The organism is Myxococcus sp. AB056 (assembly GCF_006547365.1).
GTDB classification, from domain to species: Bacteria; Myxococcota; Myxococcia; order Myxococcales; family Myxococcaceae; genus Myxococcus; species Myxococcus virescens.
This window is the reverse complement of sequence record NZ_VHLB01000001.1, coordinates 113313-168624: the sequence shown is the minus strand read 5'-3', so window position 1 is coordinate 168624 and position 55312 is coordinate 113313. Positions and strand designations below refer to the sequence as shown.

At 69.3% G+C, this 55312-nt stretch carries 52 protein-coding genes (2 of these 52 only partly in view); 24 read left to right on the top strand and 28 right to left on the bottom strand.

The window, feature by feature from the left end; genetic code table 11:
* Both FMP39_RS00765 and FMP39_RS00760 read left to right on the top strand, forming a co-directional pair.
* On the top strand, window positions 1–686 hold the 3' end of the coding sequence (locus FMP39_RS00765) for a TonB family protein (RefSeq protein WP_141588122.1). It extends 1945 nt beyond the left edge of the window; the window shows 686 of its 2631 coding nt (coding positions 1946–2631); the start codon falls outside the window, past its left edge; the stop codon is at window positions 684–686.
* Window positions 683–1522 (top strand): hypothetical protein, encoded by an 840-nt coding sequence (locus tag FMP39_RS00760; RefSeq protein WP_141588121.1) that lies wholly within the window; start codon window positions 683–685, stop codon window positions 1520–1522. The genes FMP39_RS00765 and FMP39_RS00760 overlap by 4 nt, the downstream gene beginning before the upstream one ends.
* 7 nt (window positions 1523–1529) lie before the next feature.
* On the opposite strand, the gene FMP39_RS00755 is transcribed toward FMP39_RS00760, so the two are convergent.
* On the bottom strand, window positions 1530–2777 hold the full coding sequence (locus FMP39_RS00755; protein ID WP_141588120.1) for a sterol desaturase family protein: 1248 nt from the start codon (window positions 2775–2777) through the stop codon (window positions 1530–1532).
* Window positions 2778–2842: 65 nt separating this feature from the next.
* On the opposite strand from FMP39_RS00755, the gene FMP39_RS00750 reads away from it, so the two are divergent.
* Both FMP39_RS00750 and FMP39_RS00745 read left to right on the top strand, forming a co-directional pair.
* Window positions 2843–3430, top strand: coding sequence for a Crp/Fnr family transcriptional regulator (locus FMP39_RS00750; RefSeq protein WP_141588119.1), 588 nt, complete (start codon window positions 2843–2845; stop codon window positions 3428–3430).
* Window positions 3431–3472: 42 nt separating this feature from the next.
* Window positions 3473–4792, top strand: coding sequence for an MFS transporter (locus FMP39_RS00745; RefSeq protein WP_141588118.1), 1320 nt, complete (start codon window positions 3473–3475; stop codon window positions 4790–4792).
* Between the two features lies 1 nt (window position 4793).
* On the opposite strand, the gene FMP39_RS00740 is transcribed toward FMP39_RS00745, so the two are convergent.
* The 5 genes from FMP39_RS00740 to FMP39_RS00720 all read right to left on the bottom strand — a co-directional run bounded on the left by FMP39_RS00740 (window position 4794) and on the right by FMP39_RS00720 (window position 8791).
* Window positions 4794–5777 carry an Ig-like domain-containing protein gene (locus FMP39_RS00740; protein ID WP_141588117.1) on the bottom strand — a complete coding sequence of 328 codons (984 nt, stop codon included), beginning with the start codon at window positions 5775–5777 and terminating at the stop codon, window positions 4794–4796.
* Window positions 5778–5890: 113 nt separating this feature from the next.
* Window positions 5891–6592 carry a hypothetical protein gene (locus FMP39_RS00735; protein WP_228557530.1) on the bottom strand — a complete coding sequence of 234 codons (702 nt, stop codon included), beginning with the start codon at window positions 6590–6592 and terminating at the stop codon, window positions 5891–5893.
* A 117-nt stretch (window positions 6593–6709) separates the two neighbouring features.
* The gene (locus tag FMP39_RS00730; protein WP_228557529.1) at window positions 6710–7345 is read right to left on the bottom strand and encodes a hypothetical protein; all 636 of its coding nucleotides are present in this window, start codon (window positions 7343–7345) and stop codon (window positions 6710–6712) included.
* 133 nt (window positions 7346–7478) lie between these two features.
* On the bottom strand, window positions 7479–8084 hold the full coding sequence (locus FMP39_RS00725; RefSeq protein WP_228557528.1) for a hypothetical protein: 606 nt from the start codon (window positions 8082–8084) through the stop codon (window positions 7479–7481).
* A gap of 47 nt (window positions 8085–8131) precedes the next feature.
* Entirely contained in the window at window positions 8132–8791 is a 660-nt protein-coding gene (locus FMP39_RS00720; protein WP_228557527.1) for a hypothetical protein, read from the bottom strand.
* A gap of 314 nt (window positions 8792–9105) precedes the next feature.
* Here FMP39_RS00720 and FMP39_RS00715 point away from each other — a divergent pair, with 314 nt between their 5' ends.
* Together FMP39_RS00715 and FMP39_RS00710 are read left to right on the top strand one after the other, a co-directional pair.
* Window positions 9106–9969 carry a deoxyribonuclease I gene (locus FMP39_RS00715; RefSeq protein WP_141588113.1) on the top strand — a complete coding sequence of 288 codons (864 nt, stop codon included), beginning with the start codon at window positions 9106–9108 and terminating at the stop codon, window positions 9967–9969.
* 4 nt (window positions 9970–9973) lie between these two features.
* Window positions 9974–11686: a carboxypeptidase-like regulatory domain-containing protein gene (locus FMP39_RS00710; RefSeq protein ID WP_141588112.1), complete on the top strand. Its 1713-nt coding sequence runs from the start codon at window positions 9974–9976 to the stop codon at window positions 11684–11686.
* A gap of 51 nt (window positions 11687–11737) precedes the next feature.
* Here FMP39_RS00710 and FMP39_RS00705 read toward each other — a convergent pair whose 3' ends face one another.
* The 5 genes from FMP39_RS00705 to FMP39_RS00685 form a co-directional block, all read right to left on the bottom strand.
* The gene (locus FMP39_RS00705) at window positions 11738–12322 is read right to left on the bottom strand and encodes a MarR family winged helix-turn-helix transcriptional regulator (protein ID WP_141588111.1); all 585 of its coding nucleotides are present in this window, start codon (window positions 12320–12322) and stop codon (window positions 11738–11740) included.
* 161 nt (window positions 12323–12483) lie between these two features.
* Entirely contained in the window at window positions 12484–13116 is a 633-nt protein-coding gene (locus FMP39_RS00700; protein ID WP_141588110.1) for an EcsC family protein, read from the bottom strand.
* Window positions 13117–13119: 3 nt separating this feature from the next.
* The gene (locus FMP39_RS00695; protein ID WP_141588109.1) at window positions 13120–13563 is read right to left on the bottom strand and encodes a hypothetical protein; all 444 of its coding nucleotides are present in this window, start codon (window positions 13561–13563) and stop codon (window positions 13120–13122) included.
* 109 nt (window positions 13564–13672) lie between these two features.
* Complete coding sequence (gene panD / locus FMP39_RS00690) at window positions 13673–14065, bottom strand: aspartate 1-decarboxylase (RefSeq protein ID WP_090487788.1); 393 nt, start codon at window positions 14063–14065, stop codon at window positions 13673–13675.
* A 105-nt stretch (window positions 14066–14170) separates the two neighbouring features.
* Window positions 14171–15013: an LEA type 2 family protein gene (locus tag FMP39_RS00685; RefSeq protein WP_090487790.1), complete on the bottom strand. Its 843-nt coding sequence runs from the start codon at window positions 15011–15013 to the stop codon at window positions 14171–14173.
* An 85-nt stretch (window positions 15014–15098) separates the two neighbouring features.
* Between FMP39_RS00685 and FMP39_RS00680 the strand changes: the two genes are divergently transcribed.
* The 4 genes from FMP39_RS00680 to FMP39_RS00665 all read left to right on the top strand — a co-directional run bounded on the left by FMP39_RS00680 (window position 15099) and on the right by FMP39_RS00665 (window position 19732).
* On the top strand, window positions 15099–16616 hold the full coding sequence (locus FMP39_RS00680; RefSeq protein ID WP_141588108.1) for an alpha/beta hydrolase: 1518 nt from the start codon (window positions 15099–15101) through the stop codon (window positions 16614–16616).
* 13 nt (window positions 16617–16629) lie between these two features.
* The gene (locus FMP39_RS00675) at window positions 16630–17367 is read left to right on the top strand and encodes an ATP-binding cassette domain-containing protein (RefSeq protein WP_141253215.1); all 738 of its coding nucleotides are present in this window, start codon (window positions 16630–16632) and stop codon (window positions 17365–17367) included.
* Complete coding sequence (locus FMP39_RS00670; RefSeq protein WP_141588107.1) at window positions 17364–18536, top strand: ABC transporter permease; 1173 nt, start codon at window positions 17364–17366, stop codon at window positions 18534–18536. The genes FMP39_RS00675 and FMP39_RS00670 overlap by 4 nt, the downstream gene beginning before the upstream one ends.
* Before the next feature lie 128 nt (window positions 18537–18664).
* Window positions 18665–19732, top strand: coding sequence for a DUF2804 domain-containing protein (locus FMP39_RS00665; protein ID WP_141588106.1), 1068 nt, complete (start codon window positions 18665–18667; stop codon window positions 19730–19732).
* A 39-nt stretch (window positions 19733–19771) separates the two neighbouring features.
* Here FMP39_RS00665 and FMP39_RS00660 read toward each other — a convergent pair whose 3' ends face one another.
* The 6 genes from FMP39_RS00660 to FMP39_RS00635 are packed head-to-tail and all read right to left on the bottom strand — an operon-like array spanning window position 19772 to window position 26837.
* A complete protein-coding gene (locus tag FMP39_RS00660) occupies window positions 19772–21052 on the bottom strand; it encodes a hypothetical protein (protein WP_228557526.1) in 1281 nt (426 codons plus the stop codon).
* A 21-nt stretch (window positions 21053–21073) separates the two neighbouring features.
* Complete coding sequence (locus tag FMP39_RS00655) at window positions 21074–22438, bottom strand: phosphoenolpyruvate kinase (protein ID WP_194858176.1); 1365 nt, start codon at window positions 22436–22438, stop codon at window positions 21074–21076.
* Complete coding sequence (locus tag FMP39_RS00650) at window positions 22435–24987, bottom strand: M1 family metallopeptidase (protein ID WP_141588103.1); 2553 nt, start codon at window positions 24985–24987, stop codon at window positions 22435–22437. The genes FMP39_RS00655 and FMP39_RS00650 overlap by 4 nt, the downstream gene beginning before the upstream one ends.
* A 13-nt stretch (window positions 24988–25000) precedes the next feature.
* Window positions 25001–25579 carry a Wss1p-related putative metallopeptidase gene (locus FMP39_RS00645; protein WP_141588102.1) on the bottom strand — a complete coding sequence of 193 codons (579 nt, stop codon included), beginning with the start codon at window positions 25577–25579 and terminating at the stop codon, window positions 25001–25003.
* 47 nt (window positions 25580–25626) lie between these two features.
* On the bottom strand, window positions 25627–26214 hold the full coding sequence (locus FMP39_RS00640) for a hypothetical protein (RefSeq protein ID WP_011556745.1): 588 nt from the start codon (window positions 26212–26214) through the stop codon (window positions 25627–25629).
* Window positions 26211–26837: a hypothetical protein gene (locus FMP39_RS00635; RefSeq protein WP_228557525.1), complete on the bottom strand. Its 627-nt coding sequence runs from the start codon at window positions 26835–26837 to the stop codon at window positions 26211–26213. The genes FMP39_RS00640 and FMP39_RS00635 overlap by 4 nt, the downstream gene beginning before the upstream one ends.
* Before the next feature lie 163 nt (window positions 26838–27000).
* Here FMP39_RS00635 and FMP39_RS00630 point away from each other — a divergent pair, with 163 nt between their 5' ends.
* Window positions 27001–28548: a DUF2156 domain-containing protein gene (locus FMP39_RS00630; RefSeq protein WP_141588100.1), complete on the top strand. Its 1548-nt coding sequence runs from the start codon at window positions 27001–27003 to the stop codon at window positions 28546–28548.
* Between the two features lie 3 nt (window positions 28549–28551).
* Here the strand turns inward: FMP39_RS00630 and FMP39_RS00625 are convergent, their stop codons facing one another.
* The gene (locus FMP39_RS00625; RefSeq protein WP_020477966.1) at window positions 28552–28800 is read right to left on the bottom strand and encodes a hypothetical protein; all 249 of its coding nucleotides are present in this window, start codon (window positions 28798–28800) and stop codon (window positions 28552–28554) included.
* 207 nt (window positions 28801–29007) lie between these two features.
* On the opposite strand from FMP39_RS00625, the gene FMP39_RS00620 reads away from it, so the two are divergent.
* From FMP39_RS00620 to FMP39_RS37280, 3 genes are read left to right on the top strand one after another with little or no spacing between them, the layout of a single operon-like run.
* Window positions 29008–30321: a cytochrome-c peroxidase gene (locus tag FMP39_RS00620; protein WP_141588099.1), complete on the top strand. Its 1314-nt coding sequence runs from the start codon at window positions 29008–29010 to the stop codon at window positions 30319–30321.
* 11 nt (window positions 30322–30332) lie between these two features.
* Entirely contained in the window at window positions 30333–31451 is a 1119-nt protein-coding gene (locus tag FMP39_RS00615) for a metallophosphoesterase (RefSeq protein ID WP_141588098.1), read from the top strand.
* Between the two features lie 26 nt (window positions 31452–31477).
* Entirely contained in the window at window positions 31478–32293 is an 816-nt protein-coding gene (locus FMP39_RS37280; RefSeq protein WP_368667053.1) for a c-type cytochrome, read from the top strand.
* 6 nt (window positions 32294–32299) lie between these two features.
* Here the strand turns inward: FMP39_RS37280 and FMP39_RS00605 are convergent, their stop codons facing one another.
* From FMP39_RS00605 to FMP39_RS00595, 3 genes are all read right to left on the bottom strand, one after another.
* A complete protein-coding gene (locus FMP39_RS00605; RefSeq protein WP_141588097.1) occupies window positions 32300–33334 on the bottom strand; it encodes an acyltransferase family protein in 1035 nt (344 codons plus the stop codon).
* 149 nt (window positions 33335–33483) lie between these two features.
* The gene (locus tag FMP39_RS00600; protein WP_141588096.1) at window positions 33484–34215 is read right to left on the bottom strand and encodes a 2OG-Fe dioxygenase family protein; all 732 of its coding nucleotides are present in this window, start codon (window positions 34213–34215) and stop codon (window positions 33484–33486) included.
* Between the two features lie 11 nt (window positions 34216–34226).
* Window positions 34227–34487: a hypothetical protein gene (locus FMP39_RS00595; protein WP_141588095.1), complete on the bottom strand. Its 261-nt coding sequence runs from the start codon at window positions 34485–34487 to the stop codon at window positions 34227–34229.
* 237 nt (window positions 34488–34724) lie between these two features.
* Between FMP39_RS00595 and FMP39_RS00590 the strand changes: the two genes are divergently transcribed.
* The 5 genes from FMP39_RS00590 (at window position 34725) to FMP39_RS00570 (ending at window position 41648) form a co-directional block, all read left to right on the top strand.
* Window positions 34725–36812, top strand: coding sequence for a prolyl oligopeptidase family protein (locus FMP39_RS00590; protein WP_141588094.1), 2088 nt, complete (start codon window positions 34725–34727; stop codon window positions 36810–36812).
* 129 nt (window positions 36813–36941) lie between these two features.
* Window positions 36942–38342: a 3' terminal RNA ribose 2'-O-methyltransferase Hen1 gene (locus FMP39_RS00585; RefSeq protein WP_141588093.1), complete on the top strand. Its 1401-nt coding sequence runs from the start codon at window positions 36942–36944 to the stop codon at window positions 38340–38342.
* Window positions 38339–40903: a polynucleotide kinase-phosphatase gene (locus FMP39_RS00580; RefSeq protein ID WP_141588092.1), complete on the top strand. Its 2565-nt coding sequence runs from the start codon at window positions 38339–38341 to the stop codon at window positions 40901–40903. Before FMP39_RS00585 ends, FMP39_RS00580 begins: the two co-directional genes overlap by 4 nt.
* A gap of 45 nt (window positions 40904–40948) precedes the next feature.
* Window positions 40949–41404 (top strand): hypothetical protein, encoded by a 456-nt coding sequence (locus FMP39_RS00575; RefSeq protein WP_228557524.1) that lies wholly within the window; start codon window positions 40949–40951, stop codon window positions 41402–41404.
* The gene (locus tag FMP39_RS00570) at window positions 41385–41648 is read left to right on the top strand and encodes a helix-turn-helix domain-containing protein (protein ID WP_141588090.1); all 264 of its coding nucleotides are present in this window, start codon (window positions 41385–41387) and stop codon (window positions 41646–41648) included. Before FMP39_RS00575 ends, FMP39_RS00570 begins: the two co-directional genes overlap by 20 nt.
* A 20-nt stretch (window positions 41649–41668) precedes the next feature.
* On the opposite strand, the gene FMP39_RS00565 is transcribed toward FMP39_RS00570, so the two are convergent.
* Window positions 41669–43339, bottom strand: coding sequence for an alpha/beta hydrolase-fold protein (locus FMP39_RS00565; RefSeq protein ID WP_141588089.1), 1671 nt, complete (start codon window positions 43337–43339; stop codon window positions 41669–41671).
* A 249-nt stretch (window positions 43340–43588) separates the two neighbouring features.
* On the opposite strand from FMP39_RS00565, the gene FMP39_RS00560 reads away from it, so the two are divergent.
* Window positions 43589–44590, top strand: a complete 1002-nt coding sequence (locus FMP39_RS00560; RefSeq protein WP_194858173.1) for an alpha/beta fold hydrolase — start codon at window positions 43589–43591, stop codon at window positions 44588–44590.
* Window positions 44591–44652: 62 nt separating this feature from the next.
* Here the strand turns inward: FMP39_RS00560 and rpsD are convergent, their stop codons facing one another.
* The 3 genes from rpsD to FMP39_RS00540 all read right to left on the bottom strand — a co-directional run bounded on the left by rpsD (window position 44653) and on the right by FMP39_RS00540 (window position 48103).
* Window positions 44653–45285 carry a 30S ribosomal protein S4 gene (gene rpsD / locus FMP39_RS00555; RefSeq protein WP_141588088.1) on the bottom strand — a complete coding sequence of 211 codons (633 nt, stop codon included), beginning with the start codon at window positions 45283–45285 and terminating at the stop codon, window positions 44653–44655.
* Between the two features lie 139 nt (window positions 45286–45424).
* Window positions 45425–46765, bottom strand: coding sequence for an MATE family efflux transporter (locus FMP39_RS00550; protein ID WP_228557523.1), 1341 nt, complete (start codon window positions 46763–46765; stop codon window positions 45425–45427).
* A 282-nt stretch (window positions 46766–47047) separates the two neighbouring features.
* Window positions 47048–48103, bottom strand: a complete 1056-nt coding sequence (locus tag FMP39_RS00540) for an NAD(P)-dependent alcohol dehydrogenase (RefSeq protein WP_141588085.1) — start codon at window positions 48101–48103, stop codon at window positions 47048–47050.
* 301 nt (window positions 48104–48404) lie between these two features.
* On the opposite strand from FMP39_RS00540, the gene ppsA reads away from it, so the two are divergent.
* The gene (gene ppsA, locus FMP39_RS00535) at window positions 48405–50744 is read left to right on the top strand and encodes a phosphoenolpyruvate synthase (protein ID WP_141588084.1); all 2340 of its coding nucleotides are present in this window, start codon (window positions 48405–48407) and stop codon (window positions 50742–50744) included.
* On the opposite strand, the gene FMP39_RS00530 is transcribed toward ppsA, so the two are convergent.
* Window positions 50741–51634, bottom strand: coding sequence for a symporter (locus FMP39_RS00530; protein ID WP_228557522.1), 894 nt, complete (start codon window positions 51632–51634; stop codon window positions 50741–50743). The two genes, ppsA and FMP39_RS00530, sit on opposite strands and share 4 nt — an antisense overlap.
* Before the next feature lie 189 nt (window positions 51635–51823).
* Here FMP39_RS00530 and FMP39_RS00525 point away from each other — a divergent pair, with 189 nt between their 5' ends.
* Window positions 51824–53116, top strand: coding sequence for a type I restriction enzyme HsdR N-terminal domain-containing protein (locus FMP39_RS00525; protein WP_141588082.1), 1293 nt, complete (start codon window positions 51824–51826; stop codon window positions 53114–53116).
* A 16-nt stretch (window positions 53117–53132) separates the two neighbouring features.
* On the opposite strand, the gene FMP39_RS00520 is transcribed toward FMP39_RS00525, so the two are convergent.
* Window positions 53133–53531: a hypothetical protein gene (locus tag FMP39_RS00520; RefSeq protein ID WP_141588081.1), complete on the bottom strand. Its 399-nt coding sequence runs from the start codon at window positions 53529–53531 to the stop codon at window positions 53133–53135.
* Between the two features lie 126 nt (window positions 53532–53657).
* Between FMP39_RS00520 and FMP39_RS00515 the strand changes: the two genes are divergently transcribed.
* Complete coding sequence (locus FMP39_RS00515) at window positions 53658–54389, top strand: helix-turn-helix domain-containing protein (RefSeq protein WP_141588080.1); 732 nt, start codon at window positions 53658–53660, stop codon at window positions 54387–54389.
* 100 nt (window positions 54390–54489) lie between these two features.
* On the top strand, window positions 54490–54867 hold the full coding sequence (locus FMP39_RS00510; protein ID WP_141588079.1) for a VOC family protein: 378 nt from the start codon (window positions 54490–54492) through the stop codon (window positions 54865–54867).
* A 96-nt stretch (window positions 54868–54963) separates the two neighbouring features.
* Here FMP39_RS00510 and FMP39_RS00505 read toward each other — a convergent pair whose 3' ends face one another.
* Window positions 54964–55312 carry the end of a bestrophin family protein gene (locus FMP39_RS00505; RefSeq protein ID WP_141588078.1) on the bottom strand. The gene runs 575 nt beyond the window's last position, so 349 of the gene's 924 nt are visible here — the last part of the coding sequence; its start codon lies beyond the right edge, outside the window — the gene reads right to left on this strand; it ends in the stop codon at window positions 54964–54966.

Below are 55312 nucleotides of genomic sequence, written 5' to 3'. Positions count from 1 at the left end.
AGCTGGCGCCCTACGCCCGCGTTGCCTCGGGCGAGACGGGACTGGGCTGGCGGCTGGACGGGCCGTTGGCGCTGGAGGCACGCGGCGCCTTCTTCGCCACGCGCGTGTCGCAGGACTTCGTGTTCGACGAGACGGTGGGCCGCAACCAGCCCGTGGGTGCATCGCAGCGGTTGGGCGCCTTCGTCAGCGCGCGTGGGACGTTGCAGGACCGGGTGGACATCCAGGCCTCGCTGGCCTGGGCGCGCGCCACGCTGCCGGTGCCCGGGGCCTCGGCGTGGAAGCTGTGGGATGGGACGGTGATGCCCTACATCCCGGAGCTGCTGGGCCGCGTGGACGCCTCGCTGCGAGGCACCACCCGCGTAGCGGGTCAGCAGGTGGACTGGAACGTGGCCCTGGGGCACAGCGCCATTGGTCCTCGGCCCCTGCCGCTGGACCGCTACAGCGCGCCCATCTTCCTGTTCGACGTGGGCACACGGGCCCGGTGGAAGGCAGTGGAGGTGGGCCTGTCGGTGGAGAACCTGCTCGACACGCGCTGGCGCGAGTCGGAGTTCAACTACGTGTCCAACTTCCGCGGTCCGGATGCGCCCCCATCGCTGATGGCCACCCGTCACTTCACCGCGGGCGCGCCCCGCACCTTCATGGGCACGCTCACCCTGCACCTGGACCTCCAGGAGGACTCGCCATGACGTCCCCGCTGCACACCACCCGCCGCGCCTTCACGTGGATGCTGGGCACCGCGCTCGTGGGAGGCGCGTCCGCGTGTGGCCTCTCCGGCACGGGAGGCCGCGGCGTCACCTTCCGCATGGGCCTGCGCACCGCGAAGGCACCCGGGGAAGAATCGCTCGGCGAGTTCACCACCGACACGGGCTGGCGCATCCGCCTTTCGTCCGGGGTGATGGTGTTGGGGCCCATCTACATCTTCGAGAATGCCTCGCCGCTGGAGCCCACGGCCTCGGCGCCGCGCGTCCTGCGACGGCTGGGACAGTGGTTGCTGCCCACCGCGCACGCCCACGACGGGCACTTCTTCTCCGGAGGTACGGTGCTGGGCGAGTGGGACCGCGAGGTGGTGTTCGACCTGCTGGGGGAAGCGGGTGAGGTGCGGGAGCTGGGGCGCTCGCCGGGCATCGCCGGGCTGGCGCGCTCCTTCTCGCTGCTGCTCCAGCCGCCGTCCCGGGCCCTGGGCGCGGAAGGGGCGGCGCTGGGAGGTCGGTCGATGATTCTGGAAGGAACCGCCTCCCGGCAGGAGACGCACGTCCCGTTCCGGGTGGCCCTGGACTTCCCGCCGCCCGTCGAGCTGCAACGCGTGGACTTCGTGCCCATCGCGGCGGAGCTCGACGAGGGTGGCCGCTTCGTCGTGGAGGTGCAGCCGCACCGCTGGTTCGAGGGCACGCACTTCGACCGCGTGACGATGCCCGAGGGCGGCGAGGTGGTGGACCTGACGCCCGACACGCAGGTGTACCGGGCGCTGACGCTCAACGTGCGCCGCTACACGGCCTTCGCCGGGACGTGGGAGCCCGCCTGACGCGCGTTCAGCGCGAGCCCTGCGGCACGGGCGTGGCGCCCTGGCTGGCGCCGCGCACCACCACCAGCCAGACGAGCGACACGCCCATCCACGCCGCGCACAACGCGGTCCAGCTCTGCGGCGCGGAGGCGTGCATCAGCCACCACGTCACCGCCGCCCCCATGGCGAGCACCCGCCCCAGCTCCAGTGGAAGGCTCCAGCGCCGTGACTCCAGCATCCCGCTCCACGCGGTGGCCATGGCCCAGAAGAGCAGGCTGAGCACCAGCTTCTGCCAGCCGGACAGGGGCGAGGCGTGGTGGCTCACCAGCAGCATAAAGGGCATCGCCGCCAGCAACTGGAACACGAGGTAGCCCCGGACGCCGGGCAGCTCGGTGGACTGGAACTTCAGCTCCACGCCGTCCTTTTGCCAGCCCACGGAGGGGCGCGGCGGCAGGTCCGCGGGGCGCCAGCCGGTGGGCATCACCCAGATGCGCAGCCGGTCCCAGTGGCTCTTGGTGGCCACCGCGTCGCTGACCAGCTTCCCCCATGCCTGGAAGTTGATGACGGTGGGGTCCCAGGTGTTGGGCGGGGAGGTGAGGCCGTAGGAGCACGCCTCCTTCTCCTCCTCGAAGGTGCCGAACAGCTTGTCCCAGATGATGAGGAAGCCCGCGTAGTTCTTGTCGATGTAGACGTCATTGCGCGCGTGGTGGACGCGGTGGTGCGACGGCGTGTTGAGCCAGGACTCAATCCACCGGGGCATCTTCGGGATGACGCGCGTGTGGGGGATGAACTGGAGCACCAGGTGGAAGGCCACCATGGCCAGCACGGCCTCGGGCGGGAAGCCCACCAGCACCAGCGGCCAGTAGAAGAGGAACGAGAAGAGGCGCTGCGTCACGCTCGCGCGCAGGGCCACCGCGTAGTTGAGCTCCTCGGTGGAGTGGTGCGGCGAATGGGCGGCCCAGCCGATGTTGGTGCGGTGCCCGAAGCGATGGAACCAGTAGAAGAGGAAGTCCACGCCCAGGAAGAGCGCCATCAGCTCCAGCGGCGAGGACACACCCAACTGCCAGGGCGCGAACTGCCCCAGTTGGATGAAGAGCGGGAGCACCAGCAGCGCCACCGCCACGTTGACGCACTGGTTGAGCACCGCGGTGCCCATGCTCGCGATGGAGTCCTGGAAGGCGTAGTACCCGTTGCGTCGAATGACGCAGTAGGCGAATTCCCCCAGCGCCAGGACGATGACGAAGGGGGTGGCCACGGCGTAGACGTTGATGCTCATGCCGCCGGTGTATGGCGCCCGGAGGAAGGCCGCCTTAACCTGGGTTAAGCCCAGGTGCCTTCCGCTTGAGATACCCGAAGCTCTTCGAGCACATCACCGCGCTCGCGCCGCTTCCCGCCAGCGAATGGCTGAAGGCGGAAGCGTTGGCGCGGGAGCAGGCGCTGGACAAGCGGGCGCTCTTCCTGCGGCCGGGCGACTCCGCGGACCGCTTCGGGCTGGTGCTCCAGGGCGTCTTCCGCGCGGTGCGCGTCTCCGCTCGCGGCGAGGAGTCCATCAAGGCCTTCCGCGCCGAGGGCGAGTTCATTGGCGCCTACGCGGAGATGTTGCAGGGCCAACCCTCCATGACGGCCATCGAGGCGCTGGAGCCGGGCCGCGTGCTGGCATTCCAGGCGCATGACCTTCAATCGCTGGAGGCCGGGCATCCCTGCTGGGCCCAGCTCGCCCGGCGGGTGGCGGAGCGTCACTACATCCTGAAGGAGCGCCGCGAGCAGGAGTTCCTCGACCTGTCCGCGGAGGAGCGCCTGGAGCGCTTCTGGCAGGAACATCCCCACCTGTACGGGCGTGTCCCTCAGCGGGACGTCGCGGCCTACCTGGGCATCACCGAGGTGGCCTTGAGCCGCATCGTGTCACGCCGCCGCAAGCGGGCGGAGTGAGCGCGGCGGCGCGGTCCATGGTTTCATCGAAGGCCGACCGCCATGTCCTCCCTCCCAGCCTCGCAGGACCTCCCGCAGCGGCCGTTGACCCGTGAAGATGCCCGGACGCTTACGCTGGCGGCGCTGGGTGGCGCGCTGGAGTTCTACGACTTCATCATCTTCGTCTTCTTCACCAAGGTCATCGGCGAGCTCTTCTTCCCGCCCGATACGCCTGAGTGGCTGCGACAGCTTCAGGCCTTCGGACTGTTCGCCGCGGGCTACCTGGCGCGCCCGCTGGGCGGCATCGTCATGGCGCACTTCGGAGACCGGGCGGGCCGCAAGCGCATGTTCACGTTGAGCGTGTTCATGATGTCGGTGCCCACGCTGCTGATTGGCCTGCTGCCCACCTATGAGACGGCGGGCTACGCGGCGCCCCTGGCGCTGCTCCTGCTTCGCGGGGTGCAGGGCGCGGCGGTGGGCGGTGAAGTCCCGGGGGCCTGGGTCTTCGTGTCGGAGCACGTGCCCACGCGCAGGGTGGGGCTGGCGTGCGGAACGCTCACCGCGGGCCTCACGTTCGGAATCCTGCTGGGCTCGCTGGTGGCCACGGCGGTGAATTCGCTGCTGGGCCCCGAGCAGGTGAATGCCTACGGCTGGCGAGCGCCCTTCGTCATCGGCGGCGTGTTCGGCTTCCTGGCGGTGTTCCTTCGCCGATGGCTGGCGGAGACGCCCGTCTTCGAGGAGCTGCGGCGGCGCAAGGCGCTGGTGCGGGAGCTGCCGCTCAAGGCCGTGCTGCGAGGCCACGGTGGCACCGTGGTGATGTCCATGCTGCTCACCTGGGTGCTCACCGCCGGCATCGTGGTGGTCATCCTGATGACGCCCACGTTGATGCAGACCCTGCACGCAATCACCGCCACGCAAGCGCTGGTCGCCAGCAGCGTGGCCACGCTGAGCCTCACGTTCGGCTGCGTGGCGTATGGCCTGCTCGCGGACCGCGTGGGCGTGGGGCAGTCGCTGGGGCTGGGCTGCGCGTTGATGCTCTCGGCGACGTATGCGCTGTACCTGGGCGTGGCGTCGTCGCCGGAGGCGCTGGTGTCGCTGTCCGCGCTGGCGGGCTTCTGCGTCGGCGTGGTGGGCGTGGTCCCCACCGGCATCGTGCGCGCCTTCCCCGCGGCGGTGCGCTTCTCGGGGCTCTCCTTCTCATACAACATGGCCTACGCCATCTTCGGCGGGCTCACCCCGTTGGTCGTCACCTTGATGATGAAGGCGTCGCCCCTGGCGCCCGCGCACTACGTGGCGGCGGTGAGTGTCATGGGCGTGGGGATTGCGCTGCACCTGCTGCGCGCGGGGCGGGGTTCGGCGCTGCACCCCGCCACCGAGCGCTGACTCAGTAGCGTTCGAAGACGAAGGTGAACGTCTCCCGCTCCGTCGGGCCGAAGGTGAGCCGGAGGAAGCGGTCGCCGCCGGGCGCGGTGAACTTCAGCGTGTGGGTGATGGCGGGCAGGCAGACGGGCCGGGCGGGCTCCAGCGCGGTGGCGATAGCGTCCTCGCCTTCCGTCGTGTCGTGCACCGCCACCGGGATGGGGTGGTTGAGGTACAGGATGACGGGCTCGTCCCGGCTCTCTCCCGACACGACTTCCGTGTAGCCCAGAAAGGACGTGCCGCTGGCGGGGAGCGTCAGGCCGTAGAACTCGTGCGAGGTATCCGTCGCGGGGTAGATGGTGGGGGAGGCGCTCGCGGTGACGGGTACCGGGCTCTCCAGCAGTGCGTGGGCGCAGGCGTGTTCGGTGGTGCCGTCGCGCCGGCCGGTGGTGAAGTCCAGCTGCCCATCACCAAGTCCCGCGTGCGACGTGTCCACTGCGTGGCCCTCCGCGCCGCGTAGCGCGCCGAGCTCCAGGGTGTACGCCGTCTCCTCCTCCAGCGGTGGCAGGTCGGATTCGGGCCGGGGGATGGCGACCGAGAGCGTCAGGCCATCCTCGGACCAGGTGCCCGTCAGCGTGCGAGCGGCATTGGCCGGCGTCGTCCGGTCGACGAGCGTGACTTCCGCCGCCGTGGTGTCCATGGGCGTGTCGAAGGTGAGCGTGACGAGCTTGCGCACTCCGGTGGTCGTCGCATCCGCCTTGAACAGCTCCACGGGCAGGACGTTCGTCTCTCCCTCCGAGGGCGTGGAGCCGATGACCGTGGGGCCCTGGACCGAACCCGCGTCGGGCTGTGTTCCGGCATCGGGCTCCCTGCCCGCATCAGGTTCGCTCCCCGCGTCTGGACGGGTGCCCGCGTCCGGCGTCGGAGGGACGGGGTCGTCATTGTCACAGCCGGCCAGAGCCAGCAGGGCGCACGTGGCGAGCAAGGTGGTGGTGGCGACGGTTCGCATCGGAGGGCCTTGGTGAGGTGGTGCGGGGAGAAGGTCCGGAGCGCCCCCGAGGTGAGCGGGGCGCCCCGGTGGAGGGGCTGCGGTGATGCCCAGGTCACCCCGAGGGTGACGGGCTAGCAGTTGAAGATGGCGGGGTTGGTGTCGTCGCAGTCGAAGCGTTGGGTGACGTAGCCCGCGGGCGCCTCACACGCGAAGCGGTAGAGCGGGCTGTTGGCGCCGTAGCCATCTCCGTCCGCGTCCCGGTAGTAGCGGCCGCGGTTGTCAAACAGGTACTCGGGCACCATGCCGACCGAGGTGGTGGGCGCGGTGATGTTCAGCTCGTAGGTGTGGCCAACCGTGAGGTCGAACACCCGCGCGTGGTGCAGCGTGCAGGTGCCCTCGGTGATGCCGTTGGTGCTGACCAGCGCGGTCAGCGTGACGTTGGGCGTGACGCTCTTGTCCACGGCGGTGATGGTGACGTTCTGCGTGGCGTAGAACGCGACGGACTCCACGGTGGAGCCCGCCGAGGCCCTGGCCACGGGGATGTACGTCACCTTGCCGGTGCCGCTGCCGGACAGCGTCACGGTGTAGTGCTTGTGCTGGGTGCTGATGTCGGGCGCCCCCGTGACGCCATTCACGTTCACGTTGTCGCCAGGGTTGGATGCATGGGCGCACGCGTGCGTCGTCATGGCCGTGTTGTCCACGCTGGCGCAGGTGGCCTCCAGGGGCTGCTCCTGCTCCGACGTGAAGTCCTGCCCTGTGTCGTCCATGGGGCCGCAGGCGGCCAGCACCAGGCCGAGGAATGCACTGCAAAGGGGCCGCTGGGTCAGCTTCATGATGAGGCTTCCTTTCGTGAGCCGGGCCCCGCGAGTCGCGGGCACCGGCAGTCCTCACTCATGATGCAATAGCAACTTAATTGCAATAACGCGAGAGGTCGGTTCGCCCCGGATGCGTTACTGCACGTGCTCGATGACCATGTGGAGTTCGGGCAGCGACGTGGGGCCGAGCTGGAGCGTGTACTGGACGCGGTCCGCCAGTTCGTAGCCGACCATGTGCTTCAGCCCGTCGCAGAAGCCGCCGGTGGCCTGGGCGCCGGCCTGGGGCACGGTGGTGCTGATGGCCGTCTCGGTGAGGGTGACGGGCACGTCCGGGTTGCTCAGGTAGACGACGAAGTTGCCGGTGGCGAAGGCCTTGTAGCTGAACGTCCCCACGTACTGGCTGTTCTCCGGGAGGAGCTTCACCGTGTAGTAGGTGTGGAAGTCGTCCACGCGGGGATGACGGGCGGTGGTGGCGTTGACGGTGACGAAGGGACCGTTCGTCACGTGCCAGCAGGCGTGCTCGCCGTCGTCACCGAAGTCGAAGCCGTCGCCAGGGACGTGGTTCGGGTCCGGCACGCAGGCCAGGCCATCATCGGCGGCCACGTAACCCTTGTTGCAGTGGCACCAGTCGCCCGTGGGCTCCCGGTGGATGTGGCCGTTGGGCTCGCAGGGGTCGCCGGGCTCGATGGGGGCGGGGTCTTCGTCACCACCACAGGCGACGGCCGCCGCGGCACACGCGGTCAGGAAGAGGACTCGGAGGGTCGGGCGCATGAGGTGCTTCATATGTGTTTCTCGGGTTCAAATGCAACTGAAGTGCATTTGTGTCCATGTGCGCACGGACGAAGGCCCACGGCGGGAGGAGGAAGCTCCCGCCGTGGGCCTTCAAGACGCTCCGCGGGTCAGGTCAGTGGTGGTGACCCGCCTCCTCGATGATGAGGGTGAAGGCGGCGTTGGAGGGGAGGATGGAGCGGAACTCCAGGTAGTACTCGGTGTCGGCCTCGAGGTCCGCGATGTAGGCCGTCTTCAGGTTGGAGCAGACCTCGGTGGGGACGGTGTAGCGGCACTCGCGCGCCACCTCGGTGCCGGTGGCGGCCTCGAAGATGCGCAGGCCTCGCTGGCGCGACAGGATGAAGGCGAACTCACCCGACGCGTCCGGGAGGAACGAGACGCGGCCGGCGTAGTTGAACGGCGAGCGCTGCGGCAGGGTGACCTGGTAGGCGGTGTGGGCCTGGCTGACATCCACCAGGACGGGCGCGCCCAGGGCGGCGGCGGTGATGGGCTCGAAGGGGCCGTATTCGGCGTGGTAGCACGCGTGCTCCACGACGTGCTCCAGCTCCGCGGGCTCCTCGCAGGCGGGGAGGATGCTGAACAGGGCGTCCTCGCTGCTCTCCAGCGCGGCGGCCTCGGGCGCCACGGGGGACTCCTCCTCGACGGGGGTGCCGCAGCCGGCGATCAGGACGGCCACGCTGGTGGCGAGCAGGGACTGCTTGAAGGGGAACTCCAGCTTCATGGTGGTTGCTCCTTGGAGGGGTACTGCGGGGTGACAGGGGTGTGTGTTCAGGGCGTGGCGGGACGCAGGACGAGCCACGCGGCCACGACTTCGCCCGAGGCCCGGCGCTCGGGGGGCAGCTGCATGTGCGTGGCGTCCTCGCCGAGCCGCAGGTCGGCGGTGCGGCGGAAGGACTCCTGGAATGAGTCGCTGTCCGGGAAGGTGACGCGCGCGACGCAGCCGGCCGCGAAGCATCGAGGTGGCTCGGCCTGGACGGGCAGCACGTCGGCCTCCACCTGGGCATGCCACTTCGCCAGCGCCGCCCGGGCCTGCGCCGTCCAAGGCTCGTGGCTTTCGCCGGAGGCCGTCAGCTCCGCCAGCACCGCGTCGCGGCGGGCTTCAGGCGAGGAGTACGTGCCGCGCAGGGCCGTCACCAGCCGCAGGCGCTGGGCAGGGGGCGTGCGCCGGGAGCGTGCGGAGCGCTCTGCATCGGACGCCGAGGTGGGCCTGGATTTGATGAGGCGAGAGTCCGGCTGCGCGGGGGCGACAGGCGTGGAAGGCCGGGGCGCGACGGAGCGCGGCCGCGGTGTGGGGGCCTGGGCGAGCGGGGTGGAAGCCTCGAGTTCCGCGGCCTGGGACGGAAGCTCCACTGGCCGGTGAAGCCATGCCGCGACGGCGCAGGCCAACGCCAGTCCCGTGAATCCCATGCTCCAGATGAGTCGGCTCACGATGACGTGCCCTCCTTCGTGGCAGGACAGAGCTCTGCCGTCCCCGCCAGGTCCCCATTCCAGGAACGCTCGCGATAATGTGCCATCCTGATTCAGTTGCAATCAAGTTGCGTTTAAAGGGCGCAGCGGTGGCGTGGGGACGTGCGCGGAGGGGGAATCGCGCCGCGGGGTGGGTCTCTGGGGACCCTATGTTTCTTGTTTTTCAGGAAGGTTGGTTGCCGGTCACGAACCTCATCCACTAGGACCGTTGCACGTGCTTGGTCCGCGCGTGCGGCCGCCCCGCATGGCCGCCCCTCTCACGCCGAGGTCACTCCATGGGATTTCCGTCCTTCTTGTTGCGCGTGGTGGTGCTGGTCGTCCTGGCTGTTCCCACGTGGGCCCAGGCGGGCTCGTATCTGCGCGTCGTCAGCTGGAACCTGCGTCACGAGGGGTGGACCGCGGAGCAGACGTATCGCGAGGACGCGGAGCAGATCTGGCGGCAGTACGGCGCGAACAGCAATTCCAACAACGGCTGTGACCTGGTGTTCCTGCAGGAGGTGATGAATACCAGCGTGGTTCCGGCCATCGTGGCGGAGCTCAACGCGGTCTCCGGCGTGAAGTGGCGCTATGCGCAGACGCCGCTCATCGGGCGCTCGTCGTACAAGGAAATCTACGCGGTGCTGTACCGGGAGGACACGGTGTCACTGCTGTCATCCAGTGTGTACGAGGACACCGGCGACACGTTCGAGCGCGAGCCGCAAATCGTCCGCGTGCGGCACACGCCCACGGGCGCGGATTACACGTTCATCAACTGGCACACCGTCTGGGGCAATCCCTCCGACCGCGACGCCGAGGTGAAGCAATTCGGCGCGGTGTTCAAGGCGGTGCAGGACGCCAGCCGCACCGACCAGGACGTCATCCTGGTGGGGGACCACAACATGGCGTGCACGACGGCGTCCTGGGCGAACCTGGTGGCGCTGTCTCCCACGGTGGCCTGCAAGCTGAACGTCGCCACCACCATCAACCTCAGTGGTGGCTACGTGAATGCCTACGACCACTTCTGGATGCAGCCCGAATACGTGACGGAGTTCTCCTCGGCGGGGCGCGACTACATCGGGAACACGCGGGACTTCGTCACCCGCCTGTCGGACCATGCGCCCATCTACCTGACGCTGTATTCCGCCAGCGATACGGATTGAGACCTTGAAACGTCGCGCATGGGGTGTGGGGGGCGCCGCGCTGGTGTTGGCCGCGCTCGTGCTGTGGTGGCTGTGGCCCGCGGACGTCGCCGCGCCGGTGACGCCCGCGCGCGCGCCCGTTGTACGCACGAAAGCCCCAACCCCCGTGAGTCCGCCGCCGCCCGTGGAGCTGGAGCCCGCGCACTCAGAGGGACTGGTTCTGCGCGTGGTGCTGCAAGGGGATGTTCCCTTCCAGGGAGAGGCCCGCGTGGGCGAGGCCTCCATCTCCGACGCGGACCGGCACCTGTGGGAAGTGTCGAAGCGCGAGGGGCGCGAGGGCGCCGGGCCTGAGCGGCTGGAGGACCTGGCCAACGTGTTGGAGTGGCGGCCCGCGGAGGTGACGCCGTCCGCGACGGGGGGGACGTTGGGACCGGTGCTCGTTCCAGTGGTACCGCTCTACCGGGTGGTGGCCTGGGCAGCGGATGGAACGTTCTGGCTGGGCGACGTGGTGCTCGAGGAGGGGGGCACCACAGGTGTCGTGGAGGCCGTGCTGTCTGCTCGGGCGCCTACCGGTGTGCGGGTGCGGCTCGCGGGAGTGCGACCCGAGCATGGCCCGTTCTCACTTCGTGTGGTGCGTGGCGTATCCCGGGATGTTCGCGACGCGGAGCGCGCGAGCGAACTGTTGCCCGTGATTCGGCATGTCGCGCCGGATATCGCCTCCGCTCTCGCGGACGGTACGGCGCTTCCGTTCCCTGTGGGGAAGTCGCTGGAGTTGCGGCCATTGCCCACGGACCCCGCGGTGGGGTTGGTACTCCGGAGCGCGGCTGGCAGGGAAAGCGCGTGGGTGGAGGTGCCTCTGCGCGAGGGGCGTGTGGAGCCGGTGGTGCTGGACGTGGGTTCGCTCTTTCCCGAAGGCGTGGGGGAGGCGGTGACGCTGCGGGGGAAGGTGGAACTGGAAGGAACGTTCCGTCCACCGGAAGGCGCGAGGCTCCTGGGGAAGGGGGACGTGGAAATCCCTCTCACGCAGGATGGGCGCTTTGTCGTGTCGGGGCTGCCGTCCTGGGAGCCGTCCCGCTTCCGTGTCGAGGTGGCATCACCCGTGTCCAGACGTCCGGTGGCCGCGGCGGAACAGGCTTTCGATTTCAGGCCCGCGCCGGGTGTGCGGGACGCCGAGGTGACGTGGCGCGTGAAGGCCTACCGCTGGCTCGTGCTGCGCATGGATGCCGCCATGCGGGCACAGATAGAGGCACGGACCCAGAAGCCCTATCCCGTGTTCGTTCTCCAGCGGTGGCGCCACGAGAACCAGTGGGAGCTGGCTTCCGCCGGCGCCTACATCCAGGAAGAGGATGGGATGGCCGTGTCCATTCTGGAGCCGGGGCGCTATCGAGTGCTGGTGTCCTTCTCTGTTCACGAGGTCTACACCAGCACCGCCGCGGACGTGGGCGAGGACATGGTGGACGGCACCGTCACCTTCCAGGTGGATGTGGAGGGGAACGATTGCGAGGTGCTCGTCACGGATGGGCGCAAGCCGGTGTTCGGCGCGCGAGTCACCGCATCAAGTGACGTGAGCTCACTGCCTCCCGCGTGGGGACTCACGGATGCACAGGGACGTTGGCGGTTGGGGCGCGTGAGGCCGTTCGGCCTTCACCTGGAGGTGGAGGCGGAGGGATACGCGCCCTGGACAGGGGAAGTCGCCGAGGCCTGCCGACGAGGGGGCGAGGTTCGCGTCCAGCTTTAGGGGAGACCCCGCTCGCGGCGATGGCCACGAGCAGGGCCTGGGCAGCACACGTCAGGCCGCGTTGGCGGTGATGGCCATCAGCTCCGTGCGAGTACGCCTGGGCGCCGCGGCGGGCTCCAGCTCATCGGCCACCGGGGCGTCCGTCTCGCCCCCTTCGGTGGCCAGCTCCGGCGCGCGGTTCTTGCCGCCCAGGGCCTCCACCCACCCCTCCAGCAGGTCCATCAGCGCGCTGCGCTGCTCGCCTTCCAACGGCATCAGCAGCCGGGCCATGCGCTCCTGGACCACCGAGTCCGCCTGCTCCGCCAGGGCGCGGCCCTGTTCCGTGAGCCTCACCCGAACGCGCCGCCGGTCATGCCGCACGGAGCGCTCGCGCTGGACGAGCTGCGCGGCCTCCAGCCGGTCCAGCAGCCGACTCAGTCGGGGTGGGGCAATGCCGCCCAGCCGCTCCGCGAGGACGTTGACGGGAAGGAGGCTCTCCGCCTTCAGCCACCAGACGGCCTGGACCTCCATCGGGTCCAGCTCGGTATGGGGTAGGGCACCCAGGGGGCTGCCCAACGCACCGCAGCGCGCTACGTCGATGAGCAGATTCCTCAACCGCGCCACCTGCACCCGCACTTCCGCCGAGAGCTCGGACATATCCTGGTCGCCTCCGTCTCTCGGGCGTCGTCGTCCCTCCGACCGAGGAGTCCCGATGACCGCCCGTCTTCCAAGGGGGCAATGGCCCCGCCTGGGCGATCAACGGTCCGGCGCGGAAGGCATATCGGACCCACCGAAAGAAATGTGCGGGGCGCGGTCCGTTATGCGCCGCTGGCCTTCTTGCGCTGGGCCTTCGCCTTGGCGTGGGCCTTGTCGAAGCCCTCGTAGAAGCGCACGGCCTGCTCGCCCACCATCTGGATGTGCTGGTTGTTGAAGTAGGCGGTGACGGGCGCGGCCACCAGCGGCATGGCCCGCCCCATCGTCTGCATGCCGCCCTTCTCCAGCAGCATGGCGGCCAGCTTCCCCAGCACCTTGGGACCCGCGCGGGGCAGCGGGCCTAGGCCATTGGCGTAGCCGAACAAGTCCAGCATCTCCCCGCGTGCCCGCTCCGTCTTGAGGTTCACCTTGTAGAGGGTGGCCACGTCCGTGAGCAGGATGATTTGCAGGTACGCCATGAAGAGCAGGTCCGCCGGCAACGCCACCAGCCCGAACACCCCGCTCACCCCGCCCACCATGCTGGCGAGGTTCTTCTTCTCGTCCACGATGCGCTGGGCCAGCTCCCGCGGCGACGCCTGCGGGTAGCGCTTCTCCAGGGTCGTGATGCGCACACGCGAGCGCGCCACCTCCTGGAGGACGATGTCCGACAGCCGCGCCGAGCCGAGCTTCTTCAGCTCGGCCGGAGTCATCTTCTTCATGAAGGCCAGCCGCTCGGCCACGCTGTCGTAGAGACCCATCCTTCAATAACCCCGCTCGGACAGGTAGAGGTCCACCAGCGCGCCTTCTTCGTACCAGGCGTGCCGCATCTCCACGTTGAACCAGCGCGAGTCCGGCTTCGGACCGCGCACCTCCAGCTTCACCTGATTGGGAGAGGTGTCGATGATGGCCGCGCGCGCCTTGCACGCCGCGCCCGGGTCTTCGCCGTAGCCACCCTCGAGGCAGATCTCATCACCCACCGAAAGCCGGCGGGTGTACTCGGTGGCCAGGTAGAGGGCGTCGTCACATGAGCCCCGCGCGGAGGACGTGCCGAGCGCAGCGCATCGGTTCTGCGGGGGCGCCTTCACGACAGGGATGACCCCGTAGAGCGGGTCGTCGTTGTTCGGATCCGGACGGAAGGCCCCCGTGCCCGTACAACCTGTCAGCACCAGCGAGAGCGCGCCAGCGCTCACCCACGACCGCCTCATCGTATCGACTCCTCCGGGGCCCACGACCCCACCCTTTAAAGAAGGGGGGAGCATGGCAAAAGGCGTTCGATGGGGCAAAGCAGCCAGCGGACCGCTGCGGCGCCGGGCGTCAGGCCGAGCGGCGCTGCGGGCCCGGAATCTCCTTCGTCTGCCCGGGCACCACGCGGTTGTCCTTGTCCACGAACACCACGGTGGGCTTCCAGTTCGCCACCTCGGCTTCCTCCACTTCCGCGAAGGTGGCCAGGATGACCAGGTCGCCCGGCTTGTTCAGGTGTGCCGCCGCGCCGTTGATGCAGATGACGCCGCTGCCGGCCTCACCTTCCAGCGCGTAGGTCTCCAGGCGCGTGCCCTGGGTGACGTTCCAGACCGCGACCTTTTCGTTCTCCACGATGTCGGCGGCGCGAAGCAGGTCGCGGTCGATGGTGACCGACCCTTCGTAATCCAGGTCAGCCTGGGTCACGGTCGCGCGGTGGATTTTCGACTTGAAGAGGATGCGGCGCATGTGTGTCTCGACCTTGGAAAAGCGGCAAGGACGCCCCACCGTAACGTCTGAGGCGCCCTGGGACAACCCTGTGTTCAGTTCCCCTGCCCGCAGTGCAGGCAGGCGTCACTTAACGAAATTGACGAGCTGATTGAGACTCAGGGGAACGCTCTGGGATTCCGAGGTGAGCTTGCCGTCCAGGCGGACCTGCGCATTTCCGCCCGAGCGCAGGGCAAGGGCCGCGTTCGCCGCGCGAGCGAAGCTGATGGTGAGGGGCAGGGTGACCTGCTTCGTCCCGCTGCCGTCCAGCTTGCCCAGGTTGCCGGTGGACAGCGTGCCCACATCCGCGCCCGCCACCTTCAGCGCGCCCGTGATGCCGGCCACCGGCAGCGGGAAGCTGTTGCGGTTGGTAATCGACAACGGGAATTCCACGGTGGCGCCGGTCAGGGTGATGTCCTTGATGCGCGGCGCCTGGAAGGACACCTGCGGAATCTTGGGGACCTCGAAGGTGCCCTCCTTTGCCAGCGGGAAGCTCAGCACGCCCAGGGGCGTCTTCACGCCCAGCGTGCCCTGCGCCTTGAAGGCGGCCTTGTCCTGCTTGAGGAAGGTCTCCAGCACGGGGACCACGTCCGCGAACTTCACGTTGGCCGGGAAGACGAGCTCGCTCTTGCCGTTGGCCTTGAGCGCCAGTCCCGAGCGCGGCTTGCCGGCCACGACCTGCTTGCCCTCCACGAAGAAGGCGTAGTCCACCTCGGCCAGGTTCAACCCGAAGCCGTTGGGGTTGTTCAGCTCGTAGACCAGGTTGATGGTGGCGTCGGACAAGGACGCATCCGCGAGCCGGGCCGTCTTGAAGGAGAGGGTGGGCTTCTTGAAAGCCCCCTTCAGCATCTTCTGCAAGGCGGCGCAGCCGCTGAGCGTGGTGAGTCCAAGGACGGCCAGGACGAGAAGGGCACGTTTCATGGTGGGCATGGGCGTATCACCGGACGCCCCTTCTCCGCGCGGGATTCAATCCAATGCCGTGGGAGGTGGTATGTGGGGAGCCTCCCGTACCCAGATGGAGGCACCCTTGTCCGGGGTCCGTGCACACATCTCCTCCCATCGTCCGCCCTGGCGCGCCTTGCTGGCCCTGGGGCTGCTGGCTGCGGCATCGGTGTCCTGCTCCAAGAGCAGCCAGGACCCCGCGGAGCGGCGAACGCTGTCGTTGAAGCCCTGCCGCCTGGAGGGGCTGGCCACGCAGGCCCAGTGTGGGACCTACGAGGTCTTCGAGGACCGGGTGGCTCGCACGGGCCGCAAGATTCCCCTGCGCGTGGTGGTGGTGCCGGCGCTGGCCGCGCAGCCGCAGCCGGATCCGTTGGTGCTGCTGGCGGGAGGCCCGGGCCAGGCGGCGTCGCGTTCGACGCAGGTGTTGATGGCGGTGGAGCGCATCCGCCGCAAGCGCGACATCGTGCTGGTGGACCAGCGAGGCACGGGGGACTCGAATCCGCTGAACTGCAAGACGGACGCGCCGGAAGAGGGGCTGTCCGCGCGGCTCGAGGAAGGCAAGGCGGCGGAGGAAGTGCGCAAGTGCCGCGAGGGCTGGGACGCCGACGTGCGGCACTACACCACGCCCGTCGCCATGGATGACCTGGACGAGGTCCGCCAGGCGCTGGGCTACGAGAAGCTCAACCTCTGGGGCGTGTCCTACGGCACGCGCGCGGCGCTCGTGTACATGCGGCAGCACCCGGAGCGCGTGCGGACCGCCATCCTGGATGGCGTGGCGCCCATGGGGTTGTACCTGCCGCTGTTCGCGCCCCGCGACGCGCAGCAGGCGCTGGACCGGCTGCTGGCGAACTGCGAGGCGGACGCGGCGTGTACCCAGGCGTATCCGAACCTGCGGTCCAGGACGGAGGCATTGCTGACGACGCTGGAGACCACGCCCGCGCGCACCCAGGTGGCGCACCCGCGCACCGGCGTGTTGGAGGAGGTCGTCCTGTCGCGCCGCGCCTTCCTGGCGCAGCTCTTCGCGCAGCTCTACAGCCCGGAGATGTCCTCCCTGGTGCCGTTGATGCTGGACCGGGCCACGCAGGGAGACTGGTCCCCCTTCGTCGCGCTCAGCGTGGGCCTGACGGAGAACCTGGGACGCACGGTGAGCCATGGCCTCTACTTCGCCGTCGTGTGCGCGGAGGACGCGCCCTTCTACGACGAGGCGGCGTTGGTGCGCGAGTCGCAGGGCACCTGGTTCGGTCCGACCATGGGCCGCGAAGTCCTCTCCGTCTGCGCGGACTGGCCGCGTGGGAGCCTGCCCCAGGGCTACCGCGAGCCGGTGGTGTCGTCGGTGCCCACGCTGCTCTTGTCGGGCGAGCTGGACCCGGTGACGCCGCCCGCGTGGGCCGAGGAGGCGAAGCGCACGCTCTCCAACAGCCTGCACGTGGTGGTGCCCGGCGTGGGCCACAACACGATTGGCGCGGACTGCGCGCGCACGCTGATGCTGGACCTGCTGACCCAAGGGAGCGTGGAGGGGCTGTCGTCCGCGTGCGGCACCACCCTCTCCCGTCCTCCCTTCTTCACCTCCTTCGCCGGCCCGGTGCCTTGAGGACGCGCGCGCCATGATTGAAGCCAGGAACCTGCACAAGCGCTTTGGCAAGAAGGTGACGGCGGTGGAGGACGTGTCCTTCACCGCGGAGGACGGCGTCATCACCGGCCTGCTGGGCCCCAACGGCGCTGGCAAGACGACGACGATGCGCATGCTCTACACGCTGGTGCGGCCGGACCGCGGCACCGCGCTGGTGGACGGCGTGGACGTGGTGCAGCGACCGCAGGAGGCCCGGCGGGCGCTGGGCGTGCTGCCGGACGCGCGTGGCCTCTATCCGCGCCTCACCGCCCGCGAGCACGCGCGCTACTACGGCGAGCTGCACGGCCTGTCCGGCGCCACGCTGGACAAGCGCGTGGATGAACTGCTGGACCTGTTGGACATGCGGGACATCGCGGACCGCCGCACGGAAGGCTTCAGCCAGGGCCAGCGCGTGAAGGTGGCCATGGCGCGGGCGCTGGTGCACGGGCCTCGCAACGTGCTCCTGGATGAGCCCACCAACGGCCTGGACGTCATGAGCACGCGCTCGGTGCGCACGCTGCTGCGACGGCTGAAGGATGAAGGCCGGTGCGTGGTGTTCTCCAGCCACGTGATGCAGGAAGTGGCCGCGCTGTGTGACCGCATCGTGGTGGTGGCACACGGGCGGGTGGTGGCGGACGGGACGCCGGACGCGCTGCGCGCGAGCACGGGCAAGGACAGCCTGGAGGAGGCCTTCGTGGCCACCATCGGCACGGACCAGGGGTTGATGCAATGAGCGGGCTGTCCTTCTCCGTCTTCCGCAAGGAGTTGAAGGACCACCTGCGCGACCGGCGCTCGGTGCTCACCTCGTTGATGTGGCCGCTGATTGGCCCCGTCGTGTTCATGGTGATGTTCAACCTGCTGGCCTCCTGGTACCGGCAGGACCGGCCGCTGGCGCTGCCGGTGGTGGGGCGGGAGCATGCCCCCAGCCTGATGGCCTTCCTGGAGCGCTACGGAGCGCAGTTGGAAGCGGCGCCGGAGGACTACGAGTCGCGCATCCGGGCGGGCTCGCTGGACGCGGTGTTGGTGGTGCCGGACGACTACGCCGAATCGTACTCGGCCGGGCGCACCGCCGAGGTGCAGCTCGTGGTGGACAGCTCGCGCCAGTCCGCGCGCCAGTCGGTGCTGCGCGCGCGGCGGCTGCTGGAAGCGTACGCCCACATGCTGGGCAACCAGCGCCTCTACGCGCGGGGCGTCTCGCCGGACCTGGCCATTCCCGTGCGGGTGCAGGAGGCGGACCTGTCCACGCCGGAGCGCACCGCGGCAGGGCTGCTCAACATGGTGCCGCTCTTCCTGGTCATCGCCGCCTTTGCGGGCGGCATGCAGGTGGCCAGCGACGCCATGGCGGGTGAGCGCGAGCGTGGCTCGCTGGAACCCCTATTGCTCAACCCGGCGCCCCGGAGCGCGGTGGTGACGGGCAAGTGGCTGGCCACCGTGGTCATGGCCGTCGCGGCGGTGTTGATTACGTTGGTGGCCTACATGCTGGTGGTGCGGCGCGTGCCCTTGGAGGACCTGGGGGTGAAGGCCCGCTTCGACGCGCCCGCCGCCCTGGGCATGGCCGCCGCCGTGCTGCCGCTGGCCCTGGCCGCCTCCGCCGTGCAGGTGTGGGTGTCCACCTATGCACGCTCTTTCAAGGAAGCGCAGACGTACCTGTCCCTCCTGATGGTGGTGCCCATGCTGCCGGGCATGGTGCTGGCCCTGTCTCCGCTCCAGCCGAAGATGTGGATGTTCGCGGTGCCGGTGCTGGGCCAGGAGGTGCTCGCGGGCGAGGTGATGCGTGGTGAGCCGCTGGGCGCGCTGCCGTTCCTCATCGCGGGCGCGTCCAGCATCCTGCTCACGGTGTTGTCGCTGGCGGTCACCGCGCGTTTGTTGTCCCAGGAGCGCATCGTCTTCGGCCGGGGCTGACGAGGGTCCCCATCGCGCCGCTGTTGCGTTACGCTCCGCACAACCTCTCAGGTGCCACTGTCGGCGGGTGGCGCTTGGGCGGCGGCCTGACATGACAGCCACGCGCCTTTGCCTTCCAATGGGGCCAGATGAAGCCAGAGCAAGACGCCTTGTTCCCTCCCGCGCCAGTATCCGTGGCCACCTCCGGGGGGGAGCCCCGATTCGGTACCTACCAGGGTGAGCTGCCTGAAGTGGACCTGCCGCGCCTGCAGGGGCAGTGGGCCCCGGGCCGCACCACGCGTCTGCTGAAGCGCAAGCGTTGGCACTACACCTTCGCGGCCACACCCGAGGTCGCCGCGCTCTTCGCGGTGGTGGACCTGGGCTACACGTCGAGCGCCTTCGCGGTGGCCCTGGACTTGCGCGAGCGCAAGCCGCTGTGTGACGTGAGCTTCCTGGGCACGCCCGGCCCCATGGTGGTGCTGGGCGACAAGCCCGGTCAGGGCCTCAAGGCCTCCTTCCGCACGCTGGGCGGACGGCTGTCGGTGCAGCGCGGCGAGAACGACGAGCGCTACCGGGTGGCGGTGGACGTCAGCCGGCTGCGCACCGGAAGCCTCCAGTCCTTCCAGTGGGAGGGCGACATGATGGTGGCCGGCGGCCCGCCCGCGCTCACCGTGGTCGCGCCAGTGGAGGGTGACGGCCTGGTCAACGTCACCATGAAGAGCAATGGCCTGCTCACCTTCGGCAGCCTGGAGGCGGGCGGGAAGCGCTTCCGGTTGGACGGAGGCGTGGGCGGCATGGACTACACGCAGGGCTACCTGGCACGGCACACCGCGTGGCGCTGGGCCTTCGCGTCGGGGCGGCTGGCGGACGGCACGCCGGTGGGCATCAACCTCGTGGAGGGCTTCAACGAGGGCAACGCGGACGCCAACGAGAACGCGCTGTGGCTGGGGGACAAGCTGTACCCGCTGGCGCGCGCCCGCTTCGAATACGACGCGAAGGACCTGATGGCGCCGTGGTGGCTGGCGACGGTGGATGGCGCGGTGGACCTGCGCTTCCAGCCCCTTCATGTGCACCGCGAGGACCGGAACCTGCGCCTCGTCGTGAGCCACTTCGCGCAGCCGGTGGGCTTCTTCAACGGCACGGTGCGCGTGGGAAGCCGCACGCTGGAGTTGTCCAACGTCCCCGGCGTCACCGAGGACCAGGACATGCTCTGGTGAGGTGCGCGCCCGCACTGGCGCGGGCTTCGCCAGTGGCACTCAGGGCGGCGGGCTGCCGTGGATGAGTTCGGACGTGAGCTGTCCCTCGGGAAGGGCGCGCTTCGTCCACTCCAGTGTGCCGCTTTCGGCGGCCCGCGCCTCCTCGGTGGCGTCGCTCGTGGTGAGCGTCAGGGCTCGTGGCCCAGCCGAGGGCACCCGGCGCAGCACCAGTTCCGTGGGCGCGGAGTGCACGTCGGCGGGCCGGTAGACGTCGAGCACTGCTTCCGCCGGGCCACCCGGGCGCAGCAAGTCGCGCACGGTGTCATGAACCGTGTCTTCCGTGGCCAGCCCTCGTTTCGATGTGAAGGTGCCCTTGAGTGCGCGCGAGCCCTGTCTCCCCTCGTAGCGGTACGCCGTCTCGGGAGCGGCGCGCGTGGGCGGTTGGGGCTCCCGTTCGCGGCGGAGCGTCACCTGGAGCGTGAGCCGCCCGTCTTCCGCATGCGCATGGCGCTGCTCCTTCAGCCGGCCCTCCTCATCCGTGACCGTGGTGATGGTGCGGTCCTCCGCGTGCGGGCCATTCGTGGCCTTTGGCAGCAGCAGGCTGGTGGAGACTTCCGTGCGCCGCGAGCCGCCCTCCAGCCTTTGCTCGGTGCGCCAGTCGAATCCCGCGAGCCGTCCATCTAGCTTCAACACGCGAAGCGCCTTCGTTCGCGCGGGCGTCCGGGCGGGGCCGGGAACCTTGAGTGTGGCGGCCAGTCCGGTGGTGACGCGGTGGAAGGTGCGCGCGTAGCCGGGCTCGTCATGGGCGCACAGCAGGGGGAGCTCCGGGCTCGCGCTCACCATCAGCTTGAGCCGTCCCGCGCTCACGCTGTCCCCGGAGGCGACCACCTCGTAGTCCACGTCCACGAACATCACCGGTGCGTCCGCGACGACGGTGACCTCCGTGGGAACCATGCTCCGGACCGTGACGCCCTTGTGGCCTTGCGCCGCCTTCGCCACCGCGAGCACCGCGCCCGCCGCGTCGATGGGGCGCTCGTACACGAAGCAGCTCAACGTGGCCTCGGTGCCCAGGGGAATCTCCAGGCGTGTGGAGCCCTCGTGCCGTGTCAGGCGGGGCGCGGAGGTGGCTTCCACCTCGGCGGTGAAGATGCCTTCCGCGGAGCTCACGCGCTGCCTGGGCAGCGGCGCCAACTCTCGGGCGAAGGGGCCTGTCGGCGTGGGCGGCGGCGGAACCTTCGCGGCAGGGGGCGGCTCGGGCACGGGCTGCTTGGGCCGGACCGTCGTCACGGACGGCCCGGCGCAGGCGGAGGTGAGGCACAGCAGCAGAGCGAAGCGCCGCATGGAGGAGTCCATGGCCGCGGCCTAGCTGGAAGTGGTCCGGGCGCGGCGTGACGCGACGATGTCGCGGAAGGAGCGGCTGCGCAGCTCCTCCAGCGTGAGGCCCGCGGCCAGCACCTCGTCCTGGGTGAGCGCGCCGCAGCTCAGGCCCCGCAGGAAGAAGTTGAGCAGGCCCTGCCCGGTGGCCGCGTCGTCGAAGACGTCTCCCACCAGCGTGGCCTGCGCGGCCTTCTCCATGAAGGCATTGAGCCTGCGCGAGGCCGCGTCCAGCCCCTCCAGGAAGAACGCATACACCGCCGCGTAGCGGACGGGGAGCTGGCCCGGGTGCAAGTCCCACCCCTGGTACCAGCCCCGCTCCAACGAGTGCCGGATGTGCCGGTACGACAACTGCCAGACCCGGTGAACCGCCTCCATGTTCTCCCGGCGCTCGGTGGGCAGCAGCGGCTCGTCCTGCTTCACCCGGTGCGGTGGCACCGGCATGACGTTGGTGGCGCCATCCGCCAGCCGGATGCCCGTGCCCGCCAGCGACACCTGCACCAAATCCCGCAGGAAGTCGCAGGCCGGGTGCCGCATCGTCTGCGCATGCGCGCTGACGCCCAGCGCGGCGGTGTAGTCGTACACGCCCAGGTGGACGCTGGTGCAGCGGCCCGCGCTCGCGGCCACCAGCGTGGGCAGGTGCAGCCGGCCCTGCTGGTCGAAGAGCGCCTGGGGTGTCTCCACCATCAGCTCGATGCCCACCGTGCCCACCGTCAGCCCGTGCCGCGTCTCCAGCACCTCCAGGACGCGAGCGAGCGCCGCCACCTGCTCCGGCAGCGACACCTTGGGCAGCGTGACGACGAAGCCAGGCGGCAGCTTCCCACCCGAGCGCTCCAGCAGCGTGGTGAGGAACAAATCCAGCGTGCGCGTGGCGCGGTCGAACAGCTCCTCGGTGAAGGACTTCACCCGGATGCCGATGAAGGGCGGCAGCAGCTCCTGGGCCAGCCCGCGCGCCATCTCCTCCGCGGCGGACACGGCGTGCCCGTCCTCCTCCGCGTCGGAGCGGTGCCCGTAGCCATCCTCGAAGTCGATGCGCAGGTCCTCCACCGGCTCGTGCTCCAGCTTGGCCACCACGCGCGCGTAGACGCGCTGGGCGAAGCGGCCGCGCTGGGGCAGTCCCAGCCCGTGGGCCAGCACGGGCGCATCCGGTGCGTACGACTTGAGCGTGTTCAGCGCGATGCCGCCCAGCTTCCGGGCCGTCTCCGCCCGGAAGAGGTGTGCGCCGCCGTACACCACGTGCACCGGCTGCCGTTGGGTCGAGTCCCCGGGGTAGGCGCGCTCGAACCCCGCGTTGGCCTGCCGCAGGGCCTCCCGCACACCCGAGAGGCTCGCTTCTGTCAGCGTCGTCTTCACGGCTGGCGCTTCAACCACGCGGAGACCTCGGGCATGCAGCGCTCACGCAGCGCCACATCCTGGGACAGCCGCTCCAGCGTCTGCGCCGTGGCCTGCTGCGCCTCGGGGATGGGCTGGGCCTTGAGCAGGGCCTGCATCTGCTCCAGGTGCTCGCGCGTGCGCAGCATGCCCATGGCCTCGACGATGCGGCGCAGCAGCATGGGGGCGCCGCCGGTGCGGGCCACCACGTCCTTCCATTGCGTGCGCATCTGTGCCCACCACGCGTCACGGCCGACGCGGTTGCCCAGCAGCCCCGCCACGAAGCTGGCCACGTCCTGCGTCTTCACCGTGTCCGTGTAGAGCAGCCCGCGCGCGCGCTCGGTGAGCTCCGGGGCCTCGAAGGCGGTGAGCGCCATCAGGTAGCGGCGCTGCGTGGCCGGGTCGGGCTCGGACGGAATCTTCTGGAGGAAGGTGTCGAAGAGCGCCGCGTCGCCCGCGCGCGCCACCATGCCCACCGCGGCGTCCAGCAGGTTGGGCTCCAGCGCGTCCCGTTGTCCCTGGAGCATGCGCTCCACGCGGGGCCGGGCCTCGGCGAGCGCGTCCTGGCTGCGCGCCAGGCCACCCACCGCGCGCACCAGCGACGCGCGCCGCAGCTTCACCCGGTCCGCCTCGTTCGGCGCGGACTGCCAGCCCAGCTTCTTCAGCCCCGGCCCCAGCAGCTTCTCCACCCACGCGCGGAAGCGGACCTGGTCCTCGCCGTCCGTCAGCCGGCCTTCGATGTAGGCCAGCCGGCCCACCAGCTCGTCCAGGACGGAGTCGTCCTCCTCGTCACCGAAGCGGCCCGTCAGGTCCAGCAGGTCCGCCACCGATGCCTGTCCCGCGCGCACCAGCGCCCACTGGTCCGCCAGCAGGGCGGTGCGCTCGGCGGGGGCCAGCGACTTCAGGTTCGTCGCCAGCTTCTCCAGGCCCGGCTTGTCGTAGGCGACCCGGTAGAAGCCGGTGGAGCCCGCGTTGGCCGTCAGCCACTTCACCGCGCCTTCGCCCTCCAGCTTCACCGTGGCCTGGGCGTCCCGCAGCAGCACGCGCTGCTCGCGCACGCCGGTGCTGTCCTCGTAGCGCAGCACCACCGGCACCGGCCACACCTCAGCGCTCTGCACACCGGGCTCGCTGTAGTAGCGCCGCTGCGACAGCGACAGCCCGCGCCCGTCCAGCGCTGCCGTCACCAACGGGAAGCCACTCTGGCCCACCCACGCGGTGGCCAGCTCCTCCACCGGCTGCTTCGCGGCGTCGCCCAGCGCGTTCCACAAGTCTTCCTTCACCGCGTTGGCGCGCGCGTGCTTGCGCATGTACTGGCGGATGCCCTCACGGAAGGGGCCTTCCCCGAGGAAGCCCTCAATCATCCGCAGCACCGCGCCGCCCTTCTCGTACGTAATCGCGTCGAAGCTCTCACCGGCCTCGCCCGCGTTGCGCACCTCGCCGTGGATGGGGTGCGTGGACTTGAGCGCGTCCAGGTGCAGCGCGCTGGCGCGGTGCGCGTCGAAATCCAGCCACATGCGCCACTCGGGGCGCCACTGGTCCACAATCTTGAAGGCCATCCACGTGGCGAACGCCTCGTTGAGCCACAGGTCGTCCCACCACACCATGGTGACCCAGTTGCCGAACCACTGGTGCGCCAGTTCGTGCGTCACCACCTCCGCCACGCGCTTCTTCACCGACAGCGGCGCGGTGGCCGGGTCCAGCAGCAGCGCCACCTCGCGGTAGGTAATCAGGCCGGCGTTCTCCATGGCGCCGGCCTCGAAGTCGGGGATGCCCACCTGGTCCAGCTTGGTGAAGGCATACGGCAGCCCGAAGTAGTCCTGGAGCCTGGGCAGCACCGCCAGCGCCACGTCCTGGCCGAAGCGCGTCAGGTGCGCCTTCTCCGGCAGCGCCCAGGTCCGCACCGGCACGCCCTGCACGTCCTGCGCGTCCGTGCCCACCAGCGGGCCCACCACCAGGGCGATGAGGTAGCTGCTGAGCACCTCCGTCTCCTGGAATGTCACCGCGCGGAGGTTGCCCTCCTGCGTGTCCTTCACCACCGGGCCATTGCCCAGCACGGTGAGCCCCGCCGGGACGCGGACGGTGAGGGCCCAGCGCGCCTTGAAGGCGGGCTCGTCGAAGCAGGGGAAGAGTCGGCGCGCGTCGGCGGCCTCGAACTGGGTGGCCGCCACCTTGCCCGCCTGGTACAGGCCGCGCAGCCCTTCCGTGAAGCGCCCCGTCCACGCGACGTCCAGCGACGCGGCACCCGTGGGCAGCGCTTCATCGAAGCGGAGCACCACCGTCTCGCTCGCCTGCGCGGGCTGGATGGAGGCCGGCTTGCGCTGCTGGCCACCGGCGCGGAACGTCACGTCGCTCAGCTCCAGGGCGATGCCGTGCAGGATGATTTCGTTCGACGGCGCCGCCACGTCCAGGTCGATGGTCTGCTGGCCGGAGAAGGACTTCGCGTCCAGGTCCAGGGTCAGCGTGGCCGCGTAGCGGCGGGGACGGATGGAGGTCGGCAGGCGGAAGTTCTTGTCTTCGGTCGGATGCGCCATAGGGATGCGGAATCTAGCCTCCGCGCCGCCGCCTGCCTGGACTTATGTCAGGGGTGTCCGCAGTCACACCCTTCCTGGCCCCGGAACGCCGGGGCCGGGTTGGGCGGGGCACCAGTTGGTGGAAGAGGCTGGATTCCCGCTGGAAGAAGCCTTCCGTGTGGAAGGAAGCGGGCAGCTCCAGCAGAAGAAAGTCCAGGTGGTGACACAGCTCGTGCAGCAGGGTGCGCAGGTAGGTGCGGAAGGCCACCACCCGCGCGTGCTTCGCGGTCCGCATCCACAGTTGGATGCGAGGGCGACGGCCCCGCTCCAGGGTGTACATGCCGTGCAGCTCGCCGGTGGTGGAGGAGGGGCGGACCTCCAGCACCTCCACCCGCGGCGCGAACAGGTCCAGCCGCTCGCAGAGGGCGTCGCTCAACCGGGCGGTGGCGTGCTCGGTCTCCGGTTGCCGGCCCGTGGCCAGGGCTTCGCGCAGCGCGGCCACCAGGGGCTCCAGCGTGCGGGGCTCGCGGAGCCGGAGCGCGCTCACCGAATCACTCATCCGGTAGACGCGCTGCTGGGCGGGCGTGAGGTTGTCGTAGTAGGCGAAGGGCACGGGCGAGTCGGTCCAGCCGGAAGCTTCCCACCCGCGCCCTCCACTGGCTACAGGCCGCCGGCCTCCAGTGCGCCGCCCAGCCCGGGGAAGGGCTTGGTGAGCAGAGCCTGGAAGACGATGTCCTCCAGGCGAATCTGCGCCGGGAGCTGGGGCAGGGTGAGGCCGGAGCGGACCACCGTGTTGCTGACGATGACCCAGACGCGCCGCCGGCCGATGGCGTTCTTGAGCGCCGGCGCGTCGATGCGCAGGGGCGTGCGCGAGTCCGGCTGGAAGGTCCGCTCCGCGAGGATTTCCGCCGCCGTGTCGTAGTAGGCCGGCCGGTTGAAGTTCGTGTAGAGCCGCGGGTTGTCCGGCGTGGCGGTCCCCGTGAGTGACAGGCGCGCGGACGTGCGCAGGGTGAGCGTGGGGGAGGGGTTGACCACCACGAGGGTGGCGGAGACTTCGTTGACGATGATGTCCAGGTCCTGCGTGTTGACGGACTCCTCCGGCAGGTCGAGCGCCACCTCCGCGTAGACGGGCTCCAGCAGCGAGGTGACGGGCACCACCTGGTCGAAGGGCTCGGTCTGGATGGCAATCTCCGCCGAGCACGCGGACAGCAGCAGCACGCAGGGAAGCAGCAAGGCGCGCATCATCATCGGAAGCTCCAGGACAGGTCGACGACGGGGAGGACGGGCAGGCTCTCTCCCGGCAGGGCCGGGTCGCTCATGTCCACGTAGGTGGCGCCCACGCCCAGGCCAAAGTGCTCGCCGCCGTAGCGGATGCCCGCCGCGGCGCGCAGGGTGGAGCCGCCCTTCACGCGCACGCCCGCCTCGCCCACCACGGACCAGTGGCCCGCGAAGTTGAAGGCCAGCGCGCCGGTGAAGGACAGATAGTCGGACGTGTAGAGGCCGTAGCGCGCCTCGCCCTGCACCAGCACGGGGCCCAGCGAAAGGCCGTAGACGCCATAGAAGGACGGGCCGGACAGCTCGGGCTCGAAGCGCTGGAGCGCCGGTGTGTCCGCCCCCGACGTCACGACGTCCGAATAGACGGAGGCGCCCACGAAGTGCGTGTAGCGCGCGCCCAGCACGACGCGGTGGGGACCGGCGGCCATCGCCCAGCGCAGGCCCACGTTGGGCGCCAGCAAGGCGTTGGCATACATCGACGTGTCCACGGCCAGCCCGGCGAACAGCGGCAGCGCCGTGCGCTGGAGGCCCAGCACCGGCGCGTCGATGACCTCCGCCGCGTCGGTCGTCAGCAGGCGCGCGGTGTTGGTTCGCACGCCGCCGTCATCGTGTTCATTGGCGGAAGCCAGACAGGGGGACAACAGGACCGCGAGCGCACAGGCCGCGAGCGAAGGAGGTTTCAATCCACGGGCTCCGGAAGGAGGGAGTGCTCCGCACGTTAGGCTGACTTTCCTCCGGGCCGATTGCCTGCCTGGTCTGATGTGCTGCAACAGCCGTCTGGCGCGTGCTTGTGGTCGGCGAGAAGACCTCGCTCTCATCACGCCTGCTCATGCGAGCCGTGTGAGGGAGCGCGGCGCAGGTCCGGACAGACGGTGTTCTCGTTTGCGGTCCACAGGGTGGGGCACATACCCTCTGCCTCACGTGGAAGGACGTTCCCCAGAGCAGGCCCCGGCCGGCCCGGAGCCACGCGAGCAGGTGCTGGCGTTGCTGCGCCGGTATGGCTGGAACGCCACCTCGTTCCAGGTGCTCCAGCCCGGCTTCCAGTACTGGTTCGACCCGGCGGGCGACGCGTGCGTGGCGTACGTGGACACGGGCGGTGCCTGGGTGGCGGCCGGGGTGCCCATTGCCGCGCCGGAGCGGCTGGCTTCGGTGGCGGAGGGCTTCCGCGTGGCCGCGCGAGCAGTGGACCGGCGCGTGTGCTTCTTCGCCACCGAGCCGCGCTTCATGGAGCTGGCCCCCATGGCGTCGCTGCCCATCGGCGAGCAGCCCGTCTGGGACCCGGTCCACTGGGACGACGTGGTGCGGGGCAGCCGCAGCCTGCGCGAGCAGCTGCGCCGCGCCCGCGCGCGAGGCGTGAAGGTCCGCGAGGTGCCCGTCACGGAGCTGGGGGACCCGCTGCACCCCACGCGGCGAGCGGTGGAGCTGCTGAAGGCACGCTGGCTGGCGTCCCGTCGCATGGCGCCCATGGGCTTCCTGGTCCAGCTTCGTCCGCATGCCTTCGCGAGCGAGCGGTACGCCTTCGTCGCGGAGGTGGAGGGCGAGGTGGTGGGCTTCCTGTCGGTGTCGCCCGTGTATGCCCGCGAAGGCTGGTTCCTCCAGGACCTGCTCCGGGACCCGGAGGCGCCCAATGGCACCGCGGAGGCGCTGGTGGACGCGGCCATGCGCGCGGCGGCCGCCACCGGGCGGCGCTACGTGACGCTGGGACTGGCGCCGCTCGCGGGGCCGGTGCGGCCATGGCTGCGACTGGCGCGGGCGTGCGGCCGGCCGCTCTTCGATTTCGAGGGGCTGCGCACCTTCAAGGGGAAGTTCCGCCCCGACGCCTGGGTGCCCATCCATCTGTCCTATCCCGAGCCACGGGGCGGGCTGGCGGCGGTGTACGACGCGCTGCGGGCCTTCGCGCAGGGCGGCCTGTTGCGCTTCGGCATCGCCACGCTGCTGCGGCGCCCGCGCCTGCTGGTGCACGCGCTCGCCGTGCTGCTCGTTCCGTGGACCGCGCTGCTGGCGCTGCCCTCCACGGCGCGCTGGTTCCCGTCCGTCCAGGTGCAGTGGGCGTGGGTGGTGTTCGACGTGGGCCTGACGGTGGGACTCTTCTCGTTGGTGCGGCGTTGGCGGGATGCCCTGGCCACGGTGCTGGGCGGGCTGACGGCGGCGGACGCGTGTCTGACGTTCGTCCAGGCCGTCACCTACAACGTGCCGCTTGCCCGGAGCCCGCTGGACGGGGCCCTCATCGCCCTGGCCGTGCTCGCGCCAGCGACGGCGTCCGGGTTGCTCTTCAGCTCCCGCGACCTGCGCCTGCCCGGACGCTAGCCGTCAGATGTACGCGCCGCTGTCGGGCATCTCGTCCTCCGTGGGGACGGTGGCGCCATGGCCGGGGTGGAGGAACACCTCACCATGGTCCACCCGCGCCACCAGGTGGAAGCTCACCATGAAGTCGCGGCTGGGCGGCCAGCCCTGCTCCAGCTCGAAGTGCGTGTCTCCGATATGCACCACCGTGCCGAGCCTCCGCCCGTGCTCGTCCCTCACGGCCATGCCCTCGCGCAACTCACCCGGGTCCCACATGACGCCCTCCTTTCGCGAAAGATGCACGCGCCCGGGATGTTCGGCAGCCCACTCAGAGTGTCTGCCATTGCTCCATTGATGGACAGTCTTGCGAACACACCCTGGACCGCGGGGCGGGGGTAATGCTGTTTCCCAGAAAGAGCTGACCCCGGCCGGACGCCGCGACTTCCTCGCGGCGTGGAGCGTGGCTGGTGGGGAGGGGAGACCATGCGCCCGCCGTGTGGCGTTGCACTGTCGCTCGCCGTCCTGCTGTTCGCCCAGTCCGGGCAGGCCCAGCCAGCCGAGAGGAAAGCGGTGTCCCTGCCCGCCGACCTGCCGCCGGGCGTGTCCAAGGTCCTGTGGAAGCTCTCCGTCCCGGACCAGCTCGCGCCCACGCCGGAGCGGGTGCTGCTGGGCGAGAAGCTCTTCAACGACCAGCGCCTGTCGGTGGACAACACCGTGTCCTGCGCCACCTGCCACGATGCCCGCTTCGGCTTCACGGACGCGAAGCCGGTGTCGGAGGGCGTGAAGGGCCAGAAGGTGACGCGCAACAGCCCCACCCTCCTCAACGCGCTCTTCAGCGCCTCCCAGTTCTGGGACGGCCGCGCGTCCACGCTGGAGGACCAGGCGAAGCTGCCCATCCTCAACCCGCGGGAGATGGGCATGCCCGACGAGGCGGCGGTGGTGGCCAAGGTGAAGGCCATTCCGGAGTACGTGAGGGACTTCCAGAAGGTCTTCGGCCGCGAGGTGAACTTCGACGACCTGGCGACGGCCATCGCCGCTTTCGAGCGCACGCTGTACTCCGGCAACGCCCGGTTCGACCGCTTCATCACCGGCGACGCGAAGGCGCTCACCGCCGCGGAGCGCCGGGGCTGGGCGCTCTTCAACGGCAAGGCCCGCTGCAATGCCTGCCACGCGGGCAACGTGGTGTCGCCGCTGTTCAGCGACCAGAAGTTCCACAACATCGGCATCGCGGCGCACAAGCAGGACTTCGTGAAGCTCGCTCGCGAGGCCCTGAAGGTGGTCCGCACCGGCGACGAGCAGCAGATTGACGAGCTGGCGCTGGAGACGCGCTTCTCCGAGCTGGGGCGCTTCCTGGTGACGAAGCAGGAGAACGACGTGGGCGCCTTCAAGACGCCCACGCTGCGCAACATCGCCATCACCGGTCCGTACATGCACGACGGCTCCCTGGCGACGCTGTGGGACGTGATGGACCACTACAACAAGGGCGGCGTGCCCAACCCATACCTGGATGGCGGCATGCAGCGGCTGGGGCTGACAGAGGGGGAGATCGACGACGTGGTGGCCTTCCTGAACACCCTCACCGACGAGCAGTTCGCGAAGTACGCCACCAAGGAGCAGGCCCGGCAGCGCGGACTGAAGAACCAGCGCCCGGAGCGAGACACCGCGGTGGCGATGGGGAAGAAGGGGAATCTGGGAGACCTGGCCCCCAACCCTGACCTGTCGGTGAAGAACCCGGCGGACATCGGTGTGTACGGCACCGAGACGCTCGTGAAGCCCGCCTCGACGTCCAGGCCCTAGGAGACGCCGCCATGGGGAACAAGTTCCGCAGCATCGAGACGAAGCACCACGCAGAGCGCGACGCCTTCTTCGACGACCTCAAGAAGCTGGACCGCCGCGCCTTCCTGCGCGTGGCGGGCATCTCCGCCGGCATCGCCGCGGGCATGGGCCTGCGCACGCCGCACAGCTTCCAGTGGGTCAACGTGGCGGAGGCGCAGGAGACGAAGCCGCGCTTCTCCTTCGCGTATATCTCCGACACGCACCTGTACGAGAAGAAGCTCAACGACCGCTTCGTGCGCGCCATCCTCAAGGCCGTGGATGATGTGAACGGGTTGGATCCGCAGCCGGACTTCGTCCTCTTCGGAGGTGACCTGGCACAGTTGGGCAAGCCGGGCGAGCTGAAGCTGGGCGCGGAGATTCTGAAGGCCGTGAAGGCGCCCGTGCGGCTGATGGTGGGCGAACACGACTGGTTCCTCGACATGGGCGAGCTGTGGACGGACCTGTTCGGCCCGCCGAACTATTCGTTCGACCACAAGGGCGTCCACTTCGTGGTGCTCAACTCCATCCTGGAGAAGGACTTCTGGACGGAGCGCAAGCTCATGCCCGAGGAGCGGATGCAGATTGTCGCTGGCCTGGACAATGGCATCCAATCCCGTTTCGAGGTCGGCGCGCCGCAGCGCGAGTGGCTGCGTCAGGACCTGGCGAAGGTGAACAAGGCGACGCCCATCATCGTCTTCAGCCACTCACCGCTCTACAAGTACTACCGGCCCTGGAACTTCTGGACGGACGACGCGGACGAGGTGCAGGCGCTGTTCAAGCCATTCCAGACGGTGACCGTCATTCACGGCCACACGCACCAGCTCCTCAGCAACCGCATTGGCAACATGAGCTTCCACGGCATGTTGTCCACCGCGTGGCCCTGGCCCTACGCGCCGGAGGGCCTGCCGCGGCTGACGGTGCAGATGAACCGCTCCGACCCCTTCAGCCAGTTCGACGGCTGCGGAGACGGGCGGATGGACGTGCTGGAGTCGGGGATGGTGGACAAGCTGTACAACCTCTGGGAGCGCAACCCCATCACCGTGCGCGCGAGCTATCTCGCGTCGCGTGGGAAGCAGGATGTGCCGCCCCGGACCAAGCTGCCGAGCTACTGAGCGCGAGGGACACCATGACCTTCCGGATGAAGCTGCTTGTGGGAACGGGCGCCGTGCTGTCGTTCGTGGGAGGCGCGGCGCTGGCCACCGGCCCCGTGCTGCCGCCGCCGAAAGCGGCCGCCCAGGGCTCCGAGGTGAAGAAGCACGAGCTGCCGGTGTCGAAGGACGGCAACCTCGTGGTGGGCTTGTGTGACGGCGAGACGTCCATGGAGGTGAAGGGCGTCAAGGCCGGCCAGTCCCTGACGCGCGCGCAGGCGCAGCATGTATCGGGCGCGCTGATGGAGGAGTGGCTGCGCAAGAACCCGAACGCCAACTGGGACCCGGCGCCCATGATGGCGCAGGCGCCCGCGCCGGGCTCCACCACGCCGCGCACACAGCAGCCGCGCACGCCTGCGCCTTCGGCCGGTGAGTCGGTGCGCCCCGGCGGCGTGACACCGGAGAGCGGCGGCTCGCAGGTGAAGAAGCAGATTGCCACGCCCATCCAGGACGGCCACACCTATGGCGCGTTCTCCGACCGGGACGAGGCCATCTGGGCCGCCTCCACGGAGCAGTTCGTGGACGAAGGCCACCGCGTCTTCCATGACGCCCAGGCCATTGGCGGCACGGTGGGCATCTCCTGTGACATGTGCCACCCGGACGCGTCCAACACGCATCCGGAGACGTATCCGAAGTACCAGGTGCAACTGGGCCGCGTGGCGCTGCTTCGCGACATGATCAACTGGTGCATCGAGAACCCGGCGCGCGGCAAGCCGCTGGCGGATGGTGACCCGCGGATGCGCGCCATGGAGGCGTACATCTACGCCAAGCGCAAGGGTGTGAAGCTGGACTACGGGAAGAAGTAGGCCCGCTCAGCGCCCCAGGCCCGGCACGGCGTCACGCTTCCGCTGGAAGAGCCACCGAGGCTCCCACAGCGGGCGCGTGGCCTGGACGACGGAAGGCTGGCTCAGCAGCACCGTGAGCAGTGCCCCCGCTCCCAGCGCGAGGGCGACGCCCACGGGCCCCTGGAGGGACGCGTACGCGCCCACGTGCTCGGCGGCGCGCACGACGAAGCCGTGCAGGAGGAAGGGCGCCAGGCTCCGTCCACCCAGCCGCGTGAGCGCGCTTTCCTGACGCGGGCTGAGCGTGAAGAGTGCCCATGTCAGCGCCAGTGCACCGCAGAAGAGCGCCGCGCGCGCCGCCATGCCCGTGAGCGCTGTGGCACCGAGCACCGCGTAGCCGCTGCTCCCGTAGAGCCACTGCGGCGCGGGCGCGGGCAGTGCTCCCATGGCCACCGCCCCGACGCATGCGCCCAGGCCCATGGCCAGGGACGCCGCGAGCACGAGGCGCCAGCCCCGGGTGTTTCGAGGGGCCAGCAGCCACTCCCTTCGCGTCAGGTGACCGGCGACGAAGCAGGGGAGGAACACGAACGTCCGCGACAGGCCGAACAGGTAGCCCACCCAGGGCAGCAGGCCCGCGACGAGCGCCAGCGCCACGGCCCACATCAGCGGCTTGGGCAGGCGGAGGAGCAGGGGCAGCACCAGCCGCCAGCACCCGAGGCTCAGCAGGAACCACAGCAGCCAGTACGGCTGCACCAGCCAGTGGGAGCTCCAGCCCCGGCCGAGCACCCACGCGTCGAAGGCGACGTACAGCACCTGGAACACGGCCAGCGGCGCGAGCTGCCCCCAGGCGACGGCGCTCAGCGCGCGTGGCCCGCTGTCCGCGCGGGACAGGTGCCCGGAGAGGAACGCGAAGGCGGGGATGTGGAACAGGTACAGGCCGGAGTAGAGCGCCTTCGCGAGCGGCTCCCGGCCGAGCAGGGGCTCGAGCGCATGCCCCATCACCACCAGGGTGATGAGGATGCCTCGCACGTTCTCGAACAGCGGGATGCGGCCAGCGGTCGTCACAACCTCAGTAGAGAAGCCCATCTCGAGGCTGAATGGGAGGGGGGCGCTCCGTTTCGGCACGCACACCCCGCTCGCCCGCGCGCGTGTGTCAGGCAAGCACGCGGACCGGAGATGCAAGTGTCCTGGAGCGAGCAGCGGCGCTCTGGGCGCTACTCGGGGCCCTGGAACCCTCCGGCCCGGAACGTGAGGACCAGCGTGTCCCGGTGGCCGGTGTCTCCCTGCGGTTGGATGGGCGTGCTCTCGTGAATCACGCGCGCATCATCCAGCAGCAGCGCGGACCAGGGCTCCGTCAGCGTGAAGCGCAGGCCGTTGGGGCCGTCGGCTTCGAAGACGCGCGTCTCACCGCCCTTGATGCCCTCGCGGCCCACGAGCAGCACGGCCACGAAGTCCACGCCGTCCCGGTGCGCGCCCTCGGGGGTGGGCCGGCCGATTCCGTCGGTGGTGTCGATGCGGAACTGGTGGGCCTCGACGTACCAGGGGCGCTCGCCCTTGAGCTGGGAGCAGCACGCGGCGATGCCTCGAATCAGCCCCGCCCACACCGGCTGGGACACGATGTCGGGCTGCACGGGCTCGAACCAGCGCTCCATGCCGCCGTGAAGCGCGTTGTATTCCACCGGCTGCCAGTGTGCGCGGTGAGGCACCTGTGTCACCGAGTCGCCGTCCACGATGAAGCAGGAGTGCCGTCGTGAGCGGTAGCGGCCACCATCCCGGAGGAAGCCATCCAGCGGCAGCTCGTTCCAGGACGGCCGCAGTGCGTCCAGCGCGGGCGAGTCGATGCCCGCGAGCTCGCAGAGGCCGTCGCGGGTGAGCACGGCGTAGCCATGCTCGCTGAGGGCCGTGGGGACTTCGGACGTGGGGGTGACGGGGGGCTGGAAGCTCATGGGCGTCGGACTCAGTGAGACGGGCCCGCGGAGGCGGGGAGGGGCTGGGGGAAGGGAGCCGGAGGCGTGCGTTTCAAGGCCTCGCGGGAGTCGTTGTCCCGGGTGGGGACGCACACGGTGAAGCCATCCACCACGCCGCAGGTGACGCGGTCGCCCAGGCGCTGGAAGCGCGGCAGCGTGGGGCCTCCTCCCGCCGCGAGGAACCACCGCACTCCGCGCGCCGCGCCCACCCAGGGCCAGAGCCGCTCCCCCTTGTCGCTGGGTCCTGTCATCACCACCTGCTTCCACTCCTGAGGTCACCACGTGCGGAGCCGGCCGTTCCGGGGGGGCGTATGTGGCGGGACCCATACTCCCTTGCAGGCCATCACCGCCAGTCCCGATGCGATGCACGCGCGACGGGCGCTCGCGGCCCCGCCAGCACGGCCGCCGTGGCACAGGCGTCAAGGTCGGGGGAATGAGCGGCGGCTCGGCCTGTTGGGGGGCCACCTCGGGCATCGGGAGATGAGGACATGAGAAGGGCATACGTGGCGTCGTTGCTGACCGGGCTGTTGACCTCCTCCGTGGCGACGGCCGAGGCACCACCCCAGGACCCCTTCCTGTGGCTCGAGGAGGTCCAGGGCGAGAAGGCGCTCGAATGGGTTCGCGCGCAGAACGCGCGGACGCTCGCGGTGTTGGAGAAGGACCCGCGCTTCGAAACCTTCCACGCCCAGGCGCTGGAGCTGCTCACCTCCACCGACCGCATTCCCTCGCCCGGCTTCCGGGCTGGTGGTGTGGACAACTTCTGGCAGGACCGCGGCAACCCCCGAGGCATCTGGCGGCACACCTCGCTGGACGGCTACACGCGCGCCCAGACACCGTGGGAGACGGTGCTGGACGTGGACGCGCTGGCGAAGGCCGAGAAGGCCAACTGGATCTGGAAGGGCAGCAACTGCCTGCCTCCCGCGGACCAGCGCTGCCTCGTCTCCCTGTCCAACGGAGGCAAGGACGCCGTCGAGCTGCGCGAGTTCGACGCCGCCGCGAAGCACTTCGTGGAAGGCGGTTTCCGGGTCCCGGAGGGCAAGCTGTCCGCGTCCTGGCTGGACTCGGACACGCTGCTGGTGGGGCGCGACTGGGGCGGGGACACGCTCACGGAGTCGGGCTATCCCTTCGTGCTCAAACGTTGGACGCGTGGCACGCCGCTGACGGAGGCGCAGGAAGCCTTCCGGGGTGAGCGCACCGACGTCTCCGCGTCTCCCTTCCTGTTGCGGGACGCGGACGGCGCGTTGCAGGCGGTGCTGGTCAACCGCGCGGTGACCTTCTTCGAGTCGGAGTACTACCTGCTGGGAGACGCGGCGCCCGTGCGGCTCCCGTTTCCCCGGAAGTCCTCCCTCCAGGCCTTCGTGGACGGGCAGGTCGTCTTCACGATTGAAGAGGACTGGGGCCGCTTCAAGCAGGGCGCGCTGCTGGCATACCCGTTGGCCGCGCTGAAGGCAGACCCGGCGAAGGCGAAGCCCACGCTGCTCTTCCAGCCGGGAGCGCGTCAGGCCATCGAATCGGTGGCGGCGACGCGGGGCCAGGTGCTGGTGAGCCTCTATGAGGATGTGAAGGGCGCGCTGGATGTCTACACGCCGGGGAAGAACCGTTGGAGCCGCAAGCGGCTGGCGCTGCCGAAGAACGCCTCGGTCGCCATCACCGCGACGTCGTCATCGCATGACCGCTTCTTCGTGAAGTCCCAGGGCTTCCTCGCGCCGACGTCGCTGTGGCTGGCGGATGCGAAGGCGGGCACGGTGAAGAAGGTGAAGTCGCTGCCCGCGCGCTTCGATGCCTCGAAGCTCCAGGTGGACCAGTCCTGGGCGAAGTCGAAGGACGGCACCCGGATTCCGTACTTCCTGGTGCGGCCGAAGGCGCGGAAGCTCGACGGCACGCTGCCGACGCTGGTGTATGGCTATGGCGGCTTCCAGGTGTCCAAGCCGCCCGTCTACCTGCCGGAGGAGGGCAAGTTGTGGATGGAGCGCGGCGGGGCCTACGTCGTCGCCAACATCCGGGGCGGAGGCGAGTTCGGTCCGCGCTGGCACCAGGCGGCCCTGCGGGAGCACCGCCAGCGCGCGTTCGACGACTTCGCGGCGGTGATGGAAGACCTGGTGCGGAGGAAGGTCAGCTCCCCGCGCCACCTGGGCATCTACGGCCGCTCCAACGGCGGTGTCCTCACCAGCGTGGCGATGACGCAGCGCCCGGACCTGTTCAACGCGGCCGTCATCGAAAGCCCGCTCATCGACATGATGCGCTACCACCTGCTGCCAGCGGGCGCGTCGTGGGTGGGGGAGTTCGGCAACCCGGAGGTGCCCGGGGACGCGGCGTTCATCTCGAAGTACTCCGCCTACCAGAACCTCCGCGAGGGCGTGCGCTACCCCGCGCCGTACATCACCACGAACACGAAGGATGACCGCGTCCACCCGGGCCACGCGCGGAAGTTCGCGGCGCGCCTGGAGGCCATGGGGCTGCCGTACCTGTATTACGAGAACACCGACGGCGGGCACTCCAACGACGCGGACCCGCTGCTCAACGCGCGCCGGTGGGCACTGCACCACGTCTACCTGTCCCGGCAGTTGATGGACTGAACGCCCGGGGGCATGCGGCCGGGCAGGTCCATGCTGTCAGGAACGTCCAGAACCCCTGGTCTTCACCGCGCTACATTCCCGCGTCATGGAAAACCTCCCTGACGCCGTGGAACCGAAGCTGGGAAGGCCATGCTGCTGACGCTCTCGACGACGCATCATCCCGCGACCGACCTCGGGTACCTGCTCCACAAGAACCCGCACCGCCCGCAATCCTTCGAGCTGTCCTTCGGACACGCGCACGTCTTCTATCCCGAGGCGACGGAGGCGCGCACCACGGTGGCGTTGCTGCTGGAGGTCGACCCCGTCGGACTCGTCAGAGAGCGTCGCGGACCTTCGGGCGAAGGCGGTGTGCTGGAGCAGTACGTGAATGACCGGCCCTACGTGGCCTCGTCGTTCCTGAGCGTCGCGCTCGCACGCACCTTCCGCAACGCGATGTCGGGCAGCAGCAAGGAGCGGCCGGACCTGGCCGGGCAGCCGCTTCCGCTGGTGGCCCGCCTCTCCGTGCTTCCTTGTCGCGGTGGCGAGCCCTTCCTGCGGAAACTCTTCGAGCCTCTGGGCTACACCGTCACCGCCACGCGACATGCGCTGGACGAGACAGTCCCAGACTGGGGCCACAGCCGCTACTTCACCGTCACGCTGGAGGCCCACACACGCCTGAGCGACCTGCTCACGCACCTCTACGTGCTGATTCCCGTGCTGGATGACGACAAGCACTACTGGGTGGGCGACGAGGAGGTGGAGAAGCTCCTGCGGCACGGGGAGGGCTGGCTGGCGGCGCACCCGGAGCGGGACATCATCACCCGGCGCTACCTGCGTCACCGCAAGAGCCTCGCGCGTGAAGCGCTGGAGCGGCTCTCCGGTGACGAAGCGCCCGAGCCGGAGGAGGGGACGCAGACGCGCAATCAGGAGGAAGCCGCGCTCGAGTCGCGGCTGAGTCTCAACGAGCAGCGACTCCAGGCGGTGGTCGCCGTCCTCAAGGAGAGCGGTGCCACGCGCGTGGTGGACCTGGGCTGCGGCGAGGGCAAGCTGCTCCGGGCCCTGCTCAAGGAGCGGCAGTTCACTGACATCCTCGGCATGGACGTGTCCTTCCGTTCGCTGGAGATTGCCCGGGACCGGCTGGACCTGGACCGGATGCCGGAGCTTCAGCGCCGCCGGATACAGCTGCTCCACGGCTCCCTCATGTACCGGGACGCGCGGCTGGCTGGGTACGAGGCCGCCTCCGTCATCGAGGTCATCGAGCACCTGGACCCGCCGCGCCTCGCGGCCTTCGAGCGCGTCCTCTTCGAGTCCGCCCGTCCCAACGTGGTGGCGCTCACCACGCCCAACGCCGAATACAACGTGCGCTTCGAGTCGCTCCCCGTGGGCACCTTCCGTCACCGCGACCACCGCTTCGAGTGGACCCGGGCCGAGTTCGAATCCTGGGCTCAAGGCATCTGCGAGCGCTTCGGCTACAGCGTTCGTTTCCTCCCCGTGGGTCCCCTGGACCCGGACGTCGGTGCGCCGACCCAGATGGCGGTGTTCGCGCGATGAAGCTCACGATTCCTGAACTCTCCCTGGTCCTGCTCATCGGTCCTTCCGGCGCGGGCAAGTCCACCTTCGCGCGCCGGCACTTCAAGCCGACCGAGGTCCTGTCGTCGGACACCTACCGGGGCATCGTCTCCGATGACGAGAACAGCATGGAGGCCACGAAGGACGCGTTCGAGACGCTGCGCTTCGTCGCGGCCAAGCGGCTGGCGCGGGGGCTGCTCACCGTCATCGACGCGACCAGCGTGCAGCCAGAGGCGCGCAAGCCCCTGGTGGAGCTCGCGCGCGAGTTCCACGTGCTGCCAGTGGCGGTGGTGCTCGACGTCCCCGAGAAGACGTGCCAGGAGCGCAACCGCCAGCGGCCTGACCGGACCTTCGGTGCTCACGTGGTGCGCAACCAGCTCCAGCAGATGCATCGCTCGCTGCGAGGGCTGGAGCGCGAGGGCTTTCGCCACGTTCACGTGCTGAAGCCGGAGGTGCTGGAGGCCATCGAGTTCGTGCGGCAGCCGCTGTGGAACAACCGCAAGCACGAGCACGGGCCCTTCGACATCATCGGCGACGTCCATGGGTGCCGGGAGGAGCTGGAGGCGCTGCTGGGCAAGCTGGGCTACGAGGTGCGTCCACGCGCGGATGGGACGCCAGGGTTCGACGTGCGTCCGCCCGAGGGCCGCAAGGCCATCTTCGTGGGAGACCTGGTGGACCGGGGGCCGGATACCCCGGGCGTGCTCCGGCTCGTCATGGACATGGTGGCGGCGGGTAGCGCGCTGTGCGTCCCGGGCAATCACGAAGTGAAGCTGATGCGCAAGCTGCGCGGCCGGGATGTGAAGGTGTCCCACGGGCTTGCCCAGTCGCTGGAGCAGCTCGAGCGCGAGCCGCCTGAGTTTCACAAGGCGGTGGTGGACTTCATCGATGGGCTCGTCTCGCACTACGTCCTCGACGAGGGGCGGCTGGTGGTGGCGCACGCGGGCCTCAAGGCGTCCATGCAGGGCCGTGGTTCTGGCCGGGTGCGTGAGTTCGCCCTGTACGGGGAGACGACGGGCGAGACGGACGAGTTCGGTTTGCCCGTGCGCTTCAACTGGGCCGCGGAGTACCGGGGCAAGGCGGCGGTGGTGTACGGGCACACGCCGGTGCTGGAGGCGGACTGGCTCAACAACACGCTCTGCGTGGACACGGGCTGCGTGTATGGCGGCAAGCTGACGGCGCTGCGTTATCCGGAGAGAGAGCTCGTCTCGGTGACCGCGGCGCGGGCCTACGCGGAGTCCATCCGGCCGCTGGGGGCCGCGGTCACGCCAGGGGGTGGGCTGAGCGCGCAGCAGGTGCATGACGACCTGCTGGACATCGACGATGTGCGGGGCAAGCGCGTGGTGACGACGCGGCTGAGCCAGAACGTGACGGTGCGCGAGGAGAACGCCACGGCGGCGCTGGAGGCGATGAGCCGGTTCGCCATCGACCCGAAGTGGCTCATCTACCTGCCGCCGACGATGTCTCCCTCGGAGACGAGCAAGGCGCCGGGCTATCTCGAGCACCCGGCGGAGGCGTTCGCCTACTACCGCAAGGAGGGTGTGGCGAAGGTCGTGTGCGAGGAGAAGCACATGGGCTCGCGCGCGGTGGTCGTGGTCGCCCGCGATGAGGCCGCGGCGCGGCGACGCTTCGGCGTCACGACGGGCGAGCTGGGCGTCTGCTACACGCGCACAGGGCGTCGCTTCTTCTCGGACACGGGGCTCGAAGCCGCGTTCCTCGAACGGGTGCGCGCGGCGCTTACCGCGTCGGGTTTCTGGGAAGCCCACCAGACGGACTGGGCGTGCCTCGACGGGGAGCTGATGCCCTGGTCCTTCAAAGCCCAGGAGCTGCTGCGAGACCAATACGCTTCGGTGGGGGCGGCTTCACGCGCGGCGCTCACGGACGTGGTGTCGGTGCTGGAGCAGGCGGTGGGGCGCGGGCTGGAAGTAGGGGAGCTGGCCGCACGCTTCGCCGAGAAGGCGCGCAGCGTGGAGCGGTACGTGGAGGCATACCGGCGCTACTGCTGGCCCGTGCATTCGCTGGAGGACGTGCGGTTCGCCCCGTTCCACCTGCTGGCGACGGAAGGGGTGGCGCACATGGACAAGGACCATGTGTGGCACATGGAGACGCTCGCCCGGGTGTGCCAGGTGGATGCGACGTTGCTGGTGGCGACGCCGTTCCGCGTGGTGGCGCTGGAGGATGAAGCCGCGGTGGCGGAGGGCGTGCGCTGGTGGGAGGAGCTCACGGCGCGAGGAGGCGAGGGCATGGTGGTCAAGCCGCTCGACTTCGCGGTGCGTGGGCGCAAGGGGCTGCTCCAGCCGGCCATCAAGTCACGAGGTCCGGAGTACCTGCGCATCATCTACGGCCCGGAGTACACCGCGCCCGCGAACCTGGAGCGGCTGCGGCAGCGGGGCCTGTCCACGAAGCGCTCCCTGGCGCTGCGCGAGTTCGCGCTCGGGGTCGAAGGCCTGGAGCGGTTCGCGAGAGGCGAGCCGCTGCGCCGCGTGCACGAGTGTGTCTTTGGTGTCCTCGCCCTGGAGAGTGAGCCGGTGGACCCTCGGCTTTGATGTAGGCTCGGGGCGGGAGCGACAGTCGCCACTGGAGGGATGTGGATGAACTTCTACGACGCGTCGTCCCCATTCCTCTGGTGGGAGTCCAACCTGTGGTGGGTGCTCGCGCTGGCGATGTCCGCCGGGCTGGGCGTGTGGTGCTGGCTGCTGTGGGGGCCGCGCCAGGCGGGAGATGTCCTGCGGGTAGCGCCTGCGTCTGGCGTTGGCCGTCTCCCGCGGGTGTTGGATTCCGTCGCGTGGGCCGTGATGGCGGCTGCCTTCATGGGCCCCATGGCGTTCGTCACATCCTGGCTGGTGGCGACCGACTCGCTCGTTCCTCACTGTGAGGTGATGGAGGGGCAGCCGTCGTTCTCATTCTTCATCCGGTGGCCTTGGTTCGGATTGGCCCTGGTGGCGCTCGTGGGCGGCATTGCCTATGCGCGCCGGTCTCAGTCGCCCAGGGATGCACGGGACGTGCTCCTGGCCCGGCTCCCGCTAGATGTCTGCAAGGAAGTCTGAGAGGTGCTGTCCCGCGTGCGGGACAAGCCTGCGAGGACTCGAGCGTGACGGCTTCGCGTCGCGCACCGTCACGCCGACCGTGCCGCCGCGCGTGGACTCCGCGCTGACGGCGCTGGGCCAGGAACGGATGGAGCCCATCGACATGCTGACGGCCTGGGCACTGCGCCGCCGGGAGGCGGTGACGCAGGCCCGCGCCGCGTATGACGCTCGCGAGGAGCCTCCTACGCCGCGCGAGTCGCGCTGAAGTCCGTGGCGGTGCGCCCCTCAGGGGCGCTGCTGGGCCAGCATCCAGGCGAACACCTTGGGCTCTTTGTAGACCCGGTCCCAGATGTAGTGATTGCCATCGTGGAAGAGGGTGAAGAGCACGGGCTTCACCGGCTCGGCGCCCGTGGTGTCGGTGTTCGTCTGTCCATCAATCCATTCCCACTGCCCGCTCCCGGGCCGGAAGAACGCCGTCGCTGTACGCGCCGGGGAGGGATAGGTATCCATGACGCCACCTGTGCCGCCCATGGCGTGTCCCAGGTGCGTGAACCAGCCGGCGGTCGCGGTGTAGAAGATGTCGTTGTCGAGCAGGCCGTGTGAGCCCCAGATGGGGAGGTTCGCCTGAACCATCTTCAGGGCATCCGCGGCGCTCGAACCGTAGCCTCCGTTGCAGACGGGGATGGCGGCGGCGAGCTTCGAGGGGAAGAGCGATGCGTAGTTGAACGTCCCCGCGCCGCCCATGCTGAGGCCCGTCAGGTAGACGCGCTTCCTGTCTGTCTTGAACGTCGCCAGGATGTGCTCGAAGAAGGGGTCCAGGTTGTATTGGGCTTCGTAGGCGCTCCAGAATCCCGACGTGCTCGTCTGCGGAGAGACCAGGATGAAGGGATAGTCCTTCCCCTCCTGATCGATGTACGCCTGAGGCCCGTGCGCACGGACCTTCTTGAGCTGGTTGACGCCTCCATCTCCCTGCTCGCCCATCCCGTGGAGGAAGAAGACGACGGGCCAGTTCGAGCCTTCGTCGTAACCGGGCGGCAGGTACACGACATAGCCGTAGCCGCCCGGCGTCGAGGGTGACTTGTAGACCTCCTGCGTGGTGCCACGGCCCGTGGGCGCGGGTGTCACCTGGACCTTCATTCTGTCGCTGGCGGTAGCGCCGTCGTCGTCGGTTACCGTCAGCTCGAACTCGTAGAGCCCCTGCACCAGCCCGGACGCCGTCGCGGAGAGCGTCGTGGCGCCCGTCAGGGTCGCGGTATTGGGACCGGACACCTGGGTCCATTGCCGCGCAACGACTGTTCCGTCGCTGTCCGTCGCGGTGCCCGTGAGGGTCGCGGCATTCGTGGGCAGCATCACCGTCTGGTCCGCTCCGGCGGAGACCGTGGGCGGAAGGTTGGCGGGCGGCTCACCCGTCACGGGGGCGCCGTAGATGACGACTTCATTCATGCCCGCAAAGCGGGTCCTTGAAACGTGGAGGTACCGCGTTCGCTGGGTGACGGGCACGACCCACCAGGCTTGCCACCGGGTCAGGGTGATGTTCGTCACGGGCGTCCAGGCACCCGGCTCGCCGGCCGCGAAGGAGACGCTGCCGCTGTCGAAGGTGTCGAAGACGCCAATCTCCGTGATGTCATACAGCGCGCCCAGGTCGATGATGAGACCCATGGGGTACGCGGAATCGTCGAAGATGACGTCACCCCAGGTTGTCACGGGCGCGGCGCCCGTTCCCGCGCGAGGGTCTCCAATGAGCGCCTGCTCATCGAAGAGGTTCTGGTACGGACCCGCGACGGGACGAACGCCGTCGGGCTGCACCATGGACGCGGTGAGGGTCAGCTTGCTGCTCGTGAGGAGCGGCGCCGTCGCGGTGGCGTCGCCGGAAGGGTCCACGGCTTCGGGACTGCCACACCCGGCAATCATTGCGAGCGCGAAGAGTGCCTTTTTGATGCGGTCATGAATATGCATGAAAAATCCAATGGCGGCTGTGAGTGGGAACCGGTGGCCGGAGCAATGGTAGTTCCATCGTGGAAATCTTGGAATAATCGTATATCCATGTTTTTGATGCATGGGCCTGGCTTCGCACCTTGAGGGGGCTCATCCCCGCAGGGCCAGGAGGCATGGCGGCACCATCACCCGCCCCATGCGGGCAAGGGGAGAGGCAGCCCCGGCGTGCGCTGGTGCTTGGCGAAGGTGCTCGCCAGTATTCCCAAGCGCATGCGAACGAACCTCGTGGGTGCCGCGTTTCTCTTGTGGATGGGTTGTGATTCCTCTCCGTTGCCCCGTGGGCCCGATGACACGCCGCCCCTGCACCAGGTGACGCGTGTGGAGGCCGTCCGGGGTGTCGAGCTGGAGGTGCTCGACTATGGCGGCAAGGGCCCGGCGCTCATGTTCCTCGCGGGAATGGGCAGCACGGCCCACATCTTCGACGAACTGGCGCTCGAGTTCCGGGACACGCACCACGTCTACGCGCTCACCCGCCGTGGCTACGGCGCCTCGGATTGGCCCGACACCGGCTATGACACCGCCACGCTGGCCACGGACGTCCTGGGGGCGCTGGACACGCTGGGGCTGTCGAAGGCGTCGTTCGCGGGCCACTCCCTGGCGGGGGATGAGCTGACGTGGCTGGCGCTCCACCACCCCGAGCGCGTGGAGGCACTCGTCTACCTGGACGCCACCGACAGCCGGGGCGAGATTGCCGCGTTCCTGGAGGGCGAGCCGCTGCCGCCGCTGCCGTTCTCCGTGCTCGACGGCCTTCCTTCACGGCAGGCTGTGGCGGAGCGGCTGGCGCAAGATTTGGGCGGAGGGCTTCCCGCACACGAAGTCGAACAGGCGTATGTGTTCGACGCCGCGACAGGGGCCTACCTGCGCGAGCGCCGCCATCCTGGTGCCACGGAGCAGTCCGTCCGGGGCGCGGCCATCATGGACCTCGGGCGCGTGCAGGGGCCCGTGCTGTCCCTGTCGGATGGGCAGGGCTTCGCTGGTTGGGTAGAGGCCCTGGTAGCGGCCGAGTCGCTGCCGCTGGAGTTCCGGGAGAAAGCCCGCGACTTCCTGCCCGACATCCAGCAGCACGAGACAGACGTGGAGGACGCGCTGCGGCGTCATCCCGGCTGGAGACACCTGCAGCTGGAAGGCGCGGGGCACTACATCTGGCTGACGAACCGGGCGGAGGTGGTGACGCGGATGCGCGACTTCTTCGCCGCCACCGCCGCGCCGTAGCAGGCCCCGCCAGCGTTGTCTGTCCGAGCCATGTGCCCGGACAGACAGCCGCGGAGAACGGCTCAGCTCCGCTGCGCGTAGTACTCCACGATGAAGGGCTCGTTCACGTCCACGGGGATTTCCTCCCGCTCCGGCAGGCGCACGTAGCGCAGCCCTTCGCCCTCACCCAGCACCTGGACGTAGGCGGGCACGGACCGCGACTTCATCCGGCTGAAGGACTCCTGCACCACGGCGAGCTTCTGGTGCGCCGCGTGGAAGCGGACTTCGCTGCCAGGCTTGACGCGGAAGCTCGGGATGTCCGCCCGCTTGCCGTCCACATGAAGGTAGCCGTGGCGCACGAACTGCCGGGCCTGGCGGATGCTGGTGGCCAGACCGGCGCGAAGCACCAGCGCGTCCAACCGGCTCTCCAGCAGTTGCAGCAGCACCGTGCCGGTGTTGCCCGGCGCCCGGCTCGCTTCCTGGAAGACCGCGCGGCACTGCTTCTCCATCAGGCCGTAGTACAGCTTCAGCTTCTGCTTCTCTCGCAGGCGGCGCGCGAAGTCGCTCACGCTGGTGCGTGCGGTGGCACCGTGCTGGCCAGGGGGATAGGGCCGGCGCAGCACCGGGTCCTTGTCCGGGTCCTTCGCGGTGATGCGCGAAAGCGGAATCCCCAGCCGACGACACATCTTTCCCCGCGGTCCCAAGTCGCGTGCCACGTGTTCCTCCGACCATCTCCCGGTGTCTGAAATGGAGATGAAGTTGATAATCAGTATCAATTTCAATATCTCCAGGTCGGGCCGGCGGTCAAGTCCGGAATTCAAAGTGGGGACGCGGGCGCGGGCTGGACAGCGCTGCTCAGGTGCCGCGCGGCGCCGCCTCGCGTCGGAAGATGGCGCCTGCGAGCACCGCCACGACGGTGACGCCGGCATAGGCCACCAATCCCGCGGCCACCATGGCGAACAACGCGGAGAGCCCCGCATCGAGCCGCGCGGCGACGAACCACCCGACGCCCGCGCTGATGACGAGGCGCGAGGTGCCCGCCAGGAAGGGCCACAGCACGTGGCCCGCGCCCTGTGCGGCGAACGCGAGCACGAAGCCCAGGCCCAGCAGTCCGTAGAACGGCGCCACGATGCGCAGGTAGTCCAGGCCCGGCGCCACGACGGCTGGCTCGCGGCTGAAGGCATGGAGCCAGACTTCGGGCGCCAGCGCCGCGGCCAGTCCAATGGCTCCCGCGGCCACGAAGCCCAGCCCGCCGCCCAACCAGGCGATGCGTCGGGCGCGCTCGTGCTGTCCCGCACCCACGTTGGTGCCCACCAGCGTCAGCACGGCCGTGCCCAGGCCAAAGAGAATCGGGATGATGAGGTAGTCCAGGCGCGACGCCATGCCATAGCCGGCCAGCGCCTCCACGCCGAACAGGCCCACGGCGGCGGTGATGACCATCACCATCAGGTTGGGCTGCAGCGAACTCAACGCCGTCATCAGACCCACGCGCAGGATGTCGCGAAGCAGCCGCGGCTCCAGCGACCCCTTCGTGAGGCGGACCGCGGCCCGTCCGGACGCCATGTAGCGTAGCAGCCAGAGCGCCGCGCCCACGTAGAACAACGTCATCGCGAGCCCAGCGCCCGCCAGCCCCATCGCGGGCACCGGGCCGAAGCCGAAGATGACCCCTGGCGTCACGACGAGGAAGACAGCGGCGCCCACCAGGGTCACCAGCGCCGGGACGCGCACTTCGCCCGCGCCGCGCAGCGCCGCCGCGAGCAGGTTCACCAGCCAGAAGGGAATCGAGCCCGCGAACACGTAGTTCGAATACTGGAGCGCGGCGTCCAACGCACCCGCCCGTCCACCCAGCGCCGTGTACAGCGCGGGGCCGGTCATCCAGGCGAGGACGCTGAAGACAAGGCCAATGGCCAACGCCAGCACCACGGCATGCCAGACCAGGGCATTCGCATCGTCCCGCCGGTTCGCGCCCAGGGCTCGCGCCACCGCGGAGGCCACGCCGCTGCCAATGCCTCCGTTGGACATCATCGTCATCAACATCACGACGGGAAAGACGAGGGAGACGCCCGCCAGCGCCTCCGTGCCCAGGAAGCTCGCGTACCAGTTCTCCGCCACGCCCACCAACGACTGGGCAATCAGGACCAGCGTGGTGGGCACGGCGAGCTGGAGCAGGGGCTTCAGCAGAGGGCCCCGCAGCATCGCGTCTTGAAGTGATGCGCGTCCGGGGAGCGCGGAAGGTGTGGACCCGGGCGCTGCATCCTGCACCGGGGTTGAGTCGCTGCTGGCTGCGTCACCCATGGGACGTCACCTCACGTACGCAGCGCACCAAGATCGCCACCGGAGGACAAGCCTTGTTTGACCATGGGGCTCACGGCATTGGCGAGCACTTCCTCCTTGCCGGCTTCCAGCGCAGCCAACGTGAGACTCACCACGTCTGTAGGATTCACCTTCGCGCGGCTGCCCCACGGGGTGGGGCGGGGCTCACGGTTGGATGGCCACCTTGAAGACGCCGTCACGGCGCTCGCCGAAGAGGGCGTAGGCCTCCTTGATGTCCGCGAGCTTGAAGCGATGGGTGATGAGCGGCGACAGGTCGACGCGCTTGTGATGCACCAGGTCCATGAGGCGGCGCATGCGCTCCTTGCCTCCTGGGCACAGGGTGGTGACGATGCGGTAGTCCCCCAGGCCGGCGGAGAACGCGTCGTAGGGCAACTGGAGCTTGCCTGAGTACACCCCCAGGCTGGACAGCGTGCCCGCGGGCCGCAGGCAGCGCAGCGCGCTCTCGAAAGTCTGCTGGGTGCCCAGCGCCTCGATGGCCACGTCGGCGCCGCCGCCTGTGAGCCGTTTCACCTCGGCGACGACGTCCTGCTGACGGTGGTCGAGCACCACGTCTACGCCCATCCTCCGCGCCATCTTCATCCGCGCCTCATCACCGTCCACGCCGACCACGAGCGAGGCGCCCATCAACCGCGCGCCAATGGAGGCGCACAGGCCGATGGGGCCCTGCGCGAAGACGACCACCGCATCGCCGATGCGCACGCCGCCTGCCTCCGCGCCGCTGAAGCCCGTGGAGGCGATGTCCGACAGGAGGACGACCTGCTCGTCGGTGAGCCCATCTGGAATGGGCGCGAGGTTGGCCTGCGCGGAGGGAATGCGGATGTACTCGGCCTGGGCGCCATCCTGGGTGTTGCCCATGCGCCAGCCTCCCACGGCCTCATAGCCCGCGCCGTGGCCGCACTGTGAGAGGTGACCGGACAGGCAGGCCCTGCATTGTCCACACGGGGTGATTGCGCCCACGAGGACCCGCTGCCCCGGGCGGTAGTCCGTCACGCCGGGACCAAGCTCCTCGATGACACCCACGGGCTCGTGACCGATGACGAGCCCCGGGCGCACCGGGTACTCGCCACGGACGATGTGCAGGTCGGTGCCGCAGACAGTGGTCATCGTCATCCGGATGACCGCCTCGCCGGCTCCCGCGCGTGGACGCTCCACCTCTTCGATGCCGAAGCGGTTCACAGCCTGAAAGACATTGGCTCGCATGCTCCCTCCCGGTGGTTCGTGGGTGTCCACTCGGGAAGTCTCGGCACGGTGTCGGAGGGCGTCATCCGCGCGGGCGTGGAGACGCGGCGGTGGAGCTCATGCCGAGCGCATGCTCGGGCGCATGTGGCCGTAACGGCGGCTCGGGCCCGCGCGCTCCGGGCCCGGATGGATGTCATCCCCTGGCACCGGCCGCATCGTCCTCGGTGAGTCGCGCCCGCTTCACGCGGGGATGAGGACCTCGTGCGCGAGCGCCGGTGCGCAGCGCCCGCGCAGTCAGGCGTTTGCTTCAGGGGGCGGTGCCATGAACGTCTCACCGGACACGGAGAAGCCACGGGAAGCCGAGCATCCGGAGGTGGCCGCCGCGCCTCGTCTGCTCTGGTTCAGCGAGCTGTCCCGCGAGGACGTCGCGCTGGCGGGGGGCAAGGGCGCGAACCTGGGCGAGATGACGCGCGCGGGGCTGCCGGTTCCGCCGGGCTTCGTCATCACCGCCGCCGCCTTCCAGGAGGCCATGGCGCCGGTACGTGCCCAGTTGAGCCGCCTCTGGGCACAGGTGGACCCGGATGACCCTTCGTCGCTGACCCAGGTCACGCAGCAGCTCCGTGAGCACGTGCGGAGCGCGCCCGTCCCGGAGCGGCTGCGCGCCGCCATCGTGGAGGCGTATCAGCAGTTGGGCGCGGACCGGGCCGTGGCGGTGCGTTCCTCGGCGACCTCGGAGGACTCGGCGGCCACGTCCTTCGCGGGCATGCACGAGTCCTTCACCCACGTGTTGGGCGAGGACGCTTTGATGGACGCGCTCCGGGCATGTTGGGCTTCGGCCTACGGCGAGCGTGTGGTGGCCTACCGCAAAGCGGAAGGGCTCACCGAGGAACCCGCCATCGCCGTGGTGGTTCAGGCCATGGTGGATGCGGCTCGCGCGGGCGTCATGTTCACCGCGGACCCGTCTTCGGGAGACACCGGCCGCATCGTCATCGAGGCGGCCTGGGGGCTGGGAGAAGTCGTGGTGGGCGGGCAGGTGGAGCCGGATACGTACAGTGTCTCCAAGAAGGAGCCTCGTGTGTGCGAGGTCCGGGTGGGCGACAAGAGTGTCCGCCTGGTGCGCGATGCCGAAGGACACACGCAGCGCGAGACGCTGAGTCCGGAACAGGCCCACGAGCGCGTGCTGAGCGACGTGGCGGTGCTGGAGCTGGCGCGGTTGGGATTGCGGGTGGAACAGCACTACGGTGCGCCGCAGGACATCGAGTGGGCGGAGGAGCGCGGACGTTTGTTCCTGGTGCAGACGCGCCCGATTACCACGCTGGGAAAGTCCACCGTGCCACCGTCGGAGGAAGGCCACGCGGGCAAGGCGCTGGTGCAGGGATTGGGGGCATCGCCCGGTGTGGCGGCCGGCCGCGTGCGGGTGCTGGCGTCACCGGCGGAGGGACGGCAGCTCCAGCCGGGCGAGGTGCTGGTGGCTGAGATGACGTCGCCGGACTGGGTCCCCACCATGCGGCGGGCCTCCGCCATTGTCACGGACCGGGGTGGCATGACGTGCCACGCCGCCATCGTCAGCCGGGAGCTGCGCAAGCCCTGCGTGGTGGGCACACGCACCGCCACACGCACGCTGCGAGGCGGCGAGGCGGTGACGGTGGATGGCTCGACGGGAGAAGTCCGGGAGGGACAGGAGGCGCCACGTCCACGGGCGGTGGAGGCCACGGCCACCGCATCCACGGTGGGAACGGCCCCGGTGCTGGCCACGCGCCTCTACGTCAACCTGGCCCTGCCCGCGCAGGCTCGCGAGGCCGCGGCGCTTCCGGTGGATGGCGTGGGCCTGCTGCGCGCCGAGTTCATGCTCACGGAGGCCCTGGGAGGTGTGCATCCACGCAAGCTGATTGCGGAGGGCCGGAGAGGTGAGTTCGTGGAGCGCATGGCGGGGGCCCTGCTCCAGACGACGCGAGCCTTCCATCCACGCCCCGTGGTGTACCGGACGACGGACTTCCGGACGAACGAGTTCCGCGGACTGGAAGGCGGCGCTGAGTTCGAGCCCGAGGAGTCCAACCCGATGATTGGCTTCCGGGGCGCCTACCGCTACTTGCGCGAGCCCGACGTGTTCAACCTGGAGCTGGAAGTGCTCGCGCGGGTCCGCGAGCAGACGCCCAATCTCCAGGTGATGCTGCCCTTCGTGCGCACGCTCTGGGAGCTGGAGGCGTGTCTGGATCTCATCGCCCGCAGCCCGCTGGGGCGGCAGCGGGGGTTGAAGACGTGGGTGATGGCGGAGGTGCCTTCCATCGTCTACCGCCTCCACGATTATGCGAAGTGTGGGATTGATGGCGTGTCCATCGGCTCGAATGATTTGACGCAGCTCATGCTGGGCGTGGACCGGGACTCCGAGTCGTGCGCCGAGCTGTTCGACGAAGCGGACGCCGCGGTGCTGGCCGCCATTGGTGACATCATCCGCGGGTGCGAGGAAGCGGGCCTGACGTCCTCGCTGTGTGGACAGGCGCCGTCGAACCGGCCGGACTTCGCGGAGCACCTGGTGCGCGCGGGGATTACGTCCATCTCCGTGGACCCGGCGGCGGTGCTCGCGACGCAGCGGGTGATTGCGGCCGCGGAGCAGCGGCTGCTGCTGGCCGCCTCGAAGCGGGCGACGCTCCAGGGCTGTTAGGTCCGGCCAGGGTGGGGCACTCCGTGCCGGAGGTGGTGCTTGTTCCAGAGCAGGTAGGGGAGCAGCGCCAACGTGCGCAGCACCAGATAGACCGCCAGGAAGGGCGTCAGCCGCAAGTCCTGGTAACTGGCCGTCGCGACGGCCAGCGCGATGGAGGGATTGCCGAAGACCGCCGCGAGCGCGAGTGCGGTCCTGTCTTCAGGCCGGGGTCCTCCCGCCACGTGGCCCAGTATCGCGGAGCTCAGGGTCATCACCAGCATGCCCAGCACCATCCATCCGTCCACGTCGCGCAGCCTCGGGCCGCTGATGAACAGCAGGAGCAGGATGGCGACGACGAACACGGCCTTGAAGAGCCACAGCATGGGATGCAGCAGTCGCCTGGCCAGCATTGGCCGCCAGGCGCGCAGTGCCCAGCCCGCCGCGAGCGGCACGAGGAAGGGCAGCATGACCCGCTCGAGGAGCTGGACGGTGGTGGGGGCCTTGAACACGGCGGGGAAGAAGTCGCTGAGCCACCGGAGTGAGAGCGGCAGGCACACGATGGCCGCCAGGGACAGGGTGAGGGACAGCGCCACCGTGAGGCTCAAGTCGCCGCGCTGCCGGTAGGCCGCGACCGCGACGCTGGGCACGCCAGGGCTGACGGCCATCAACAGCAGGATGCCGGCGGCGATGGGGGGCAGGGGCAGGAGGTTCACCACGAGCAGGGCGAGCAGCGGGACTCCCAACAGGATGAGGGGAAGACCTCGCGCGTAGGCAGGCAGCCGCATGGCGTGCTTCACGGCGCTCACGTCGACGGCGAGCCCGAGGACGAACCCCATGAGCACGACGAGGTGCCGGACCGCGAACTCGACTCCGTCCCGCACGCTCAGCGCGGCGGTCACCTCGACGTCCATGGATGGAGGATGCGCACGGAGCGCCTCGTCGGGCACGTTGGGGCGGCCAGCCGTGCGCGCGTTCCTCGAAGCGGTCGCGGAGTCAAGAGGCCGGGTCTCACCCCTGGGAGGGATGGCCGCCAAGGCCCCCGCGCCTTGAAATCACCTTCGCGCCCGGACGCCTCGCATGTCCGGGCAGGGGGACGTGCCATGGACGCGAACCATCTGCTGGAGTTGGTCAAACGCTATCAGGACAACAAGGCGTTCATCTCCAACGAGGAGACCGCGAAGATCGCGCTGGTCGTCCCGTTCATCCGGAGCCTCGGCTACGACCCGAGCGTTCCTCGGGAGGTCCGCCTGGAATACACAGCGGACTTCGTCCAGGGGGACGGCAAGAAGCTGCCGGACCGCATGGACTTCGCCATCTTCGACCAGACGGGCACCAAGCCGCTCATCGTCATCGAAACCAAGCCCTTGGGCACCGACCTCAAGTCCCGCGCGCAGCAGCTGGCGCGCTACCTGGCGCAGTTGCCGGAGCTCCACTTCGGCATCATCACCGACGGGTGCCACTACCTCTTCTTCGGGGACTTGGAGAACCCCAACGTCATGGACCCGGAGCCCTTCTTCACGTTCTCCCTGGAGGACACGAAGTCGGACTGGGTGAAGGTGGCCAAGTTCCTGTCCAAGTTCAGCCGTGAATCCTTCAACGCGACGACGCTGATTACGGACGCGGAGAACAGCCGCTACCGGCAGGGGATGATCGACAAGCTCGCGTCCGCCCTGAAAGCGCCCGGTGAGCACGAAGCCTTCCTCAAGTGGCTCACGGAGGACATCTACAAGGGAAAGCGGACCACCGCGGTGATGGAGCGGCTCGCGGACGTCGCGAAGGAGGCCATCGAGCCGACGCTGCTGCGGGTCATGGGCGACGACTTCCTGAACAAGCTCAAGGAGCGCATCCAGCGGCTCAACGAGGGCGCGGAGCCCGCGGTGGCGCAGGAGGGCGCCAATGGGGTGAAGCCGGATTCGGCCAGGCCCTTCGAGGCGGATGGCCGTGCCGCGCCCGATGAGAAGGGCCGCGCCGCTACGGAGACCACCGAGACGGAGTTGGAGTTCTTCGGCGTGGTGCGGGACATCTGCGTCAAGAACGGCGCCGCCGCCGAGGACATCCTCTACCGGGACACGGCGTCCTACTTCAACGTGTCCTTCAAGCGGCCCACGAAGTGGTTCGCCCGGTTCTTCAGCAATGGCAAGCGCAAGAGCATCGTCACCTGGGTGCCGGTGGACGAGGCCCGCGCCATTGCCGCGGGCTTCGAGGTGGAGGCGGCGCCCGCGGGTTTGGGCACCAGCCGCGTCTTCATCGAATCGGTGCCCCAGGTCTGGGCGCTGAAGGCGCTGGTGACCCGGAGCCTGGAGTTGTCCAAGACGGTGCGTGACGAGTCACCGTCTTCAGACGCCGCCACACACGAGGACGGGAAGCCCGCCCTCAAGGTCATCACGGGCTGACGCTCCGCCGCGGTGCTCACGCCGCCGCGCGAAGCGACGTGAGACCCACGGCCTTGAGCGCCAGCACGCCCGCCACGGCGAAGGCCTGCCCGGCGAGCAGCGCGGTCCCCAGGGGCGTGAGCTCCTGGGCGTGCATGACGACGAGCAGCACGCTGCCCACCACCCATGCGGCGTCCACCAGGACATGCACCAGGGCCGCTCCAAGGACGGGCTGCTTGAGCCCGACCCAGAGGTTGAAGGCCGACCACGGCAGCAGGAAGAGGCCCACGCCGAACAGGAAGGTGGACGGCAGGGTCCAGCCCGCGAGCTGGGTGAGGGTGGGGGCAAGGAGCAACAAGGCCATGCCCATGAGGAGTGAGGCGGCGGCGTCGAAGCGGTAGACGAAGCGGGGATTGCGAAGCAGGTGCGTCATCATCTGGGCTCTCCGGATGGTTGGGAACGGGAGCACAGTGTTCCTGGCAGGGAATGTTCTCAATTACCTCGAAGGTCATCGTCCCGCGTCACGGCCTGGGGCAGTCTGGGCTCGGAAAGGGACACGGCGATGATTGGACCCCTGCTCAAGGAATGGAGAACGCTGCGCGGCAAGAGCCAGCTGGCCCTGTCGCTGGAGGCGCAGGTATCGGCGCGTCACCTGTCATTCCTGGAGTCGGGCCGCTCCGGGGCCAGTCAGGAACTGGTGCTGCGGCTGGCGGAGGCCCTGGGGCTGGGGCTGAGGGACCGCAACGCCCTGCTGGTGGCGGCGGGGTTCGCGCCTCAGTTCGGTGAGCGCGGCTGGCACAGCGCGGAGCTGGCGGAGGTCCGGCGGGCCGCGGGACTCATCCTCGCGTCGCATGAGCCGTATCCCGCCATCGTGGTGGATTCGTCCTCGACAGTGCTCGAGGCGAATGCGGGCGCGCTCGCGATGATGGGGCAGCCGCGTGAGGCGCTCGGACAGGTCAACCTGATGGACCTCGTCTTCATGCCCGGACCCGTGCGCTCGGCCATTGGCAATTGGGAGGAGATTGCCGGGTATCTGCTCCACCGGCTGCGAGAGGGTGCTCGCATGCGGGGCCCCCGCTCACCCGTGGCATCGGTCCTGGCCCGTGTCCTGGCGCAGCCAGGTGTCGAGGCGTTGACCGCGCTGCGGCCCGCCAACGCGGGCTCGGTGCTGGTGCCCTTGACCTTCACCCGGGATGGCACGACGACACACTGGTACACCACGCTCACCAGCTTCGGTGCCCCCCAGGATGCCCTGGTGGAGGAAATCACCATCGAGCAGTTCCATCCGATGTGATGGATTATTCCCCGCGGGCCGCGTCGTTGCGTCGAGCGCGGTCCATGTCCACCTGAAGGAGAGCGTCGGGGACGGCGGCCATCCAGCCAGGGAGGCAATCATGTTCGGAGACACGAAGGCGTTCAGCGGCTTCTCGGTGCGCGATGTGGCGGCGGCCCGGAAGTTCTACAGCGAGACGCTGGGCCTGAAGACGTCCGAGTCGGACGGCATGTTGACGCTGCACATCGCGGGCGGCAGGGACATCCTCGTCTATCCCAAGGACAACCACACCCCTGCGTCGTTCACGATTCTCAACTTCCCCGTGGATGACATCGACAAGGCGGTGGACGCGCTGTCCCAACGTGGCGTGCGTTTCGAGCGGTACGACGGCTTCGACGCGGATGCGAAGGGCATCGTCCGTGGTGACGCGGGGCCGCCCATTGCCTGGTTCAAGGACCCTTCAGGCAACGTGCTGTCCGTCTTGCAGGGCCCGGCCTGAGCAGTGTGCTGTCCTGGGGACTCTGGGGCGAGCAATCGAGGAAGGACTGCGAGAGCCACCCTCCGGAACCGAAGTAGGAAGCGTGACGCGGGCCCGTCATGGGAGGACGAAGTCGCGTGGCTTCAGCGGCTCGGGCTGCGGCTCGCCCAGCGCCTCCATCAGGTTCATCTCCACGCTGCGCGCCATCGCCAGCAAGGAGAGGTCGTTGGGCTCCGTGCCGAAGGGCTCCTCCAGCTCGTCGCTCAGCCGGTCGAGCCCGAAGAAGGTGTAGGCAATCATCGCCGCGAGCCAGGGCGTGAACCAGCCCAGCGCCTCCGCGAGACCAAAGGGCAGCAGCAGGCAGAACAGGTAGGCGGTGCGGTGCAGCAGCACCGTGTACGTGAAGGGCAGGGGCGTGAAGCGGATGCGCTCACACGCGGAGAGCACGTTCATCAAGCCATGGACG

Excerpts from the sequence above, each read along its gene's own strand:
- FMP39_RS00760 (WP_141588121.1), top strand. The coding sequence starts at position 683 with ATGACGTCCCCGCTGCACACCACCCGCCGCGCCTTCACGTGGATGCTG.
- FMP39_RS00755 (WP_141588120.1), bottom strand. The coding sequence starts at position 2,777 with ATGAGCATCAACGTCTACGCCGTGGCCACCCCCTTCGTCATCGTCCTG.
- FMP39_RS00745 (WP_141588118.1), top strand. The coding sequence starts at position 3,473 with ATGTCCTCCCTCCCAGCCTCGCAGGACCTCCCGCAGCGGCCGTTGACC.
- FMP39_RS00740 (WP_141588117.1), bottom strand. The coding sequence starts at position 5,777 with ATGCGAACCGTCGCCACCACCACCTTGCTCGCCACGTGCGCCCTGCTG.
- FMP39_RS00735 (WP_228557530.1), bottom strand. The coding sequence starts at position 6,592 with ATGAAGCTGACCCAGCGGCCCCTTTGCAGTGCATTCCTCGGCCTGGTG.
- FMP39_RS00730 (WP_228557529.1), bottom strand. The coding sequence starts at position 7,345 with ATGCGCCCGACCCTCCGAGTCCTCTTCCTGACCGCGTGTGCCGCGGCG.
- FMP39_RS00725 (WP_228557528.1), bottom strand. The coding sequence starts at position 8,084 with ATGAAGCTGGAGTTCCCCTTCAAGCAGTCCCTGCTCGCCACCAGCGTG.
- FMP39_RS00715 (WP_141588113.1), top strand. The coding sequence starts at position 9,106 with ATGGGATTTCCGTCCTTCTTGTTGCGCGTGGTGGTGCTGGTCGTCCTG.
- FMP39_RS00705 (WP_141588111.1), bottom strand. The coding sequence starts at position 12,322 with ATGTCCGAGCTCTCGGCGGAAGTGCGGGTGCAGGTGGCGCGGTTGAGG.
- FMP39_RS00700 (WP_141588110.1), bottom strand. The coding sequence starts at position 13,116 with ATGGGTCTCTACGACAGCGTGGCCGAGCGGCTGGCCTTCATGAAGAAG.
- FMP39_RS00695 (WP_141588109.1), bottom strand. The coding sequence starts at position 13,563 with ATGAGGCGGTCGTGGGTGAGCGCTGGCGCGCTCTCGCTGGTGCTGACA.
- panD (WP_090487788.1), bottom strand. The coding sequence starts at position 14,065 with ATGCGCCGCATCCTCTTCAAGTCGAAAATCCACCGCGCGACCGTGACC.
- FMP39_RS00685 (WP_090487790.1), bottom strand. The coding sequence starts at position 15,013 with ATGCCCACCATGAAACGTGCCCTTCTCGTCCTGGCCGTCCTTGGACTC.
- FMP39_RS00680 (WP_141588108.1), top strand. The coding sequence starts at position 15,099 with ATGGAGGCACCCTTGTCCGGGGTCCGTGCACACATCTCCTCCCATCGT.
- FMP39_RS00675 (WP_141253215.1), top strand. The coding sequence starts at position 16,630 with ATGATTGAAGCCAGGAACCTGCACAAGCGCTTTGGCAAGAAGGTGACG.
- FMP39_RS00670 (WP_141588107.1), top strand. The coding sequence starts at position 17,364 with ATGAGCGGGCTGTCCTTCTCCGTCTTCCGCAAGGAGTTGAAGGACCAC.
- FMP39_RS00665 (WP_141588106.1), top strand. The coding sequence starts at position 18,665 with ATGAAGCCAGAGCAAGACGCCTTGTTCCCTCCCGCGCCAGTATCCGTG.
- FMP39_RS00660 (WP_228557526.1), bottom strand. The coding sequence starts at position 21,052 with ATGCGGCGCTTCGCTCTGCTGCTGTGCCTCACCTCCGCCTGCGCCGGG.
- FMP39_RS00650 (WP_141588103.1), bottom strand. The coding sequence starts at position 24,987 with ATGGCGCATCCGACCGAAGACAAGAACTTCCGCCTGCCGACCTCCATC.
- FMP39_RS00640 (WP_011556745.1), bottom strand. The coding sequence starts at position 26,214 with ATGATGATGCGCGCCTTGCTGCTTCCCTGCGTGCTGCTGCTGTCCGCG.
- FMP39_RS00630 (WP_141588100.1), top strand. The coding sequence starts at position 27,001 with ATGTGCTGCAACAGCCGTCTGGCGCGTGCTTGTGGTCGGCGAGAAGAC.
- FMP39_RS00625 (WP_020477966.1), bottom strand. The coding sequence starts at position 28,800 with ATGTGGGACCCGGGTGAGTTGCGCGAGGGCATGGCCGTGAGGGACGAG.
- FMP39_RS00620 (WP_141588099.1), top strand. The coding sequence starts at position 29,008 with ATGCGCCCGCCGTGTGGCGTTGCACTGTCGCTCGCCGTCCTGCTGTTC.
- FMP39_RS00615 (WP_141588098.1), top strand. The coding sequence starts at position 30,333 with ATGGGGAACAAGTTCCGCAGCATCGAGACGAAGCACCACGCAGAGCGC.
- FMP39_RS37280 (WP_368667053.1), top strand. The coding sequence starts at position 31,478 with ATGAAGCTGCTTGTGGGAACGGGCGCCGTGCTGTCGTTCGTGGGAGGC.
- FMP39_RS00600 (WP_141588096.1), bottom strand. The coding sequence starts at position 34,215 with ATGAGCTTCCAGCCCCCCGTCACCCCCACGTCCGAAGTCCCCACGGCC.
- FMP39_RS00595 (WP_141588095.1), bottom strand. The coding sequence starts at position 34,487 with ATGACAGGACCCAGCGACAAGGGGGAGCGGCTCTGGCCCTGGGTGGGC.
- FMP39_RS00590 (WP_141588094.1), top strand. The coding sequence starts at position 34,725 with ATGAGAAGGGCATACGTGGCGTCGTTGCTGACCGGGCTGTTGACCTCC.
- FMP39_RS00585 (WP_141588093.1), top strand. The coding sequence starts at position 36,942 with ATGCTGCTGACGCTCTCGACGACGCATCATCCCGCGACCGACCTCGGG.
- FMP39_RS00580 (WP_141588092.1), top strand. The coding sequence starts at position 38,339 with ATGAAGCTCACGATTCCTGAACTCTCCCTGGTCCTGCTCATCGGTCCT.
- FMP39_RS00575 (WP_228557524.1), top strand. The coding sequence starts at position 40,949 with ATGAACTTCTACGACGCGTCGTCCCCATTCCTCTGGTGGGAGTCCAAC.
- FMP39_RS00570 (WP_141588090.1), top strand. The coding sequence starts at position 41,385 with ATGTCTGCAAGGAAGTCTGAGAGGTGCTGTCCCGCGTGCGGGACAAGC.
- FMP39_RS00565 (WP_141588089.1), bottom strand. The coding sequence starts at position 43,339 with ATGCATATTCATGACCGCATCAAAAAGGCACTCTTCGCGCTCGCAATG.
- FMP39_RS00560 (WP_194858173.1), top strand. The coding sequence starts at position 43,589 with ATGCGAACGAACCTCGTGGGTGCCGCGTTTCTCTTGTGGATGGGTTGT.
- FMP39_RS00550 (WP_228557523.1), bottom strand. The coding sequence starts at position 46,765 with ATGCTGCGGGGCCCTCTGCTGAAGCCCCTGCTCCAGCTCGCCGTGCCC.
- FMP39_RS00540 (WP_141588085.1), bottom strand. The coding sequence starts at position 48,103 with ATGCGAGCCAATGTCTTTCAGGCTGTGAACCGCTTCGGCATCGAAGAG.
- ppsA (WP_141588084.1), top strand. The coding sequence starts at position 48,405 with ATGAACGTCTCACCGGACACGGAGAAGCCACGGGAAGCCGAGCATCCG.
- FMP39_RS00530 (WP_228557522.1), bottom strand. The coding sequence starts at position 51,634 with ATGGACGTCGAGGTGACCGCCGCGCTGAGCGTGCGGGACGGAGTCGAG.
- FMP39_RS00525 (WP_141588082.1), top strand. The coding sequence starts at position 51,824 with ATGGACGCGAACCATCTGCTGGAGTTGGTCAAACGCTATCAGGACAAC.
- FMP39_RS00520 (WP_141588081.1), bottom strand. The coding sequence starts at position 53,531 with ATGATGACGCACCTGCTTCGCAATCCCCGCTTCGTCTACCGCTTCGAC.
- FMP39_RS00515 (WP_141588080.1), top strand. The coding sequence starts at position 53,658 with ATGATTGGACCCCTGCTCAAGGAATGGAGAACGCTGCGCGGCAAGAGC.
- FMP39_RS00510 (WP_141588079.1), top strand. The coding sequence starts at position 54,490 with ATGTTCGGAGACACGAAGGCGTTCAGCGGCTTCTCGGTGCGCGATGTG.